Origin of the sequence: Flectobacillus sp., assembly GCF_049240685.1 — a bacterium.
GTDB lineage: Bacteria > Bacteroidota > Bacteroidia > Cytophagales > Spirosomataceae > Flectobacillus.
In genome coordinates this window covers 21,485-79,155 of record NZ_JBMLSD010000437.1, presented here as the reverse complement: position 1 = coordinate 79,155, position 57,671 = coordinate 21,485, and the positions used below count along the sequence as shown (strand labels likewise).

The 57,671-nt window shown below is 37.7% G+C and carries 40 protein-coding genes (1 of these 40 cut by a window edge); 16 read left to right on the top strand and 24 right to left on the bottom strand.

Annotation, left to right across the window (positions count from 1 at the left end; all coding sequences use genetic code 11):
* From ACOVQ4_RS20255 to ACOVQ4_RS20215, 9 genes are all read right to left on the bottom strand, one after another.
* Window positions 1-355: the 5' portion of a SusC/RagA family TonB-linked outer membrane protein gene (locus ACOVQ4_RS20255; protein ID WP_421822422.1), read on the bottom strand. It extends 2,813 nt beyond the left edge of the window; 355 of the gene's 3,168 nt are visible here — the first part of the coding sequence; the start codon lies at window positions 353-355; its stop codon lies off the left edge, out of view.
* Window positions 356-881: 526 nt separating this feature from the next.
* Window positions 882-1,007: a hypothetical protein gene (locus ACOVQ4_RS20250; protein WP_421822421.1), complete on the bottom strand. Its 126-nt coding sequence runs from the start codon at window positions 1,005-1,007 to the stop codon at window positions 882-884.
* A gap of 68 nt (window positions 1,008-1,075) precedes the next feature.
* Window positions 1,076-1,435: a hypothetical protein gene (locus ACOVQ4_RS20245; RefSeq protein WP_421822420.1), complete on the bottom strand. Its 360-nt coding sequence runs from the start codon at window positions 1,433-1,435 to the stop codon at window positions 1,076-1,078.
* A gap of 196 nt (window positions 1,436-1,631) precedes the next feature.
* Complete coding sequence (locus tag ACOVQ4_RS20240) at window positions 1,632-2,081, bottom strand: hypothetical protein (protein ID WP_421822419.1); 450 nt, start codon at window positions 2,079-2,081, stop codon at window positions 1,632-1,634.
* A gap of 259 nt (window positions 2,082-2,340) precedes the next feature.
* Entirely contained in the window at window positions 2,341-3,729 is a 1,389-nt protein-coding gene (locus ACOVQ4_RS20235; protein ID WP_421822418.1) for a sensor histidine kinase, read from the bottom strand.
* Window positions 3,726-4,424, bottom strand: a complete 699-nt coding sequence (locus tag ACOVQ4_RS20230) for a response regulator transcription factor (RefSeq protein ID WP_421822417.1) — start codon at window positions 4,422-4,424, stop codon at window positions 3,726-3,728. The genes ACOVQ4_RS20235 and ACOVQ4_RS20230 overlap by 4 nt, the downstream gene beginning before the upstream one ends.
* Window positions 4,425-4,949: 525 nt before the next feature.
* Window positions 4,950-5,975, bottom strand: coding sequence for a PAS domain S-box protein (locus tag ACOVQ4_RS20225; RefSeq protein WP_421822416.1), 1,026 nt, complete (start codon window positions 5,973-5,975; stop codon window positions 4,950-4,952).
* A complete protein-coding gene (locus ACOVQ4_RS20220; RefSeq protein WP_421822415.1) occupies window positions 5,968-6,405 on the bottom strand; it encodes a response regulator in 438 nt (145 codons plus the stop codon). Before ACOVQ4_RS20220 ends, ACOVQ4_RS20225 begins: the two co-directional genes overlap by 8 nt.
* 17 nt (window positions 6,406-6,422) lie before the next feature.
* Window positions 6,423-9,755, bottom strand: a complete 3,333-nt coding sequence (locus tag ACOVQ4_RS20215; protein WP_421822414.1) for a PAS domain S-box protein — start codon at window positions 9,753-9,755, stop codon at window positions 6,423-6,425.
* Window positions 9,756-10,397: 642 nt separating this feature from the next.
* On the opposite strand from ACOVQ4_RS20215, the gene ACOVQ4_RS20210 reads away from it, so the two are divergent.
* Window positions 10,398-13,682 (top strand): glycoside hydrolase family 2 TIM barrel-domain containing protein, encoded by a 3,285-nt coding sequence (locus ACOVQ4_RS20210; protein ID WP_421822413.1) that lies wholly within the window; start codon window positions 10,398-10,400, stop codon window positions 13,680-13,682.
* Between the two features lie 104 nt (window positions 13,683-13,786).
* On the opposite strand, the gene ACOVQ4_RS20205 is transcribed toward ACOVQ4_RS20210, so the two are convergent.
* Complete coding sequence (locus tag ACOVQ4_RS20205; RefSeq protein WP_421822412.1) at window positions 13,787-15,085, bottom strand: Fic family protein; 1,299 nt, start codon at window positions 15,083-15,085, stop codon at window positions 13,787-13,789.
* A 158-nt stretch (window positions 15,086-15,243) separates the two neighbouring features.
* Complete coding sequence (locus tag ACOVQ4_RS20200; RefSeq protein WP_421822411.1) at window positions 15,244-15,717, bottom strand: hypothetical protein; 474 nt, start codon at window positions 15,715-15,717, stop codon at window positions 15,244-15,246.
* Between the two features lie 160 nt (window positions 15,718-15,877).
* Here ACOVQ4_RS20200 and ACOVQ4_RS20195 point away from each other — a divergent pair, with 160 nt between their 5' ends.
* The 5 genes from ACOVQ4_RS20195 to ACOVQ4_RS20175 all read left to right on the top strand — a co-directional run bounded on the left by ACOVQ4_RS20195 (window position 15,878) and on the right by ACOVQ4_RS20175 (window position 22,167).
* A complete protein-coding gene (locus ACOVQ4_RS20195) occupies window positions 15,878-16,276 on the top strand; it encodes a hypothetical protein (protein WP_166577724.1) in 399 nt (132 codons plus the stop codon).
* Window positions 16,277-16,662: 386 nt separating this feature from the next.
* Window positions 16,663-19,011: a TonB-dependent receptor gene (locus tag ACOVQ4_RS20190; protein WP_421822410.1), complete on the top strand. Its 2,349-nt coding sequence runs from the start codon at window positions 16,663-16,665 to the stop codon at window positions 19,009-19,011.
* A 113-nt stretch (window positions 19,012-19,124) separates the two neighbouring features.
* Window positions 19,125-20,618: a PepSY domain-containing protein gene (locus ACOVQ4_RS20185; RefSeq protein WP_421822409.1), complete on the top strand. Its 1,494-nt coding sequence runs from the start codon at window positions 19,125-19,127 to the stop codon at window positions 20,616-20,618.
* A 57-nt stretch (window positions 20,619-20,675) separates the two neighbouring features.
* Window positions 20,676-21,758 (top strand): PepSY-associated TM helix domain-containing protein, encoded by a 1,083-nt coding sequence (locus ACOVQ4_RS20180; protein ID WP_421822408.1) that lies wholly within the window; start codon window positions 20,676-20,678, stop codon window positions 21,756-21,758.
* A 52-nt stretch (window positions 21,759-21,810) separates the two neighbouring features.
* The gene (locus ACOVQ4_RS20175) at window positions 21,811-22,167 is read left to right on the top strand and encodes a helix-turn-helix domain-containing protein (RefSeq protein ID WP_421822407.1); all 357 of its coding nucleotides are present in this window, start codon (window positions 21,811-21,813) and stop codon (window positions 22,165-22,167) included.
* 96 nt (window positions 22,168-22,263) lie between these two features.
* On the opposite strand, the gene ACOVQ4_RS20170 is transcribed toward ACOVQ4_RS20175, so the two are convergent.
* The 8 genes from ACOVQ4_RS20170 to ACOVQ4_RS20135 form a co-directional block, all read right to left on the bottom strand.
* Window positions 22,264-24,450, bottom strand: coding sequence for a TonB-dependent receptor family protein (locus ACOVQ4_RS20170; protein ID WP_421822406.1), 2,187 nt, complete (start codon window positions 24,448-24,450; stop codon window positions 22,264-22,266).
* 424 nt (window positions 24,451-24,874) lie between these two features.
* Window positions 24,875-25,330: a hypothetical protein gene (locus tag ACOVQ4_RS20165; protein ID WP_421822405.1), complete on the bottom strand. Its 456-nt coding sequence runs from the start codon at window positions 25,328-25,330 to the stop codon at window positions 24,875-24,877.
* A gap of 358 nt (window positions 25,331-25,688) precedes the next feature.
* Window positions 25,689-26,711 (bottom strand): hemin-degrading factor, encoded by a 1,023-nt coding sequence (locus ACOVQ4_RS20160; protein WP_421822404.1) that lies wholly within the window; start codon window positions 26,709-26,711, stop codon window positions 25,689-25,691.
* Window positions 26,699-27,544 (bottom strand): heme ABC transporter ATP-binding protein, encoded by an 846-nt coding sequence (locus ACOVQ4_RS20155; protein WP_421822403.1) that lies wholly within the window; start codon window positions 27,542-27,544, stop codon window positions 26,699-26,701. Before ACOVQ4_RS20155 ends, ACOVQ4_RS20160 begins: the two co-directional genes overlap by 13 nt.
* A 330-nt stretch (window positions 27,545-27,874) precedes the next feature.
* Window positions 27,875-28,960: a FecCD family ABC transporter permease gene (locus ACOVQ4_RS20150; RefSeq protein ID WP_421822402.1), complete on the bottom strand. Its 1,086-nt coding sequence runs from the start codon at window positions 28,958-28,960 to the stop codon at window positions 27,875-27,877.
* Between the two features lie 4 nt (window positions 28,961-28,964).
* Complete coding sequence (locus ACOVQ4_RS20145; protein ID WP_421822401.1) at window positions 28,965-29,801, bottom strand: heme/hemin ABC transporter substrate-binding protein; 837 nt, start codon at window positions 29,799-29,801, stop codon at window positions 28,965-28,967.
* Between the two features lie 37 nt (window positions 29,802-29,838).
* Window positions 29,839-31,233: an HmuY family protein gene (locus ACOVQ4_RS20140; protein ID WP_421822400.1), complete on the bottom strand. Its 1,395-nt coding sequence runs from the start codon at window positions 31,231-31,233 to the stop codon at window positions 29,839-29,841.
* A 35-nt stretch (window positions 31,234-31,268) separates the two neighbouring features.
* Window positions 31,269-33,554 carry a TonB-dependent receptor gene (locus tag ACOVQ4_RS20135; RefSeq protein WP_421822399.1) on the bottom strand — a complete coding sequence of 762 codons (2,286 nt, stop codon included), beginning with the start codon at window positions 33,552-33,554 and terminating at the stop codon, window positions 31,269-31,271.
* 664 nt (window positions 33,555-34,218) lie between these two features.
* Here ACOVQ4_RS20135 and ACOVQ4_RS20130 point away from each other — a divergent pair.
* Window positions 34,219-35,163, top strand: a complete 945-nt coding sequence (locus ACOVQ4_RS20130) for a ParA family protein (protein ID WP_095165020.1) — start codon at window positions 34,219-34,221, stop codon at window positions 35,161-35,163.
* Window positions 35,164-35,165: 2 nt separating this feature from the next.
* On the top strand, window positions 35,166-36,071 hold the full coding sequence (locus ACOVQ4_RS20125) for a hypothetical protein (RefSeq protein ID WP_421822398.1): 906 nt from the start codon (window positions 35,166-35,168) through the stop codon (window positions 36,069-36,071).
* A gap of 52 nt (window positions 36,072-36,123) precedes the next feature.
* Here ACOVQ4_RS20125 and ACOVQ4_RS20120 read toward each other — a convergent pair whose 3' ends face one another.
* The 5 genes from ACOVQ4_RS20120 to ACOVQ4_RS20100 form a co-directional block, all read right to left on the bottom strand.
* A complete protein-coding gene (locus ACOVQ4_RS20120) occupies window positions 36,124-37,680 on the bottom strand; it encodes a replication initiation protein (protein WP_421822397.1) in 1,557 nt (518 codons plus the stop codon).
* 1,443 nt (window positions 37,681-39,123) lie between these two features.
* The gene (locus tag ACOVQ4_RS20115) at window positions 39,124-41,529 is read right to left on the bottom strand and encodes a glutaminase domain-containing protein (protein ID WP_421822396.1); all 2,406 of its coding nucleotides are present in this window, start codon (window positions 41,527-41,529) and stop codon (window positions 39,124-39,126) included.
* 502 nt (window positions 41,530-42,031) lie between these two features.
* Complete coding sequence (locus ACOVQ4_RS20110) at window positions 42,032-42,223, bottom strand: family 43 glycosylhydrolase (protein WP_421822395.1); 192 nt, start codon at window positions 42,221-42,223, stop codon at window positions 42,032-42,034.
* 53 nt (window positions 42,224-42,276) lie between these two features.
* Entirely contained in the window at window positions 42,277-43,413 is a 1,137-nt protein-coding gene (locus tag ACOVQ4_RS20105; RefSeq protein WP_421822394.1) for a 1,4-beta-xylanase, read from the bottom strand.
* 755 nt (window positions 43,414-44,168) lie between these two features.
* Entirely contained in the window at window positions 44,169-46,496 is a 2,328-nt protein-coding gene (locus tag ACOVQ4_RS20100; RefSeq protein ID WP_421822393.1) for a DUF5703 domain-containing protein, read from the bottom strand.
* 280 nt (window positions 46,497-46,776) lie between these two features.
* Between ACOVQ4_RS20100 and ACOVQ4_RS20095 the strand changes: the two genes are divergently transcribed.
* The 8 genes from ACOVQ4_RS20095 (at window position 46,777) to ACOVQ4_RS20060 (ending at window position 57,437) form a co-directional block, all read left to right on the top strand.
* Window positions 46,777-48,807, top strand: coding sequence for an aceric acid hydrolase (locus ACOVQ4_RS20095; RefSeq protein WP_421822392.1), 2,031 nt, complete (start codon window positions 46,777-46,779; stop codon window positions 48,805-48,807).
* Between the two features lie 93 nt (window positions 48,808-48,900).
* Window positions 48,901-50,145, top strand: coding sequence for a ribulose-bisphosphate carboxylase large subunit family protein (locus tag ACOVQ4_RS20090; RefSeq protein ID WP_421822391.1), 1,245 nt, complete (start codon window positions 48,901-48,903; stop codon window positions 50,143-50,145).
* Between the two features lie 108 nt (window positions 50,146-50,253).
* Window positions 50,254-52,098 carry a six-hairpin glycosidase gene (locus tag ACOVQ4_RS20085; protein ID WP_421822390.1) on the top strand — a complete coding sequence of 615 codons (1,845 nt, stop codon included), beginning with the start codon at window positions 50,254-50,256 and terminating at the stop codon, window positions 52,096-52,098.
* A 33-nt stretch (window positions 52,099-52,131) separates the two neighbouring features.
* On the top strand, window positions 52,132-53,034 hold the full coding sequence (locus ACOVQ4_RS20080; protein WP_421822389.1) for a glycoside hydrolase family 43 protein: 903 nt from the start codon (window positions 52,132-52,134) through the stop codon (window positions 53,032-53,034).
* Window positions 53,035-53,265: 231 nt separating this feature from the next.
* Complete coding sequence (locus ACOVQ4_RS20075) at window positions 53,266-53,928, top strand: aspartate/glutamate racemase family protein (protein ID WP_421822388.1); 663 nt, start codon at window positions 53,266-53,268, stop codon at window positions 53,926-53,928.
* A gap of 96 nt (window positions 53,929-54,024) precedes the next feature.
* Window positions 54,025-55,200, top strand: coding sequence for a bile acid:sodium symporter family protein (locus ACOVQ4_RS20070; RefSeq protein ID WP_421822387.1), 1,176 nt, complete (start codon window positions 54,025-54,027; stop codon window positions 55,198-55,200).
* A 17-nt stretch (window positions 55,201-55,217) separates the two neighbouring features.
* Entirely contained in the window at window positions 55,218-56,330 is a 1,113-nt protein-coding gene (locus ACOVQ4_RS20065; protein ID WP_421822386.1) for a glycosylase, read from the top strand.
* 189 nt (window positions 56,331-56,519) lie between these two features.
* A complete protein-coding gene (locus tag ACOVQ4_RS20060) occupies window positions 56,520-57,437 on the top strand; it encodes a bestrophin family protein (RefSeq protein WP_421822385.1) in 918 nt (305 codons plus the stop codon).
* The last annotated feature ends 234 nt before the right edge of the window (window positions 57,438-57,671 follow it).

Below are 57,671 nucleotides of genomic sequence, written 5' to 3'. Positions count from 1 at the left end.
CCGTAAACTCCGCTTTGGTTTGTGTTCCATAACCAATTACTCGTACTTCAGTAAGTTCTTTGTTTTCTTCTGTTAATTCTATAGATAAAGTAGAGTTATTGATTAATTTTTTTTCAATGACCCCAAATCCGATAAATGAGAAAACCAGCGTTTGGTCTTTTTTGGCATTAATCTTAAAACGTCCGTTCGCGTCCGTTACAACCCCCTGTGTTGTACCTTTGATACTCACCGAAACCCCCGGTAAAGTCTGTCCAGTTGAGCGCTCCTTTACAACACCTGTGATAGGCTCGGTTTGTGCCCAGACCTGCCAAGTGAAACTAAAAAAGAGTAGCAATAGTAAAAATTTATTTCGCATAATGGTCTTTTGTTGATTTGTAAACAATGTAATTCAAAAAATTAGAGCGTAGTTATCCTGTCTACAGACTTTGCGCATCAGCCTGTAAAACTATTTATTATTGAGCTTTCGGATTTCAGCTAGAGGCTTTCGGCTGTGGGCATTGGAAAAAGGCATGTCTGTACTTGTCAAAAAACATTTTAGAACTCATTGCCTAATGCCTGTTGCCTACCGCCTTGGCATATAACATAAATCAAATTTTGCTCACTTACTTATAATTGATGGTTTTATTTTTTGGAGAAATACATTAATCTATAAATACTATAGATTTTATATACAAATATTATTTATCAAATAATCATTCCCAAATCTTTTCTTAAAAAAATTTAAGAATCTATTTATTTTAGAAGTATTATTCAAAAATAAATTCAAATATTACAACTACCATGTTAGTGCAGAATAGTGAGTTAGTGCTGTACGAAAGATTTCAAATAATTTCGGATATCGGATTTCTGACTTCGGAAATAAAGTAAAATACCTCTGTTTTTTACAAAACATAAAAGATTACACTTCCGAAATCCAACATCCGATATCCGAAATAGACAGTTTCTGCCATCGTTGGAGTTGTCTCCAACGAGTCTGGCGTTAGCAACAAGCCAAGTATTGAGGGCATAAATTAGCTGGTTTGTTGCTGGCGCCAGTTTGGTGGAGATAACTCCACCAAAGGCTGTAATGATTTTTTCAAATCTTATATTTCCAAATAATTTTATCTTTTTTTAAATTATTGATAAAATTTTGATTTTCTTCAGAGTCCTTAAATTTCACATAAGTGCCATCGCATTCCCTAACTTCACACAAAACACAATTGTCAGGAAAGTTTTCTACAACAAGAATATCACGTGATTTATATTTTTCCAAATACATCACACATCTACTACAATCTCCATAGTCACCTTTTTGCATTTTCTCAGTAAACTCCTTTAACCAAGGAAGATTTGAAACAGGGTTTGTAACCCCGCATACTGTATCATTGACAATATCTTGCTTTGAACAAGCAAAGAATATCAATGTGAATAGAGTGAACACTAATAATTTTTTCATTTTCATGGCTGTGTTTAGTTATGTTTTAATAGGTAAACCTTCGAACTTCCCTCAATAATTAAGCCATACTCGTTGGAAAAACTCCAAAGAGTATGGCGTTAACAATAAACCAACCATTGAGGGTATATGTTAGCTGACTTGTGGCTGTTGCACTATTGGTGGAGATAACTCAACCAAAGTCTGTAATTCTAATATTTCAGACCGCTACAGAGACATATAATGGCATTTCGATAACCGATATAGTAGACTTTAGCAGCAATTTTCTAGGATCGAAACTGTCTTTCAGGGGTTTGTACAAACCTTCAGGGGGTAAACAAATACAATTAATCGTATGTATTTCCAAAAAATTCTTCATGGCTTGAACAGTGTTTCCATGAAATACTTCTATATGAATTTTGGCTAAAGTGTTTGGATAAGTCTGACGTAATTCATGAATGGAGGCATTAAAGTCGGTTGTGAGTACTTCGTTAAGGAAGTATTTTGGTTTATACAAAATCATTTCAGTGATAGAATATTCCATTTCACGAGCCAACAGTAAGACTATTTCGACAGGATTTTCGTCAAAAACTGACATTGCCCACTCGATGGTCTCAAGTGTAGTATTGGTAAAATCTACAGGAATAAGAAGTTTGATATTCTTTTGCATAAAGTTTCAAGATTATTTATGCAAACTTCATCAAACAGTATTAGTGCTGGTTAAGAGTGGTATTAGAAAGGGATTAAAGAAAAGGGAGACGATTCTGGATTTCAGATATCTGATTGATGGGCTTTAGGCTGTAAGCCGTAGGCATTAGGCAAAAATGTTTCAATTATTTCATGAGCAATGCTATTTAATTTTTGGCCTACGGCATAAAGCCTAGAGCTTAAGGCGGGCAAAATTCCTTAAGTTTTACCTGTTAACTTTATCAAACACTTATCGTCTTATTAGCCAAGATATGCGGAAAACGAATCGTAAAAGTTGTGCCAATACCAACCTGTGAGTCGACCTTTAAATGTCCATTATGCATTTTGATAACATTTCTGGAAAGTGGCAAACCAATCCCATAACCTTCAAAAAGTTGGGAATTAGAAGCTCGGAAGAAAGGGTTAAATATTTGAGATATTTCTTCTTCGGGAATCCCAATACCTTGGTCTATAATTGCCATAATTACTTCCGAATCAGTGGCTTTAATAGATATAGTTACGGGTTTATAGTGTGAATATTTACAGGCATTACCAATAATATTTGAAAAAGCTACCAACAACAATTGTCTATTACCCATGATTTTCAATCTTTTAGGGTCTTCGGGAACCTCACTCAAATCGATAAAAATATGATTTTTGGGAGAAAGTTTATCAAAAGTTTCTTTTACATCCCAAAGCAATTGGTCGGTACGAATAATTTCACGGGTGGGCTTATCGCCTTGATAACCACTTTGTGCCAAAAAAAGCAGAGATTTAGTGATTTGGTCAAGTCGCTCGGCTTGTGTCAAAATATTTTGTATAGCTTCTTGGTAAACTTCAGAAGAACGCTCCTTTCTAAGGGCTAAATCGGCCTCACCTATGATAACTGTGAGAGGGGTTCCTAGCTCATGAGAAGCATTGCTAATAAAGTTTTTCTGTATTTCAAAAGCCGTTTCTAATCTATCGAGCAACTGATTGAAGGTACTTGCCAATTCTCCAATTTCATGGTTGTTGGTGGGCTCTTCGAGTCGCAAGTGTATATTATCGGTACTGATTTGTCGTACCTTATCTGTAATTTGTTTGACAGGGTCAAAAATATGTGTTGATATATATATGGAGACATAGAGCGTAAGTAAAGTGCCCAATGCGATTGCGATTAAGAGTACATTTCTGAGATAACTTAGATGGTGAGCGGTAAAATAATTTTCGGCAGAGACCACCACAATAAAGTTTTTGTTACCATGCTTATATTTGAGTCCTGAATATACCACATCCCCATCACGATGCGAGGCTTTTCCGAAGGTATTAATATGCACCAAAAGCTTCTCGGGCAAATGATATTTTGCGCTATAAAAATCCAATCCTCTATTGGGCTCGATTTGCAAGAGCATTTCTTTTTCTTTGTGGAGTTTTTCAAAAAACTGCTCACGAATCATTTTATAAGCTTCAGACTTATTCGTATCTTTTTCTAAGTAAAATTTACTAGCAATAATAGCTCGGGTTTGTACTCGTTTATCAAAATCTATATGCGAATATTTATCAAAAGAGTAATAGACTGCTCCACCCAACAATAAAATGATTAGCAAGCAACTTGTAAAAAAGATACTTGCCATTTTGGTACGTGTGTTCATTGCTTCAATTTTAACACATAACCCATTCCCACAACAGTATGAATGAGTTTGTTTGGTGACTGTGCATCTATTTTTTTTCTTAAATAATTAATATAAACATCTACTAGATTTGTACCTAAATCAAAGTTGATATCCCATGCACTTTCTAGCAAATCTACGCGCGACAATACTTTTCCTCGGTTACGGATTAGCGCCAACAACAATCGGTATTCGGTGGCGGTGAGGGTAATATTCTCGTTATTGCGAGTCACAACTTTTGAGTCATCATTTATAACCAAATCATCGATTTGATAGATATGTTGAGGCGCTTGCAAATCATCCGAGCCACTTTGTTCGTTGCGACGAATCAAGGCATTGATGCGTGCGTGAAGTTCGATAAACTTAAAAGGTTTTACCAAATAATCATCTGCTCCTGAATTGAGTCCGACAACAACATTTTCGGTTGTTCCCAAGGCTGTTAGGAATAGTATTGGCGTTTTTACATTATTTTGACGAATAGTTTTACAAACTTCTAAGCCATTTTTATCGGGCAACATGATGTCGAGAATAATCAAATCGTATTGAAACGATGATGCCATCTGAAATCCTACTTCTCCAGTAAGCGAAACCGAAACCTCGTATCCTTCCTCTGTAAGCCCTTTTTTAATAAATGTAACAACGCTGATTTCATCTTCAATCAGCAAAATACGTTTCATAATTCTCTTTTTTGTATGTGGCAATGGATGACACAGAATGCCAGAATTGCTCAAGAATTCTTACAAACTATTACCTCCAATATACAAAGATAAGTTTATGCCAATGCAAAGCAAATAGTATTTGGATATGCTTGGATTGGAATGCGCTAAACTCACTACAAGGTTGAAGCAAAGCCAAGAACCAGCGTTTGTATACCTTTATAAATTCTTTTTTACTATCATTGGCATTTTCTAAAACATAAGTAATCGTGCAGAATTAGATTTAAGTTTTTTAGTTTAGGGACAAGGCAACAGGCACAAGGCAAAGAGTGTTAATTGTTTTTTAGTAACGATAGATATGTTTTTGACGAATGCCCATAGCTGAAAGCTCAAAATTAAATTTAAGTACTCGGATTTAAGCTGTAAGCCATAGGCCCTAGGCAAAAGGTCTTTATCATTTCATAAAAAACGCTCTTCTTTCTTTAGCTTACGGCTTAATGCCTAAAGCCTACTGCCTGAAGGCACAATTACTCATTTATACAAAAATCACTCTTTCTCAAAACTTGTTTTTGCCAAGTAGGCCTTCTGACTTATTTCCATAATTAATTCATCGAGCTCATTCGCAGAGGTAATGATATGCTCAAAAAACATTTGTTTCTCTATCTCTGGCATCGACTTATTGTGTTCAAACATTTGGATAATACCCATGATTCGAGCTAAAGGTGCTCGTACTAAATGAGACTGTATCCAAGCGATTTCGCTAAGATTCTTGTTTTGTAACTCAATCGACTCGACGTATTTCAATTTTTCTGTAATATCATTTGCCAACACAATCCTTGCTTTTCGTCCTTTGTAGGTGATGGGGTTTGCTAGAATTTCTACCAAAATAATTTCCCCATTCTTTTTTAGGTGTTTAAATACACCCAAGCCAAAATACGGATTTACGAGACGTATTTGATTTAGGTCTTCGAGCAGGGCTGGTATTTCCTCGGCAGGTCGAATATCAAATATTTTCATGGATAAAAACTCAGAACGGTTGTAGCCATAATGTTTGATAGCTGCCAAATTGACATCCATAAATTCAAGCGTTTCCAAATCAAACACCCACATAGGTTGCGGACTAAGGTCAAAAAGCTCATTGTATCGTTGTTCTGATTCGAGCAGCTCTTGTCTTTTTTTCCTTCGCTCGATACAGTAAACTATACTTTTATAAAGTGTTGTTGGTCTCAAATCATCTTTGATTAGGTAATCATCTACCCCGAAGGATATAGATTTTACGCTAAAGCTTATATCAGAGTTTCCAGAAAGAATAATCACGGGAGTATCTTTAGAAATCGCCAAAACGGATTCGATTAAACTTTGCCCATTTTTATCAGGAAGAGATAAATCGAGCAAAATCATATCAAATTTTACTTCAGGTTCTAGCAAAAAAACTTGAGCCTGTTTAAAAGTCTGACAATGAACAACTTGAGGCTCTCGAATCGTATCAATAAGATAATCATTGATGAGAATAAAATCTCCCATATTATCCTCAATCACTAGTATTTTGTAGGGAAATGCGTCTCTATGCATAATGATTGGGAGAAAGTTGAACCAGTGACAACCAATAACTTTCAATTTGATTAACTGCTTTTTGAAATGATTTCACATCTACAGGTTTGGTGATATAACAATTGACATAATTTTCGTACGCCAAATGGATATCTTTGGGCGTAGAGGAAGTCGTAAACATCACCACCGGAATATGTTTGAGGCGCTCTGAGTTTTTGATAAATCTCAGCACTTCATGTCCATTTTTTTTGGGAATATTGATATCCAGAAGAATAAAGTCAGGTTCTGTGACGTGGGTAAATCTGCCCTGTTTTACCAAAAAATCTATGGCATCTTTCCCATTTCTCACAACACTTAATTGAGCTACATGAGTAGAGTGCTCAAATGCCTCCGTGGTGAGCAAAATATCCCCTTCATTATCTTCAACTAATAAGATGTGTCCTTTTTTCATAGTTCCTGTGTGAGTTATTATTTTTTCACTGAGAAGTAGAACGTACTTCCTTGATTTTCAACAGATGTTACCCAAACCTTTCCTCCCAACATTTCGACAATCTTCTTCACAATCGCCAAACCGATTCCTGTACCAGGGTATTCTTCGCGCGTGTGAAGGCGTTGAAAAATCACGAATATCGTTTGGAAATACTCTTCCTCTATTCCGATGCCATTATCCTGTACTGAAAAAATCCAGTGTGTCAATGTTTCACTTGAAGCAATATTTATAACAGGATTTGTATCAAGTTTTCGATATTTTAGTGCATTACTAATCAAATTTTGAAAGACCTGTTCTACCCGTATTTTACTCGAAAAAATAACTGGTAAAGGTGAGATATTAATTACGGCCTCATTTACGATGATATCATTTTGTAAAATACTGAGCACATGATTAATGACCTCTTCAACCTCAACCAATTGTTTCTTTTCCTCAATCCGACCCACACGGGAAAAGTCGAGTAAATCTAAGATAATTTGACGCATACGCTTGGCTCCATCAATGGCATACCAAATATACTGTTTGCCCCTTTCATCAAGAATAGCTTCGTATTTATGTTCTATTTGTGACAAGAAACTCGTAATCATTCGTAAGGGTTCTTGCAAATCGTGCGAAGCCACATAGGCAAATTGTTCGAGTTCGGTATTAGATACTTCTAGTTGTTTGACATAGGCTTCAAGTTCCAAATTCAATTTTTTGAGTTCTAGTTCTTGTTGTTTTTGAATAGTAACATCGCGACCAATCCCCAATAGCCCTATTACATCTCCCTTTTCATTTTTTACAGGTACTTTGCTAGACTCTAGCCATAAATCTGGCTTTCCTGGCTTTTGGTGTAGCTGCCCATAATTAAGCACAGATTCTCCTGATTGTAAAATATGGATATCATGGTCGAATCCTATTTTACCTAGTTCGCCTTCAAATAATTCTAAATCTGTTTTTCCTAAGACCTCATGCTCGCTTTGGGCTCCCAAAAATTGATAATCTACACGATTACTAATTACTTTTCGGGCTTGTTTATCTTTAAAATAAACGGTTTCTGGCAAATTATCAATCAAGGTACGGAGTAAATTACGCTCTTCACTTAGTTGCTGATGTGCTATTTTTTGTTCGGTGATATCGCGTGCATAAATACTCATGATACCCTTGGCAGGAAAGCAACGAATTTCAACCCACTTTCCGATAGGCTCATAGAATGACTCAAAGGTAACTGGGACGGAGTTTTTCTGAGCATATTCTAAGTTTATAAAAATATTCGTTTCTATGCTTTCTTTAAAAACATCCCAGATCACCTTTCCAACGATTTGCTCTTTGGTAATGCCAGTCAGTTTGGTGGCTTGAGCATTCCAGTAAGTCACCACCCACTCTTGATTTAACATCAGAAAGGTATCTCCAGTGGTTTCAAGAATTTGATTTTTTTCATCAATTGCCTCTTGCAAGGCCAATTCAATAATTTTGGTGCTATTGATATCTTGAATACTTCCATAAATTCTCTCACACTTTCCATCTATAAAATCGGTCTCACCAATAACACGAACCCAACTTTCTGTACCATTGGGTAATAAAATAATAAATTCGTCGTCCCAATGTTCACCCGTCTTAATAGCCCTATTGATATAAAAAGAGGCTTTGTTTCGATGTTCTCCTTTTTGGTAGGCTTCGACGAGGGCATCGACGGAGGTTAATTTGAAGTCATCTTGTGAATACCCAAAAATATCTTGGATAGTATCGGCAACAAAGATTGTTTGTGAACGAAAATTTATTTCCCAACTCACAATTTTGGATAACAAATTGGTACGGTGCAATAATTGCTGATATTTTCGTTCTTGGGTAATATTGCGCCCTATGGCCAACAAATGTCGGCCATCAATTCGTACTGACGAGCGCCAAGCAATATTTAATACCTCGCCAGATTTTGTCACATAGCGATTTTCGAAGGCATATACATTCGAAAAACCCTTATTTGCTTGAAAGGCGGAAAGCGTAGAAGTCTGATCATCTCTATAGATAAATTCATAGAATTTTTTACTTAATAGTTCAAGTTCGTCATAACCTAATAATTCACAAAAGGCTGGATTGACGGTTTTGAAATAGCCATCAAGCCCCAATACACAAATGATGTCGGGAGCGTATTCAAAAATTTGTTTTAATTCTTGCTCTACTTGTTTTCTTTCAATTTCATAAATCAACAAATCCCCCAATTTTTTGAACCAATCTAACTCTAGTTCAGACATTTGCTCTTTGGTAGTTCCTAAGCTTAATACACCCCAAAGGCCTTTGGCTGTTTGCATTACGATACCAACTACTTTGAAACCCGAAAGCCGAACCGTTGCCCAAATGTCTTGTTTCGAAACAAATGCCTGCATGGCAAAATCAGCACCCAACTTTGAATCGGAGAAGATATAATTTTCTTGATTCCCAAATCTTGTAATTTCATGATTATAGCTATTAAGCCATAGCTCTACTTTATCCAAACCAAAATCCTTCACAATCATATTGCTCAATTCGCAGAGGATAAAATCTAAATTTTGAGATTGCCTAAATAAGGTTCGAACTTTTTCTTTAAACGCTTTTCTCGATTCCTCCGTTTTAAAGACTGTAATATCTCGTCCCAAGGCTAGCCATTGTAGCAAATTTCCCGACTGGTCATAAATAGGACTAACCGAGATATTCACCCAAAAAGTCTCTCCTGACTTTTTATAGAGTAAAAAAGAAAGCCTAGCTTTATTATGGTTTTTTAAAGACTCCTTCAAATACACCAACTGTTCCAAATCAGTTGCCGGCCCCACTAGGAAATCGGGGGTATTGCCCAAAACCTCATCTAGCTTATAGCCTGTGAGCCGACAAAATGCCTGATTGGCAAAAAGAATCTTTGGTTCTAAACCCTCAGCGCTAGCTTTATCGAGTATCAGGATAATATCTGTGGTGTGAGCTACCATGGTTTCAAAAAGCTCTGGCAAATAGATACTCCCTTTTTCGGCTAGCGTGATTACATGTAGGATATATGCTGTTTGATTTTCTTCAAAATAACTATTTTGTATTTCAATATCGATATTATCTAGCAATACTTGGGTAGTATGCGTACCCTTGGTAAGTACCACGTTTTTTAACGAAGCTAATGCCTGACCAAAGTATTCTTTATGTTTTATGAACAGTAAATGAAGGTTATCAAAGGACTGTCGATAAATTTGGTCTTTAGATATTCCTCCCGTAAAGTTCAAATATGCCATATTCAACTCTTCGACTACAAAGTTATTTTGCTCAAGTCTGAAAAGTAGATAGGGTTTTGATATGTGCTTGATAATATCCAACATTTGCTGTCAATTTTAGTAAAATCATCAAATCCCGCATCAAATAACTTCGATGCAGTTAAATAATATCGTTGAATATACTTAGACAGTTGTTTATTAAAAGCAAAATAGAATAATATTACCTACTTTAAAAATGATTTCTGATAGATTTTTTATTATAATTTTATTAGACTGACAAGTCCCTACACTTTTACCAAGCACAATGACCAAGCAACTTACTTTTATTTTGTACTAAGTATGAATGCTGAATTATGAGTTAGAACTGTACGAAGGCTTTTATTTTGTTCAAATGCGTTCTTATCGTTAGCATTTTGCATTAGAAGCAATTTTATGATAATACAATACCTAAACCTTTAGTATAAATATTGAATGACGGAAGTGCAGGGTTCTTTTTTGTAAAAAATAAAGGTATTTTTCTTTATTTCCGAAATCCCAAATAGTGTAGAATCCTTCGTACGCTTCTAACTCTCAAATCGCCATTCAAACTCAAGTGCGATAATATCATACAATCTCTTGTAAAAATATAGGACTTTTTAAAGGCTTATTAGAACTAATTTTGATTTTCTACTGATATCAAAATGCTTCATAATAGCTCAAAAAGAATGTTTGAGGCTTTTTGGAAGAATTGACACAAATTACGTTTTCATGAAATATTATCATTATACTTGGTTATTACTTGCCCTTATTCCTTTTACAACAATGGCTCAGCTGGTCGATAAAACCCCTGCTCCTGTACCAGTTGTACCTACAGTTTATCAAACTCAGCCTTATGAAGACCCTCTCGTAAGCGGTATCAATCGAGAGCCTTCGCGAGCCACTGCCTATTCTTATACAACAATCGAAGACGCCCTCCAAAAGCCTCGTGAGCAAAGCGGGCGCTATATGTCACTCAATGGTGACTGGGATTTTGCATTTGCCCTCAAACCTGGCGATGAACCACAAGATTTTTATCAACAAAAAGTACAAGGTTGGAAAAAAATACCTGTACCTTCTTCTTGGGAAATGCAAGGCTATGACAAGCCTATTTATAAAAGTGCCGTATATCCTTTCCGCCCTGTCAACCCACCTTTTGTACCCAAAGACTATAATGGCGTAGGCTGCTATCAGCGAAGCTTTACGATTCCTGATTCTTGGAAAGGACAAACGATTAACCTACATTTTGGTGGCGTAAGCTCGGCATATAAAGTGTGGCTCAATGGCAAGTTTGTAGGCTATGCCGAAGATTCTTTTCTTTCTTCAGAGTTCAATATTACCCCATACCTGAAAGAAGGAGAAAATACCATTTCGGTTTGGGTAATCCGCTGGAGTGATGGTTCTTTCTTGGAAGACCAAGACCAATGGCGAATGAGTGGTATTCACCGCGAAGTCTTCCTACACGCCGAACCAAGCCTTCGTATTGCCGATTTCTTTTATCAAACCAAGTTAGGAAAAGATGCGCAAGAAGCTCTTTTTAGCTTACGTCCTCGAATTGATAATTTTACAGGTAAACCTATTTCGAAAAAGACGCTCATCAAAGCTCAACTTTATGATAAAAAGAATGCGCCTTTATGGACTGCCCCGCTTTCTTGTACCGTCGAAAGTATTGTCAATGAAGTATATCCACGTTTGGACAATGCCAAATTTGGGATATTGGAAAGTAAAGTCAACCAACCTCATTTATGGAGCGACGAAGACCCTTATCTTTATACTTTGGTAATGTCGCTAGAAGATAGCTCAGGAGCGGTCTTGGAAGCCAAAAGCTGTAAAGTTGGTTTTCGTTCCATTGATTTTTCTCCTAAAAATAGTAAGCTTCTTATCAACGGTCGTGAGACTTATCTGTATGGCGTAAACCGTCCAGACCACCATCCGACCAAAGGGAAAGCTTTGTCGAGAGAAGATATATTAGCTGATATTCAGACTATTAAGAAATTTAATTTCAATTGCATTCGTGCTAGCCACTATCCCAGCGACCCATATCTTTATGAACTTTGTGATGAATATGGCATTTTTGTCATTGACGAAGCAAACCTCGAAACACATGGTTTGGGTGGTAAGCTCAGCAATGACCCTGCTTGGACAAGCGCTTATTTGGAGCGTAGCAACCGCATGGCAATGCGCGACAAGAATCACCCTTCTATTATTTTTTGGAGTTTAGGAAACGAAGCGGGTCGTGGACCAAACCATGCAGCCATGGCAGCTTGGTTGCATGATTTCGATATTACTCGCCCAGTACATTATGAGCCAGCCATGGGAAGCCCCAAGTTGGAGGGATATATGGATCCAAAAGACCCTCGCTATCTCAAACCCAACGACCACTCGCATCGTACCCAAAATCCACTCGACCAATACTATGTAGACATGGTCAGTCGTATGTACCCCGGTATTTATACGCCTGAGCTTTTGGCAAATCAACCCAATGGTGATAAGCGTCCGATTTTCTTTTGTGAATATGCCCACGCCATGGGAAATAGTGCAGGTAATTTGCAGGAGTTTTGGGAAGTTTTCCGTAAGACTCCTCGTGTGATTGGGGGTTGTATTTGGGAGTTTAAAGACCAAGGATTAGTAAAAACAGATTCTTCGGGTAAGCCTTATTATGCCTACGGCGGCGATTTTGGAGAAAAATACTTTGATAATTTTACTATAAAAGGCGTAGTAAACGCCGATGGAAGTCCAAAGTCGGCCATGTTTGAGGCCAAAAGAGTGTTTCAGGGTATTGAAGTTACTTGGAGTAATTTGGAAGAAAAACAAATTCAAATTCTCAATCGTCATGCTCATCGTAATGCTTCCTACTATGATATGCAATTGCAAGTTTTTGAAGAAGGTAGTTTGATAAAAACTTTAGCATTACCAAAGTTAAATCTGGAGGCAGGAGCTTCTTCACAAATGAATATTGCCTCGTTTTTACCTGTATTAAAATCTAATTCAGAATATCATATTCAAATTTCCTTCTTATTGCCAGAAACTCAGCCTTGGGCTGAGAAAGGTTTTGTTATTGCTAGTAATCAATTGGAAATTAAGGCAAAAATTAAAGAAACTGTTTCGTTAAAATCATCTTTAAAAGTGGAAGATGAGCAAAAACAGATTATTGTTTCTGATAAAAACTTTAAACTTAGTTTTTCAAAAGAATCTGGCTCTTTGAGCTCGTATTTGTTGAATGGAAAAGAGCAGATTTTCGCCCCGCTCCTCCCCCATTTCTCTCGTCCGTTAACCGACAATGACCGTCGTGGTTGGAAACCACAACGCAAAATGAAAGAATGGTATAATGTTCAATTAAAGGTAAAAGAAATAAAAACCGAAAAATCGGATAAAGGTGTTTTGGTCAAAACCGATTATAGCCTAGTGGGCGATAGCGCAAATGTCACAATCCAATATCTCATTAATTCTCAAGGAGTTGTAAAAGTAACTTATCATTTTTTACCAAAATTCAAACTTCCCAACCTCCCTAAAGTGGGTATGCAAATGGGAATACGTCGTGAGTTTGAGCAAATTACATGGTTTGGACGTGGGCCAATGGAAAACTATACCGACAAACGCCAAGGAATGGATGTGGGTATCTATTCACAAGCTATTCAGGAGTTTATGGAAAACTATGTGGTACCTCAAGAAAATGGTAATCGTACCGATGTTCGCTGGATGTTTTTGGGCAATCAACAACAAACAGGTCTGTTGGTAGTGGCCGATAGCCTACTGAGCATGAGCGCTTGGCCTTATACTGAAGCCAATATTCAAAACGCCAAACATACCTACAAGCTACAAGATGCAGGCTATATTACGCTTAATATAGACCTTGTGCAAATGGGTGTAGGTGGCAACGATTCGTGGAGCGAGGTGGCCGCACCATTAGAACAGCATCAGATTCCTGCCAAAAATTATAGCTATTCATTTTACCTAAAACCCATGAATTTGGGTAAAGAAAGAGTTACGAATCTAAAAAGAAAAATCGTTTTTTAGGGAAATTGATCGCAGGCATTAGGCAAAAGGGCTTTATCCTTTATTTCTGTAGCTTTCGGCAATACATAGAATGTTCCAAAGCAATTTGTCTAATGCCCGACAACTTAAATCTTGTAGCGACCAAGCATTTGATTAAAACTTTCGGCACGAACAAAATGCTGTTTCTTTTTATTGACCTGTATGACCTCCAAAAAGCCCAAATCGACTAAAGTTTTTAAATCGGTACGAGCTGTAAAATCAGAAACATTGAATCTACTTTCAATTTCTTTGATGGTCATAATTCGGTCGGCATCGTCATAAACCAATTTTAGAATTTGTGCCATACGGTCGTTTACCGAAGGTATTTTCATAAACTTAGCTGCTTGGAAAACCTCTTTTTGTTTTCTGTTGATATATTCTTTCAGAGCAGCATAGGCTTTTTCCATTGTTTTGAAATGATAGGTGATAAAATAGCTCAAATCATTTTCGTCTATTTCTGTATATAAATAGGCTTTTTCGTACTGCGCTTTTGAATCTTTGATAATTCTAGAAATAGAGAGGTATTCTGTCAACCAATAGCCCTTTTTAAGCATATACCAATAAAACAAAGCACGAGCCGTTCGACCATTGCCATCGCTAAAGGGGTGTATCCAACCCACCATAAAATGAATAATACAGCCTTTAATAATTGGATGAATAAAATCTTCGCCATCGTTATTAAAAAAATCGCACAAAGCTTGTATTAGTACTTCCAATTCGGCGTGAGGCGGGGGCGTATGCACAACTTCACTAGCAAAATGATTGACTACATGAATTTCGTCATTTTCACGAAATTGCCCCTCTTCTATCCTATCTTCTAGTGTTTTATTTGCCACAAGCTGATGAATAGCAAGCATTTTAGCTGGCGTAAGTTCCTCATTTTTTGCCTGAACAATATGTTTCATCGTAATGAAATTGTTCATAATCATTTGCTCTGATTTATTCTGAGGACGCCTTTCTTGTTGAATCATCTCTTTGGCACGTTTGCGCGTTGTACTCGCACCTTCCATTTGGCTACTCGATATGGCTTCCTCCATGATTGAACTAATCACAAATTTGGTTTTGTCGGTCTCTGCAATACCGATATTACTCCCCAAATTGCCTCCCAAATGCATATCAAATTGATGTAGCGTCCTTTGCATGTAATCTGTAATCACATACTTAAAACGATACTTTCCAAATTGGACTGTCGTGCTTCTGAGGTTTCTATGCAATTTTACCGCTGCCCATAATGCTTGAGGACTATGATGCTTATCACGGTATTTTATTTTATCCCAATACAGATATTCGTCTTGAATTTTTCGTAAAGTTCCATCCTGCCAATATGCTTCCATCAAAGCAATGGTTTCAGGATTGGTTAGATATGTAGGAGGCGATTCTATCATTTTTCAAGAATAGAAAAAATACGAATGTAATGTTGCTACGCAGCTTTTCTTTTTTTCTATAAACAAAAATACTAAAAATTGCGAGATTATCGGATAATCTCGCAATTTTTAGTATTCAAATAATACTGATGCTAGTTTTGCCTTATCGATTCTATCTCCTACCACGAAAAATCTCGAAAGTTGGGTCGGCTTGTCAACGGAGAAAATGACCATGGTATGGAGCTTAATATCAATAAAAGTGCAATGCCAAACCAAAAGAGCATAGCGCTAAACTTCTGATAATCTTCTTCTTGCTTTCTGACTTTCGAAAAACCAATCGTCAAGACTACAACCGCTGAAATCATGACAGTAATATGCTCCATTCCAAAAAAGCGAATTTGTCGCTCATGAACTGCCTTTCCAAAATTATTCCAGAAATAACTTACAATCGGGCTAATAGCATACAATACTACGCCGACAGTTAGTTGAATATGTGCCGAAATCAAAGTCAATAAGCTTAGTTGTTGGTCTTTTTTAGAAAACAATCTATGTCCTTTTTTACCCCAAAAAGCTCTACTGATACTCAACACCAACGTAAGCAAAACAACCCATCTCCAAAACGAATGAAAAGCTAATAAAAACGAATAAAACATATTTATAAAGTCTTAAATCTCTTAATAAAGTACAAATTTCTAAGAAAAATATTGAACATAACTAATAAGAATCAGGGATTCTTCCCAGATATATCAGTATATCCATTTGCTAGATTAAAAATGCTGGATTATCTTTGTCCAGAAAATTTAGACCAAAATTTTGAAGAAACAATACAACATAGCGGCCTTGTTACTAGCTATCCTTCTGTTTATCAGGATGATGGCCGTGCCATTGGTATATGTTGATTATAATCTTCGTAAAGACTATATTGTCCAAAATCTTTGTGAAAATCGTTTTAGACCAGATTTACACTGTAATGGTAAATGTTATTTGGCTAAACGAGTAGCCGCAGCAGACCAAAAAGAAACTTCAGAAAAAGGAATGGCTTTTGCCAGAATTCTCCTTGAAATTCCTTGTATTGTACCTTCCATCAATCATGATTTAGTACTAGAAAATGATATTATTGAGATAAAAAAGAAATGCTCTTTTCCTATCTACAACAATAATTACTCCTCTATTTATTTCAATTTTCTCCTTAAACCACCAACTGTGGCTTAACCCCTCATTTTCTTGGATTTTCGATAGTACTGCATAGCATCCATCTATGGAGTAACAATACTGTATGAAGGATTTTCTGCTATTTCAGATTTGGGATTGCGGATTTCGGAAAGAAGGTTTAATACCTTTATTTTTTTAAGAAATGTAAAAGATTACACTTCCGAAATCCAACTTCCGATATCCGAAATAAACGGTATCTGTTTTCGGAAAAATATGCCCCTCGTGCTATTGATTTCTCCAAATAAAAATCAGGTAAGATAAAATCCTACCTGATTAAACTTTCCATTTTCATACCGAGACATTCTATTGCTTTGGCTGTAATGCCAGCAAAAAAGCCTTATCGTGCCTCAAGTACTTTTTTCCAATTTTAAAGTTAAAACATTATTATGTATTTTTTACGTATCCTGTCGGTTATGCTATTGAGCACAATCGCCTTCATCTCTAATGCCCAAATTACAGGGAAAGTATTTGACAGTGTTACTCATGAGCCTTTAATCGGCGCCAATATTGAAGCCAATGGTGCTGGTGCAGTTACAAATCAACAAGGTCAGTTTAGTCTAAAAAACACACCAGCAAGCATCACTATTTCTTTTGTTGGTTATAAAAAAACAACGATTTCCACGGCTAATCAAAAGACTATCTCAGTGTCATTAGAGCAAGAAACCCATGATTTACAACAAGTTATAGTCACCGCCAACCGTGAGGCAGGTTTACGTACTGAAGCACCGATTGCTATTAGTAAACTAACTCCCAAGCAAATAGAAGAGGCAAAACCTACGGCTATTTATGAAGTGGTAAACAAAACGCCAGGCGTTTTGATGGTAAACTTAGGCAACGAACAGCACTCCATGTCGATTCGCCAGCCTATGACTACCAACGCCTACTATTTGTACATGGAAGATGGCGTTCCTATTCGTCCAATGGGTGTGTTTAATCATAACTCTTTGTTGGAAATGAACCAGTTTACGGTAAGCTCAATCGAAGTGGTAAAAGGCCCTGTATCTTCTATTTATGGACCAGAGGCTGTTGGTGGAGCAGTAAACTTTATATCTCAAAGACCTACGGCAGTACCTACTGCACGCGCTGGTATTCAATTTGACCAATGGGGTTTCCGTCGAGTACAATACGGTGCTGGCGCAACCATCGGTAAACTCGGTGTATATGTAGGAGGATTAGTGTCAGACCAAACTAATGCTTGGATGGCTAGCTCAGACTATACTAAAAATGCCCAATACGCTCGTTTAGAATACCAAATCACTCCAAAAGCTCGCTTGATTTATACCTTATCGTATGCCAAATACAACTCACAAACAAGTGGTAGTGTCGACAGCGTAGCGTTCTATAATCGTCAATATGTTAGTACCACGGATTTTACGTATCGTAAAGCGTACTCTTTACGTACTAGATTAACTTTTGAAAAGGATTGGGCAAAAGGTTCTCAAACCTATGTAACCGTTTTTGCGAGAGATAATGAACATGGTCAAAATCCAAGCTACGGTATTCGTTGGACTTCGGGAGCAACTACCGCAAGAGGCGAAATCAACTCAAACAATTTTAGAAGTTTGGGTTTGATTACACAACATACTCAGAAATTTAATTTTCTAAATTCAAAACTAATCGCGGGAGCGAGCATCGACTACTCTCCTAATGATTACTGGTCATATCAAATCGACTTAGCGGCGAAATTAAGAGCTGATGGAAAATCAGTAGAGAAATATACCATTACAAAGGAGCGTCCAGATATTAAAATTGCAGATTATAACGCAAAAATCTATAATACAGCGGCTTACTTACAATATGATTTTGAGCCAATCCAAAAATTGCATGTATCAGCAGGTTTGCGTTATGACAATATGACTTTTGATTACGTAAACAATTTGGACATCGATAAAACCACAGGATTAGGTATTGGAGGTGGCAAAACTTACACCAACGTAACGCCAAAATTAGGATTAACTTATGACCTTGGCAATAGTAAAGGTGTTTACTTCAATTACTCACAAGGCTTTGCTCCTTCTGGGTTGACGGCTATTTTCCGCAAAAGACCAACCCCTGCCGCAAACGGAGATTTGTTTTATTATAACTTGATTCCTGCCACATTTACCAATACTGAAATTGGAGGTTGGGCTTCGTTGTTCAAAAACAAAGTGTACCTCGACGCGTCGATTTATCAAATGGACGGTCGTAACGAATTGTTAAATATTCGCCAACCAGACAACTCTACGGATTATCAGGCAGCAGGTAAAACCGAACATAAAGGAATAGAATTGGGTATCACCTATCGCCCAAGCCAAGAATTATCTGTTCGTGGTGGTGGAACTTACTCAATGCACCGCTTTATTGAGTTTATTTTGAGTCAGAGAGCCACCGATGCCATCAAAGATGTAAATGGCAAAGATATGCCTTCGGCTCCTCGCTGGATGTGGAACACCGAAGTGAGCTACTATCCTACATGGTTTAAGGGCTTAAGAACAGCTTTAGAATGGCAACACGTAGGTCAATGGTATCAAAACCAAATCAATACTGTGACTTATGGAGGATATGATTTGGTCAATTTCCGTATTGGTTATCGTTGGAAAGGCTTTGAGGTATTCACCAATATCATGAATGCCACAGACGCACTTTATGCCACAAACGCTACGAGAGGTAACGCTTCTACCGACCGCACTACCTTCACTCCTGCTGCACCACGCACTTTTGTGATGGGTATTCAATACAGTTTTATAGGAAAATAATTTATAAAGAGTTTGGTTGCAGCTTGATATGCTGTAACTAAACTCTTTTCATCTTAAAAGTATCACAATTAGCAACTATGGATATTGAGGATAAAAACACAAAAAGTCAAAAGATGGGTTTCAAAAAATGGGTTCAACGAAATATGTATCGTTGGCATCGAATTATTGGAATTATTGCGCTAGTGCCAACGATATTTTGGACAGCTTCAGGCGTAATGCACCCATTTATGTCACATTGGTTTAAAACCAAAATTGCCAATGAATTTTACAAAGCAGAAACTGTAAAGAAAACTGATGTCAAACTAAGCGCTGGACAAGTTTTAACACAAAACCAAATCACTTCATTCAAGAATATTCGTTTTGCTAAGTTTAATCAACAAAGCTATTATCAAGTCAAAGACACCAAAGGTAACTTACAGTATTTCAATACAATAGATGGAAAACCTTTACCAAATGGTGATGTATTATTTGCTGAGCATATTGCTCGTTTTATGTTGGCGGACTCAACAAGTAAAATTACCAACATAGAAAAACTTACAGAGTTTACCGAAGAATACCCTTACGTAAACCGAATTTTACCTGCTTACAAAGTATCCTTTGATAGACCTGATAAAATGGATCTTTATGTGGAAACAGAACAAAGCCGTTTCATCGTTTTCAACGACACTAAAAGAAAAGTTTTTATCAAAATCTTTGATATATTCCATAATTGGGATTTTCTGAATGCAATTAGTAACAATACCATCCGAATCATTGTGATGATTATTTTTTTAACAATCATCATTGCCTCAGCTATCGGAGGACTAGTGATTTATGGCTTTATGTGGGGAAAATTCAAACCTGCGAAAAAAGAAAATCAAGTAAGTGTTTTCAAAAAATATCACCGTTCTATCGGACTTTGGACTAGTTTTGTCACTTTTACTTTCGCCTTTTCAGGAATTTATCATGCAACTAGGAAATTTACCCCTGATGAAAGACTAAAATATATTAGCGAACCAGTTATTCAAACTCAAGCAATAGCCCAAGATTCATTGGTAAACCTAAAAGGCGTTAGCAATATCTCTTTAGTAAAAATGAATGAACAACTTTATTGGCAACTCATCAAAAAGAACTGGGAGACTAAAGAAACGAGCTTCGAATATCTTACTGTCAATGAGCACAAACCGTTAAAGGATGGTTATAAAGTCTATGCAGAATACCTTGCCAATCAATTCTCGAATCGAGAAGCAAAAGGTGGAGAAGAATGCTGTGAAATGATGGACAACAAATCGTCTATGTCAGTAAGCGAGGCTGATTTGAAGGAGGTTAAAATCATCACTAAATTTGCGGGAGAATACGGCTTTGTCAATAAAAGATTACCTGTTGTTAAATTAGCTTACAACACTCCTGAGCATACAACTTATTATATTGAGCCTGCCACCAATCGTTTAGCAGCCAAAGTGACCGATGCCGACCGTCGTGAGGGATTTTCGTTTGCATTCTTGCACAAATACAATGGTTTAGAAAGTCTAGGGAAAGATATCAGAGATGGCGTTATGACTTTCGCAGCCTTTGGGGTATTGGTGGTAAGTATTTTTGGTCTTGCCATTTTTATCAAAACTAAATAATTTTCGTTCATCGGCTGTCAGATAACTGATAGCCGATTTTAAGGAACATCAACAATCATGCGTATTTATCGAAATATTTATAGTGTTCACAAATGGTTTGGCTTAGTAACTGGGATTTTCCTATTACTCCTAGGCGTAAGTGGCTCAATATTAGTCTTCAAAGATGAACTAGAACACTTCCTCGACCATACCTCTACGAAGGTAGTTCCTACAGGAAAACCCCTTTCATTAGATAGCCTCTATCAGGTAATTGTCAAAGAATATCCTCGATTAGATGGTGCCTCATGGATAAACCCTGTGGCGGCTCCTGATGAGTCATACAAGTTTCGTTTATATCTCAACGATGCCAAATTGATGACCTATGATTTGGGTGGCTTGAATATCAACCAATACACAGGACAAATCATCCGAACAGGGCGAAGTGACACTTTTGTGACAGGGTTGATGGATTGGCTATTTCAATTCCATTTCTCTTTCCATTTAGGAATGCCTGGCGCGGCGCTAACTGCCATTATGGGGATTTGTATGCTCATTTCGATAATTACGGGATTGATTGTTTACCGAAAATTTATTTGGAAAGTACTTACTTTTAAAGTGCAAATCAAAACCAAAAACTGGCGTACCATTTCTTCTGATTTACATAGAATTGTCGGCGTTTGGGCGTTACTTTTCAATATAGTGGTTTTTTTCACAGGCTTTTGGATGAATTTATTTGCTTTTGAAACAGACAAATGGGCAGTAGAAAAAGAATTAGCTTCTCCCAATACACTTGCAAAAGCTTCAATCGACAAAATGTATCAGGAAGCCAGACTAAAAATGCCAGATTTAGTGCCGAATTATGTCTATTTCCCAACCCAAGCAGAAAAGAAATTCAATGTTCGAGGAAATATCGCGGGGCAAAACGCCTTGTTTGCAGGAGGGAATTTTGTCAAATTTGACGCTCAAACAGGAGCGTTTAGCAGTATGGGACGATTTGAAGAAATGGCATTTTGGGACAAAGTCGAAGCCCTGTTTTATCCGCTCCATGTAGGTAACTACGGAGGTATTTTACTCAAAATACTTTATGTTATTTTAGGACTCAGCCCTGCCCTATTGTCAATTACAGGCTTTTTGTTGTGGTGGAGAAAGGTGAAAAAATGATTAGCTTTATTTTCGAAAACCATCGAACATAGCTCTTAGCATTACCAATATTATGGAAATTAACAAACCAATAAAAACTGAAGAAGAGTATGAGTCTGCATTAAAAAAAATGGAGGCTATTTTTCACGCTAAGCCAAATACAAAGGAGGGCGATTTACTTGAGTTATTATCAATTTTAGTTCATGAATACGAGCTAAAGCACCATAAAATTGAAACTCTATCTCCCATAGAAGCGCTAAAATTCGAAATGGAGGAACAAGGATTAAATCAAATCAGCTTAGCAAAGCAAATAGGAATGAGTAAAAGTAGTATATCAGAAATACTTAATGGTAAGAAGCCCATGAGTGTACGATTTATGAAATACCTCCATCAACATCTTGGTATTCCAGCACATATTTTACTCTCCTAGAGTGAGTTGAGATTGTGTGGATAAGTGATTGTATTAGCATTGCGTCTCTTCGGAGAAAATACATATTAAACCACTCATCCACTCAATCATAACTCGCTAAATCTTAACCGTCAAAGACAGTTGTACATTACTCCCGTCCGAAGGCCAAATGCCTGGACCAGGATAGAATAGCGGTCTTTTAGTAAAATAATTTTCATTAGTAATGTTATTGATATTCAGTTTCAACTGAATCATATCGCTTAGTCTCATAGCTGCATTCAAGTCCAGAATACCATACGATGGTACCAAACCAATAGCTCCACTTGCATTTGGCGTGCGAGTATTTAGCGCATCTGCGAATGTTTCAGAAGTGTAGCTATACAAAAGCGTTGAGCTAATAGCCCCTATGTTGAAAGTTAGACCATTGCGTGTAATTACCGAAGGAACACTCTCAATCTTATTGCCTACCACCGAGATATTTGCATTGCCCGTTTTCACTTCTCCCGAAACATATTTTCCATCCATGAATGAGGTCGAAGTGAAGATTGAGAGAGACGATTTTTTACTCAAATTCCAATCTCCTTGAATGAAAATCTCCAAGCCTTTTGTTTCCGAATTTCCAATATTAGTTCGATAAGTAATGAATGTACCTGTCTCATCTGTAATTCCTAGCGTTCCAAAACGATTATCATATCTCAACAAAAATCCTGTCACATCCCATCTCAAAAAGCCTTTTCTACCTCTATAGCCCAACTCCACATTATACCCTTTGGCATCTTTGATATTTTGGTCTACTTTTTCATAAATAGAACTCGGCACTAAATCCTTGAAAATCATAGGTCTGTACATCTGAGAAAAACCGCCATAAATTTCTCCCGTAGAGCTCGGTTTGTAGCTAAAACTTGCGCCCAACAAAGGATATTGGTGCTTGATGGATACAGGAATTTTATTTTCAGGATAATAGCTAATCGTTCCACTCATACGGCTCTCTCCCATTTCAACCCGTGCCCCTGCATTGACTTTCAGATTGTTCATAACATAAAAGCTATTCTCTGCATAAATGGCGATATTGTTGGTAGCAAAATGTAAATCTCTGCCCCAAACAGGGTCTACTAAAGTTAAATCATAGTCATCGCCTGTTGTACCCTTACCCAATTGTGTACGATGCAAATCGTTTGTCATTACCTGAACACCACTTGCCAAATTGCTTTCCATTTGACCTATTTTGTAATGACTCAAGACACGTAATTCATTGGTAAAACTATTAAATCGGTCGATATCTACCTGACGATTAGCATATTGTAAAGTCGCACGATTTAGCGTGTCCTGAATGGTTGCCAGTTTATCAAACATCACGCTATTTCTAGTTCCAATTACTGCCGAAGAAGTAAACTCTAACGTTGTGTTGGCACTCAAATGATAAGTTGCTCTAAAAGAAGGCACATTAATCGTCGGACTAAAATAGTTACGGGTACGTGTTGCTTGAGTCGGGTCAGCAGCAAACATGGCATCTGTCAACGGCCCAGGGATGCGATATAAATAGCTCGAACGAGCCCATTCTAATCTAAAATTCCATTTTTCATTCGGTGCAAACTGCACCACAGCACCTTGAGCGTTCATATTGGTATGTTCATAATCACGGTATCCGTCTCTTGACTTTTGCAGAAAATAGGTATAATATTTCCACTTTTTGAGTGTTCCTCCCAATGAAACATAGTTGCTCAGAAGATTGTATGAACCCGCCGTCGAAATAGCTTCCAATTCAATCGCTTTATGGTCGCTAGCTTGCTTGCTTACGTAGTTGAGCATTCCGCCAAACTGTGCTCCATATTGCAAAGCACCCGTTCCTCGAACCAGTTCAATACGTTCTACGCTTTCCATCGGTACGCTATAATGACTTGCAGGATAGGCATACATATCTGAGTTGGTAATGACGCCATCTTTACGAATATTAAACTCCCAACCTCTATGTGGGTCAAGTCCTCGAGTCGAAATATTGACCTGATTGCCCGTTCCATCCATGTCGTACACAAATACACCAGGGACTTTAGCGAATATCTGACGACCCGTTTTGTCGGTAATACTGGCGTTCAATTGGGAGACCTTCAGCACCTCGCTTTTCTTACCTTCCATAATATACGTACCAGTAATACCTGACAGGCGACTTATATCTTCGCGAAGACTTTTGCCTTCTACCGTAATGGTTTGTAACTCCTTAGATTTAGTAGAATCAGCTGTTTGGGCATTGGTATCCAAAGCCCCCAAAGTTAAAAATATGGCAGTAATAATATATTTTATATTCATTTCTTTTCTTTAAAAAAATCCAATGTACTTCTAATATAAAAGATTGATAATCAGATTTATGCATAATCTAAAAATCGCATCATGAATCCAAAATTAGATTCAAGCAATTGGCTTTAGGCAAAAGGGCTTTATAATTTCATAAAAAACACTTTTTCCTGTAGCAAACGGCTTTCAGCTTTGGGCATTCGGCAAAAACATATCTATTGTTACTAAAAAACATTTTAACACTCGTTGCCTTGGAACCTCAACACATAACTTAAATCTAATTGTGTGCAAGTAATCACTTTTTTACAATAATTATTTTGTATTTATTTTATTGTAAAAAATAGTATTCCACTCACAATAAATCCGCAAAAAAAATCAATTTATTGCGTTTTGTGAAGAATTATCTTTAACAGTAAAATACAAATTAATTATAATAAATTTAGAAACAGGGTGGTTTTAGAAGTTTCAGATAGTACGAGAAATGATACAAACTTACATAGTGAAAAGTCTTAGGTGCATAGATAAACAAAGGACTATTTCCAAAAGAAATAGTGGAGTAGTCGACAGTAGGCAAATATTCGATTAACAGGTGCTTACATAATGCTAATGCTTTTTGAACTGGACTAGGAATTTGGCCACTTTCTGATTGAAGTTCTTGGGCTATTTGTTTGATTTTTTTGGTAGCTTTTTCATTCAGTTGTAATACTGTTATCAAACTATCATTACGATAGATTTTTTCTACTACACTATAAAATTTACCATCGTGTTCTACCAAGGCTCTTCCTTCTACCCTATTATGAAAATCAAAAGTATAAGGCAATATCATTGGCATACCAACCTCAATTCGTTCAGAAACAATCTCTTCCTGCTCAATTACAGGTGCTTCATGAACCATTAACAAAGCAATGCTGCTACTAAAAATAGAATTTAGTAATAGTATGAATAAAAATATGCTCGTGATTGCCCTCAATATTTTTATAGAAATTTTAACAAAAATAACATTTTAAACAATCTTCAGCAATGATTGAAATCATTAACTTTTCTATTTGAGCAATCTATTCATTGCTCCTTAAACATTTGTAAGAGCCATAAAGAAAGAAATATTAAGGAATTTTAGGAAAGAGAAAGAAGTAGACAGTAGATTAAATAGGCAATTTTCGAGATAGCTGATTATCCACATACATAGATTTCTTCAGACTCTCATACAAAAAGAAATCGGTACGCAAACGGTACCGATTCTACAAAATCAATCATTAGTTTATAAATTTCGCCAAGGCTTCTCGCCAAGCTTCTAATTCTGGTTTTCCCGGTTTCCTTTTTCCAAAAATTAAAGCGATTTGTTGGAAGTTTTCATCAAACAATTCCAAACTTGTTACTATGCCATCATTGGTTGGTTTCTTCACAAGCCATGCCTCAGCAATATGGTCTTCACGTAAATGTAGGTTGAATTGTGGGTCCAAAACATTGAACCATGGACCCATAGCTACCAATTTTTGAACCAAGCCTGTATGAATTTGAATACAGCCTTTGCTCGACACAAAAATCATAATTTCGGTATTTGTACTTGATACTTCTTCTAGTACCTGCTTTACTTGCTCAACCGAAACCTTCTGTGCGTATCCTTCAGGTGCATAAGCCAAAGCTTGCTGACGATTTACCCCAAATTTTTGTAATAAAGGAAAAAACTGATGGGTGTCTTCTAATTTTAACCAAGCTTCCTGAAAGGCCTCAACGTCCAAATCAGGATTGGCGGGTGGTGCCACAAATTCAGTTTCAGGAATCACCTCCAATATTGATGACTGCTCATTATCGCGAAAGGCTGAAACAATATTTTGGAATGCCTCAATATTGCTACTTTCTTGCAAGAATATCTTATGAACCGCATTGCCATTTTCATCAAAAAACTGAAGGCTTTTATTTTGAGCTTCAACAGCAAAACCAAATTTCCAATGACTCATAAACAAACGAAGGTCTATGTCTTCTCCTAATACCAAACCTACATGGTTGTTGAATGATACTTTTTCATATTTTCCTTTACGCTCATGCACGCAACTTTCGTTACGCGTAAGCGCCATCACATATCCGAGTGAAGGAATTTGCTTCATCAACTCTCTAAAATCACCACTCAGTCGCACCACGCCTTCGCCAATCGCGGTGGCAAGCAACTCTGCCTCAGAAACGCCCAATTGCTTGGCAGCATCTCTTATTCTAACTTTCGGATTTTCGGCTTGAAAATTTTGATAAATCTCTTTGAGAGAAAGGGTTATACTTGACATATCCTTGCTGTTTTATGATAAATATTTTCTTGAAATGGAATAATAAAGGGATAATCCAATTGACTATCCTGAAATAATTTTACTTGAATCCCAAAGGTTTCATGAATGGAATCGGGTTGTAAAACCTTTTGTGTGACACCATAATCCACAATTTTCCCTTTTTTGAGTAATAGGACCGAGTCGGCAAATTGCATGGCCAAATTCAAATCGTGAAGAATGGCAACCACACTAAAACCTTTATGCGTTAACTCTTTTACTGTTGTCAATAATTGTTGTTGATGAAATAAATCCAATCCTGTTACAGGCTCGTCTAAAAACAGATACTTGGGCTGTTTTGACCTATAATTTTTATCAAATAGTGATTCGTAATCGAGCAACTGCGCCATGACTTTAGCCAAGTACACACGTTGTTGCTCACCTCCCGATAAAGTATGTACAGTACGATTGGCAAGATGGGCAATACCTGTTTGGTTTAAACAGTATTCCACAATGGCTCGGTCTTGGGCGTTGGGCCGAGAAGTAAAATGCGGGTATCGACCCATCATTACCAAATCATCCACTTTGAATTCAAATGCTAGGGTATTTTGTTGTGCTAATACCGCTCTTATCTGTGCTAGTTCGTCAGAGCGATAAGTATTCAGGTTGCGATGTGCCAGTCTAATTTTACCTTCTTGATAAGGCAATTCTTTACTCAATATTTTCAGTAAAGTAGATTTACCAGCGCCATTAGCCCCCATAATAGCCAAGAGTTTTCCACTAGGAAAATCAAAGCTTACCTGACTTAAGAGTTGTCGTTTGTTGATGCTATAATTGATATTTTGAACTTCAATCATGTTAAAAAGGGTTTGGGCAATCAGGTATCGGCTTTCGGCAGTGGGTTTTTGGAAAAAACATGGTTGTGGTTATTAAAAGCATTTTAACACTCTTTGCCTTGTGCCTGTTGCCTAAACAATCTACTGCTGCATGAATACTTAAATATGAATGCTGAATTATGAGTTATGAATTTTTAATGTAAAATTTTAATTATCAATACTTTACACCTTAAATTAATCAAATATAATTCTGCACGATTACTTATTCCTATGACATATATTGACGATATTCTTCTGATTACTAACGTATTTCAATAACTTCTATACCATTAACTGATAACTCTATTTCACCTATCGGCGATTTTTGATGAGTATCGCTATAAAACTTGGGGTTCCAATAATGGCCGTTACGATGCCTATTGGCAACTCGGCAGGAGCCACAATCGTCCTTGAAATCAAATCGGCTAAGGTCAACAGAATAGCTCCCATCAACGCAGAGGCTGGCAAAACAATACGATGGTCGGCACCAACCAACATACGTGTAATATGTGGAATCACCAAACCTACAAAACCAATTGTACCACAAAGCGCTACAGAAATACCAACGCCTAAGGTGGTCAATAAAATCAATTGTATTTTCAAACGCTTGGCATTGATTCCCAAATGTTGCGCTTGACCTTCACCCAAGGCAAAAGCATTGAGCGATTTTCCCAATCTAGGAATAGCCACCAATGGCAAAAAACACCCTATTGCGCCTACTTGAAGTGTTTCCCAAGTAGCACCACCCAAACTTCCTAGTCCCCAAAACTGAATACTTCGTAACTGAGCGTCGTTTGCCAAATACGTCAACAAGCCTGTAATAGCGCCGCAAAGTGCATTGATGGCGATTCCTGCTAAAAGCATATTGGCTACAGATGCTTTACCTTCGACCTTGGACAATTGATAAACGCCTAAAGCCGTCAAACAAGCCCCTACAAATGACATGATAGACATACCAAACAAACCTAGCATTTGCCATTCACTCAACCAATGAAGTTCCAACACAATCATTGATACTGCAAACAGCGAGGCCCCCGATGAAATCCCAATCAGGCTTGGGTCGGCCAATGGATTCCGAAAAAGACCTTGAATAGAGGCTCCTGTCATGCCTAAAACGGCTCCTATCAGAATCCCCATTAACACTCTTGGCAATCGAATTACTGTAAGGATTACACTTGCTTGATCGTTGATTGTACCACTGACAAAACCTAATTTTTGACCTAAAATAAGACATACCTCATGGATTGAAATTGCTACTGCACCCAAGCCTGCTGCCCACAAACCTACGATGATTAGTACCAATGTCAGACCAACAAGTATAAGTCCATTTTTGGTAAATGAGCTAGTTTCTTTTGTTAGCAGCGTATCCACAAACCGCACTTCAGCCGAATTATTCATGGGTTTAAAGGTTAATTTTTTTATTCAGTTCCAACACTGCCAATCCAACTCTGGGTCCAAAGCCTGTTAGCATGGCTCCGTCCATGGTGATAAATTGCTTTTTCTTACCAGCCGTGGTTTGCGCCACCCCAGGGATTTTTAATAATCCCGCTGTACCATCTATGCTTTCCAAACCCGAATCAAATAGCAATATATAATCTGGATTTGCTGCTACTAGTGCCTCGGGGGTGAGTGGTTTGAAATTCTCAAAATCATTGACCGCGTTTTGTGCGCCTGCCAGTTCTATCAAGCTTTTTACTGAGGTGCCATTACCAGCCACCGACAGCGCTCCCATGCCACGAGCATAGATAAATAATACTTTGGGCGAAGATTTGAGTTTTTTGACTTGTTTAAGAGACACATCAATCTGCTGTTTTAAGCGTTGTGCTTCAGCTTTTTTTCCAAAATATGACGCTACTTCATCTATGAGTTTCTTTGTACCTTCCACGGTATAGATTTGAGTAAACATCTGAACTTTTACTCCCGCCGATTTGAATTGAGACTCTACCTCTGGTTTCAGAAAAGAACTTCCTTTTTCATCTTTTGTACCAATCACAATGGTAGGTTGCAATGCTAAAGTTGCCTCAGCTCCGATACCTCGGTTGTGACCTACCTTTGGAAGTTTCTCTATTGAGGCTGGGTAATTGGAGGTTACATCCGTACCAACAATCTGGTTTTGTAAACCTAATCCAACCAATATTTCTGTAACAGCACCACTGATAGAAACAATTCTTGGTGTTTTTGTTTGTGCAAAAAGAGCAATATTACAAAGTAATAAATACCCTAAAATGATTTTTTTCATAACCTTTTCTACATGAATGTTCTCTTGCCTCTTTATACTATTGGGCTTTCTTTACCAATTTATATTCAATATTCGGATAGCCTCGTTCGCCACCGTCAGCGGAAGTGAAGTTCAAGAATTTCAATTTATACACATTTCCCGAAGCATCTTTTACCACATAGAATCTATCTGTTTTTACGCCAACTGTTCCTGTGGTAGCTCTCCAATTGGCTCCAATCACCGAACGGTTATTACCAAACGTAATAGAACTAATATTACTTTCCGCGAATGCATCATAACTTACAGTGCTGGTCAAAACCTCTGCAGCTTGGACACCTGCCAAATGATTGATAAATACTTGGTCGGAGAAGTAATACGGGATATCTGCTGTTGCTGATAGTGCCGTTTTATACAAAGCCCCTGTCCATTGAATATCCCATTTTTCTTTGGCTGGCTCTACCGAAACTGGACTTGTGCTATCGAATGAGGTATAAACAAATTGCAAAGAGGCATCTTTAGCAATTGTCATAGTTTGATAGCTTGTTTCATTTAGTTTGGCATACTGTAAAGTATATCCACCAGATGTATTTCTTAATACACGTAGTTTCATCAAATCTTTCTTGGCAGTAGCCCCGCCAGTTCCTCTGTTCAAAATATAGACTTTATTGTCTGCATCGGTTGCTGAAACTGCGGCTATCACGGTTTTAGAAATATCTCCTGTCACATCATCAACCAAAGCAAAATGAGCCGTTTCAAATCCTAAAGTCAAGTTTTTGCCAACGGTATCGGCCGCACTTACTTGATTTATATCTGTTTTGGTCGTAACAATCGCTGTTGCGGCAGTTAAATTATTGATTTTTACCACAAAACTACTACCCGTATAAAAACCCAAATCCCAAGCAGCACGAGCTACAGCTGTCTGACTATTATTACTAAAATCTACCCAAACCGAATTAACTGCCGATGAGCCTCCAGTTCCTCCATTAAGTTTGAGGGTTGAGCCTTCCGACACAATAGCTGTAAATTTCACGGTCAGTTCTGCATTTGTTCCTACCAAAACCGAGTTGGTCGTTGAAGTGATTTTGACAGCGAGAGATTCAGAACCACTTAGGAAAATACCTGCTTTTTTAGTTAGTTTAAAAGATGTTTCACTACTTCCAGCCGGAACTTGAAGTGTAATCTGATTATTGCTTGCGGCAGGTTCTGTGCTAAACTCTGTTCCATAAGTAAGCCCTGTGGCTGTTAATTGTAAAGTAACCGAAGTAGTCGATTCTACCGCTCTCGAAAGCTTCACTTTTATGACTGATTCGGTTGTAGCTGCGTCAATTCCTTGCTGTGTTGCTTCAAATTGTGCCAAATTATCGGGTAGAGCAATCTCTGTATCTTTGCATGACGATACCACCAAAGCACCACCTAACAGTAATGCTCCTACTAGTTGAGAAAAATACTTCATTATTTTATGTTAATTTATGAGAATGATTGTTAAAATTATTGATGAATTTGATAGGTAATTCCTGCAAAATAGGAGCGACCATAACTCATCGGTACTGGCCCGCTTGTGCTGTGCGCCGAGCCTGAACTTGTCCCTGTATTAGTTAATCTTGTAACATTAGCTATGTTTTTTACCCCTGCATTAAGCTGAAGGCCATACTTTAGTTTTTGGGTTATGGTAAAATCTGCCCAATGAAAACTTCCGACCTCGGTCAACTTTGCTATTGCATTACCTTGCGTATCTGTACTGGCTTGATAGGCAGGTTGTGTTCCTGAAAATTTATAAAACAAACCTAATGTGGTAGCTGTACCAAGGGTATAGCTAATATTAGTATTGATTTCTGGCGACCATAAAAAACTTTCCATGGCTACATTCGCAAGGCTTTCGTCACTCAATAGTTGATTGTATCTGCCAATGTATGAAAGTCCCAAGCTGGCACGTAATTTTTGCGTAGCCAAGGTTTGTTCAATCGTAAAGCCTGTTGTTTTAAATCTATCGATATTTATCGTTTGCGACACACTAGGGTTCGTTGGATCAGTACCATAGCTGATCAAATTTCTAAAATCATTATAAAATCCTGTTAAAGTAGATTTATGTTGAAACTTCCCAATATTGCCTATCCGAGTCAGGGAGGCATTGAAGCTGTCTGAATTTTCTGCTTTCAAATTAGGATTGCCTTTGATAGAATGACTTGCGTCAAAGAAATTAAAGTATAATTCTCTCAATGCTGGTGCTCTAAATCCTTGTGCATACGCCAAGCGCCAATCCCAATGTTGGCTCAATTTTATCTTTACATTCAGCGCTGGTATCAACGGCGGCGCTGGGTATACCGAGTTTTTGATGAATCTAAAACCAGGGCGAATCAGTACAACCGAGTCGAGGTTAATTTCTGGTGCTACAAAAATCGCATAGTCGTTGATACTTGGCGTACCTTCGATTCGCGCGCCACTAGCTCGGTCTGCATTGATTTCAACACCCGCTTGTATATTTAATAGCTTAGACCAACGATAATAGGCTGTTGCACGTGTCATGGCATTATTAAATTTTGAAATATCTTGTTCTCCTGCCCCAAGCGAAAGCGTTCTTTTACCTGTATTCAAATCCAAAATTGAGGTTTGGGTTTTACGCTGATAGTCGGTATAGGCGGCCAAGAAATTTACACTTACTTTTTCATTTACTCGCCAATTACCTTGTAGTTGGTGCATCAATCGAGTTGTCAAAAAACGCTGGTCACGTGCTTGATTGGTATTGATATTGACTGCCCCAAGATTTACAATATCTTCATCTAGGCCATCAAGTCGGTAATAGAATTCGGCACTTTTTAAACGATAGCCCATTTTAGCATTTGCCAGTGTTTGTGTCTTAGGCAACCATTCTTTATTTCTTCCTGTAGAACTGCCTTGCCAACCACCAAAACTTTGATTAGTCAAACCTGCCGAAAAGGAGAGAGCTTTGCCTTGCCAGCTTCCAGCAATACTTTGAAGGTGTATGCCATTCCAAACATCTCCTACGTTTTTACTAAAACCGTATTCATTTGCGACGGTTTCTTCCTGAACTTTTGCAGACAAACTCCAGTGATGCGAATTTCCTTTTTTGGTAATAATATTAATAACTCCCGCCAAAGCATCCGTGCCATAGTTTACGGACATTGGCCCTTCTACTATCTCAATTCGTTCGATACTATTGATATCTATTTGGTTCAAGCTTTCTCTTGTATCTCCACGGTCAAGCATTGGTACACCATCTAGTAAAATTTTTACATTTCGACCCGACATTCCCATCAACTGAATATCGGTTGTACCCAAAGCCATATCATTCGAAAATCTGAAGCCTATTTCATTATTCAAGACGCCTATTACATTGGTGGCAGCTCTTTGTTCTATTCTTGCTCTGTCGATGACCCTTACTTGATAAACCGAGTTTCGAAGCGTTTGACCTTGCGGTTGACCTGTTACGACTACCTCATCTAAGTTTTTTACAGAAGGATTTAAGGTTACCTCTAATTTCGAAGACCTTCTAAGATCGATGGTTTTTACCACTGTTTCAAATCCAACAGAGCTAATTTTTATCTGTTCCGATTGATTTTGTACAACTCTCAAACTAAACCTTCCATCCGATTTACTAACCGTACCTTTACCAGATTTTAGCAATAGGATAGTGGCGCCTTCAATCGGCAATCCTTCCGTATTGATAACCTTTCCCTCTATGATGTTTTCTTGGGCAAATATTTGCCAGCTTGCTACCAAACAAAGCAGCAATAACACAACACTCTTATATTTCATGGATTTGATGCTAGTTCAAAAAAGAGATAATCTTAAATGGTTTACTATTTTTATTTAGACTTAATATAAATAACTGCACAAAGGTATGTAAAAAAGAATTAAATTGTCAAGTATTATTTAGAATCATTTTAAATAATTTTCAAATTGTTTTTCTTAGCTGGAAAATGCCCGCTTTATCAAATGGTCAAAATGACCAATAGATAGAAATATTTGACTTCAGATTTTAACAATTATTCTAAAAATGGACACGCATCAAATGGTCATTTTGACCAATAGATAGAAATATTTAATATCAGATTTTAACAATTATTCTAAAAATAGGACACGTATCAAATGGTCATTTTGACCATTTGATAGAAATCTTTGACATCAGATTTTAACAATTATTCCAAAAAAGGACACACATCAAATGGTCATTTTGACCATTTGATAGAAATATTTGACATCAGATTCTAACAATTATTCTAGAAATAGGACACGCATCAAATGGTCATTTTGACCAATAGATAGAAATATTTAATATCAGATTTTAACAATTATTCTAAAAAAGAGACGCTCATCTATTGGTCAAAATGACCATTTGATAGCTAAAATTTTTCTCAAGTATTTTGCATAAAAAATCATGCAAAATAATTATATTTGTATATAATTACATGCAAAAGAAATGATACAAGACCAACTGCTTAGATTTATCAGAAGGCGCAACGCCTTATCGATTGCTACGTTAGAGCGTGAAGCAAATTTACCTAAAGATACTATCGCCAAAGCGCTTAAAGGTGAAAGAAAGTTAAGCGATAAGCACGTAGAATCTTTATTGCCAGTTCTGACAGCTTATGGCTACTCTCCAGACCTCTTTGAGAAAGCCCGCGTGGTATCGGTTATCAACCACAAAGGAGGTGTAGGCAAAACTACTACCACTGGTTATTTGGGTGAAGCAATTGCTAAGAAGGGTTTCAAAGTATTGCTCATCGACCTTGATCCACAAGGTAATTTGAGTCAAATTTTTGATGTTGATATTCAGGATGAAAAACAAGTTTACACCAGCTTGGTAAAACTTCAAGACTTGCCAAGTTACCAGGTGGCCGACAACCTTTATATTTGCCCATCAGATATTGAGTTGTCCAAAGCCGAAACTGAGTTAATCAACAAAGTAGGAGGAGAGCAACGTCTCAAAATTCTTATTTCAAGATTAAGTGAAAACTATGATTTTATTTTGATTGATTGCCCGCCATCGTTGAATATTCTTACCATGAGTGCGATGCAGGCATCCAATAGTTGCTTGATTACTTTGCTTCCAGAAATGTCAGCCTTGAAAGGTCTCAACACTTTATTGGAACGTGTTTCGGAAGCTCGACAAATCTTTAATCCTTCTTTGCAAGTGGATGGAATTGTATTCACGATGGTTCGTAACAATACCGTTCATAATGGTATCAAGGATTTGGTGCGTGAAGAATTCAATCATGTCCGTATTTTCAGTAATGAAATCCGCCACTTGATAGCCTTTCAGAAAGCTCAAATTGAACAAATCCCTATCAGGATGTATGACAAAGATTCGGAAGCAGCAAAATGTTATGATACCTTCTGTGCCGAGTATTTAACCCTATTCTAATTATGGCAAAAGATTTTAAAAGCACCTTGAAATCTAAAGCAAGGGAAGCTATCACCAACTCTTTTAGTTATGTCGAGAAAATCAAATCTAATATTACGATTCTCGACGAACTACGAGATTTCATTCCACCTCTATTACCTCAGGAATACGAACAGTTACGTTCGAACCTGCTTAAGGATGGCTGTAAAGACCCTCTCTTAGTTTGGGAAACAACCAAAGAAATTATTGGCACAGGCTCGGCAGAAGAGGCTGCGTATGTGTTGGTAGATGGTCACAACCGTTATAATATTTGTAGCGAATTGGGGATTAATTTTAATGTTCAGTTGGTACCCTTTGATTCAATCAAAGAAGCCAAAGAATACATGATTGACCTACAATTGGGTCGTCGTAATTTGAACCCTCAACAAGCTTCTTATCTTCGAGGACTTCGTTATCAGACCGAAAAAGCTAATGTTGGGTTGAACTTTAAAAAAGAGTCATCTAATGGTCAAAATGACCAATTGATGGCCGACATTTCTCAGGAGAACTCAACAGCCAAAAAGCTTGCTGAAGAATACAATGTGTCCGAAAAAACCATTCGTCGTGATGCGGAATTTGCGGCAGGTCTTGAAAAATTTAGTACACAATTAAGAAATGAAGTTCTTTCGGGAAAAGCAAAAATTGAAAAAGCTAAAGTTCAAAAATTATCCAAACAACAAATCGAAGAGCCTATAGAGAATCTTTCTCAATTTGAAGCATTGGTATCTCAAACGCAAGCAGCCAATTTGGTAAAAGCGCAAGAGGAGCCTGCCATTGAGATTCTATATGAAGATGTTTTAGAAAAAATAAGAATTGCCTTCGAATCAAGAAACAAAGTAGATTTGGACGAAGCACAAAAATCCTTCAATAATTTTAAAAAATTCTTCTAAAAAAGTTGTCGTATCAAATGGTCATAATGACCATTTGATACGACAAAAAATTCTAAAAGAAAACATTACCACTAAGTCCAATCTTCAAGGCTTTTGACTGAAATTCTTCTCTTATTTTAGCAAATCTCGTAGGGTATAGCTTCTCCACTTTTTCGAACATATATCCTTGAAAAATCCCACCTTTGTCAAAGTTTACCAAAAATTCTTGCACCTGATCTAATTCGGGATATAACTGATAATTTGATTGTGCAAGCTCAGCCAAAATATTAGGATTCTCGCTCGAATTATCGTTTTTGAGTTGCATCATCAACTGCGCTATCAAAGCTTGCTCGTCTTGTACTAAGGTTTGAACAAGGCCCAACCTTTCTTGAAAATACTCTTTTTGTAAGTCAACTTTCAATTTCTCCAGCTCGTTTTGTAGCTGATGTGCTTTCTGAATCTCAATAGGAGAGGGGCCTTTGGGTTTTAAGTTTACCTCCTTTGCCACTTCGTCATGTCCCCAATCAGCATCCTTGATACGGTTATAGATATAGCCTCCTACACTTTTGATTTTTTCGCCCTTATCTATTTTAGCAATCACATAATCAATCGAACGCTTTACCTGTTCTTCAGAATAATTATCTAACCACTTTTTAAGGGTATTTTTGGCAATTCTAAAACGCCTAACGTTCTCATATAACTGATCCAATGTACTAATTCCCTCTTCGGATTGAATGAGCGTGGACTCAATTACCTCGCTAGGTGTAATCTCCTCCATAAAATCTTGTGTTCTCGAAGCCACTACAATGCTACCATTCGTAGACTTGATGACTTGTCTGGTAAGTTTTTTCGCAATCTGTTCAAGTTGCTTCGGTGCCTTTTTTTCTTCCAGATGAAAAATAACAGCATCTACTGCACGGCCTACCTTTTCCTCTTCCAATTGCGTTACAACCAAATCTGTGTATTTCTCAAAGTCGTTGATTGTTTTTTGTAAAATCTTCTGTTTGAAATTCCCATACATCGGATATTCATTATCTTGAATCGCCAAAATCTCACGTAGGCGTGCCACCGAATATCGCGCACGATGGTTTCCCAAATTAAACTGATGCTTCAAAATTAAGTACATCTTTACCGATGTAGGGCTTTGTACATCTGCAATATTTCGAATATCAATCGTCAAATATTCTCTTTGGAGCTCTAATAAATAGGGTTTAAGTTTGGGGTTAAACTTTAAACGAATACGGTTCTTTTCACTTTTTTTGACAGGCTCACTTGTCTCGTCTATTAAGTGAATAGTCGTTTTATAAATCTCCCCATCTTCCTTTTTTTCATAGATTACAAAACGTTTATTAAAAAGACGCTCTGCGGCATCACGAATAGCATCGTAGTATCGACCATCATCGCTCAATGAATAGAGCTTTATAATGTCTTGCGTACGAATTTCGTATTCCGCAAAATCATCATCGTCAGGTAATACCATCGTTAGCATAGCCATAAACACACGAAACTCATGAATGTCCATTCTGGAGGTAGCTTCCACGAGTCCTGCTTTACCTCCTTGCATTCGGATGATGTATCGGTCTTGATAATCTTGCTTTTTACGTAAAGCTATCGTTCGTTTCTTTGTCATTAATTAGTTCAGAGTTTTAATTCACATGACATTGATATAATTGGTGCTCTGCTAAAGAGTTACCAAAAGTACTATCATATAAATAGTTGTAATGTGCCTTTCTCTAACAAATATACAAAGAATTAACTATAACTATAACTCCGTCGAGTTATAGTTATAGTTAATCGTGATTTTGGTTATAGTTCTCCGTGAAAATGGTTATAGTTAACCGTGATTTTGGTTATAGTTCTCCGTGAAAATGGTTATAGTTGTCGTGATTTTGGTTATAGTTACCTTTGTAATAAATTGAAAATCAAATAGTTACAGAGCCCTTAAACATAAAAAAGAATAAAAAAAGTTAAAACAACAAAAGAGAATGTTGTTGTTTTTTTAAAAATTTTTTGTTTATTTTTTTTAATCGACTCTAAAAAAAATAGTTCTTCTTTGATTTCTTAAATGATTAAAAAATGATGTGAATATGAAAGGTAGCTGGGTCAAATTTGTTAAAGTAAAAAACCCGCTCCGTGAAAATGGTTATAGTTAATCGTGATTTTGGTTATAGAAAAAAAATGCTTAAATCTCTCAGAAACGAAGATTTTACATAAAATTCCGTGAAATTGGTTATGGTAAAATGGCTAAAAACAGCCTCATTTTTCGGATTATTCCAGAAAAATGAAGCTGTTTTTAGTGACTAATTGTAGATTTGGGATTGCTGATTGCGGAAATATTGAGAACTGAGGTAATACTTCTGCAATCTGCAATCCCAAATCCAGTATGGTAATGGATAAGCTTAAAATCCTCTGTACACCACTAACTACTTGTAATGAATTTTTGGGATAGGAGAGAAGAACATATCCTCGACACCAGCCGCCGTAGAGCCCACACGTGCGCACACACTTATGCTAGTCTGGATTGTGTGTGGGAAGGTTAGCCGATATTTTTAGCCCAGTTAGATTCATTATGTTGGCAATAGATAGGTTTGTGGCTGCGATATTTGCGCTAAGAGCCACGAACTGTGTCTTTTCGGTATGAGTACTCACACGATCAATATTTTTGGCGTTAGCGTCCGTTATAGCCCTATTTAGGTTGTGTGCTATAGGCAACAGGCAAAAGACAGAGATTATTAATATATTTCTGATAACCACAGACGCGCTTTTGTCTAAAGCCCATCGCTGAAAGCCGTAAGTACAAGTATTTTTCAATATCATGAATGAATGCTTACGGCCTTCAGCTTTGAGCATTCGGCAATGAAATTAAAAAGCATTTTATCACTCTTTGCCTTGTGCCTGTCGCCTAGTGCCTAAAACACAAAAGTTAAATCTAACTCTGCACTAATACTTAACAGAGACTATTTTGAGAAGATTTAAATAAAAAATGAACAATTTAAAATCCCAAATTTACTGTTCTTTTGTTCGAAAACTGTGGCTATTTGTCAGCAGACCTAATAGCCACAGCGTTTTCATTTTATTTATTAAGTTTTCCTTTTAGCATTTTGATAAAATATCCTCCCACTACCGAGCGAGCTTGGAAGCCCACTTGTTTAGCGTTGGTTGTTTCGTGCCAGTCAGACAATGGAACTCTTGAAGTTGTTTCGTTCGCGAATTTCCAAATCGGATGAATCAACGCCTCGAAGTCTTGTTGCGAATCAGCCATTGTTGCTGTCCACATAATCCAGTCAGACTTAGTGTATGTTTTTCTTGAATCCAAAGGCAATCCATATTTCTCTTGTTTGTTCAAGTAATACTTAATTTCTTTTTGCATTACTGATTTTGGAAATACATTTAAGCCCAAAAGCTCATCCCAAACCAAATTGTATTTTTGAGACCAAGTACCTTTTTTGTCAAAAGTCAAAGCATAGTGATCGCCATCTTCGGCCATCGTTTGCCATTTGCTTGCCATCTCTTTTGCCATTGCTTGATATTTGTTTGCAGTAGCTTTGTCACCCACGAGTTCCGCCATTTTTGCATACGATGCAATACCCATGATGGCTTTGGCAGACAAGTTGATATTACGAGCCAAGTGACCAGCAAAATCGTCAGTACACAATTGGTTGGCAGGGTCAAAACCATATTCTTCTAAGTATTTTACCCAAGTTGAAAGCGTTGACCAGTGTTTTTTAGCATAATCGCCATTGCCATCTTTCAAACAAGTAGCTGCTGCCAAAATAATCATGTTTCCACATTCTTCTACTGGCATATCTTCGCCATAAGTCTGACCATTTGCCAATGGATATGTACCTACATCGTGTGCTGCGAATGGTTTTGTCCATTTTCCTGATTCAGAATATTCGAAAATAAACTCTAACAAACCTTTCATCAACGTATTGTTGTACAACAAGAACATCGGTGCTGAAGGATAAGTTACGTCAACGGTACCGATAGAGCCATTTGAAAAGTTTTCTTTCGAGAAAAACAACAAAGTACCATCACCACGGTCAACAGTTTTATGTGCCGCAATAGCTTGACGATAAGCTAATTCGCACAAGTCAGCATATTCTTTGCCACCTGCTTTTTGTGCATCTTGATACAATTGTTGGTCAAAAGCCGCAGTTTTTGCCATTAGTCTTGTATAATCTTTTTCAGCTTCATCCAACATTTTTTCAGCAGTCATCGAAGCATCTCTACGCCACCAAGCACGCAAGTTTTTCCCAAAATACTGTACAGCATAAATGTCATCATAAGCCAAAATCAAGTGATTTGATTTTGATGTTTGACCAACCGTACCAAAATCAAAGGTACTTTTCAACACTCTTTCTTGAGGAGTTCCTGTGGTAAAAGTAGCATTTTTAGCTGCTATGTACGCATAGCCCCAGTCGATACGAAGATCATCACCACGTTTTCCTAAGATTTTTTGCTCAACCGATCCAGCCGACATCAATTTTAATCCACCAGTGGTATTTGGTAATACTTTTGTTGCTACTTCCTGAGAAGGCATATTTACAGCTAAGTCTGCCGAAATATCCATTTTCACTTTTACTTTGTGAGAACGACCATCTTTAGAACTTGTTTCGAAAGTGATATAGGAAGCAGGACGAGCCAAAACTTCTAATTCGTCCATCAATAGGGGAGAAGTAAAAGTCCCTTTTATCTGTACACCATTTGCCTCAAATGTATAAATCGTGTTAGTAGCTTTTACTTGAACACTTGTTTGAGTTGCCGCTGTTACTGGTGTTGCTGGAGGTAATTCTTCCTGAATACCTACATCAACAAAACCACCACCGATTGGATTAATACAGTGTACTGCAATAATATTTTTGCCTGGCTTAATGGCTTTTTGTGCTGCTGGAGAAAGTTTATATTGCTCATATCCAGCAATATAGCAAGGTCCACACTCGTAGGCTAAAACGCCGTTGATATAAATTTGAACATCGTCGTCATTACTTACTTGTAGTCTCAATTTCTCCGCATTGAATTTTGCAGGAAGTTCTACCGCACGACGATACCAGATTTTTTTGGTTTTCCAATCGGTATTTGGACGCATGGGATTGCTACCCGCACCATCACCAAAAGGAGCAGTGCCTATTTTCCATGAGTTGTCGTCAAATGATTCTTTTTCCCAACCAGCAGCAGGTGCATCCAAGGTGTATTTAGCTTGATATACTTTTTCTGCGGCTGTACTTGCATAGGTTTTGTAATTGATTTTTGGCATTCCAAGAAATTGAAAAGCTTTGCCATCAACTTCTACAATACCTTGAAGAGAGTGATTTTTGCCAGTCCAGTGTCTTGTTACCGACTCATTAGCTTTGTCAGAAACTGACCAAATGCTAAAATAAGGGTCATTGGCAATCAGTGGAATAGCAGGTGGACGCAACTGTTGAGCTTGCGTTGAAATGCTGAAAAGGCTCAGAAGTGCAACAATTGATTTTTTCATGTGATAAAATTGATTTATGATATAGAGAATTGGGTGAGAAAGAAATCTCGTAGTTGAGATAAAACACTTGATTTCTTTCGAACTCTCTACTGTTATTTGATTAAGGGAAATGCTACAACTCTTAATTTATTACAACATTATGGAATTAGTGTGATGGTTTATACTCTTTGTTATCGACCGCACCTTGATAAAAGCCGTCACGTGTGGTAACGGGAATGCGCGCAACACCGTCGTTATTGATAATCCAAGCTGAAATTTGTTTGGTCGAAAGTTTGATTTCTATGGGAGCATTCTGGGCATTCTAAACATAACCTTACGGCATTCCTTTGCGTGATACTTGTAAAAATTTACTAGGTTTTTCAGCTTTACTAGTTAGGATTTTGAATTAAGTTAGTACGCAAAATTTACTCAAAGCTTTCAGGTAACGGCTTTCGGCGGTGGGCTTCGTAAAAAGTATGGCTGTAGTTACTAAAGCCTAATGCCTAAATACATATCTTAAATCTTATTTTGCCGATAAGGCTATTTGTTCTTGTGTACTTACTGGTTTTCTAAAGTTGAGAGTTCCATCGGCATTCCAAGTGAACTCCTGAGCTCTTGGAGAGCGATGGTTTCCACAACCTTGATTGGGTTCAGGGCTTGCGTGATAGAGTATCCAGTCTCCTTTGCCATTCGCAGACTTGAAAAATGAGTCCAAGACTTAGTCTTGGACTAGTAAATTCGATTTTGTCTAGTAATTATAAAAAAATCTTATTTTTTCAATGTCATAGATTTAATAAAGTCAACTTCCTCTTGCTTGTATGGAGTACCATCTTCTCTGAAAATATCATGAAACCATACAGGAGGCTCTGAATTGTATTGCTTAGTCCAGCTATCCCAAGGATAAATCGTTTGAGATTTTCCGGAAACAAAGCCCCAGTTGAACATGGCAACTTTGTATTTTTTTGCTATCGGCAATGAACCTTGGAAGGTGCTACCATTTGGGCGAGCCATGTATTCGGTACATAATATGGGTTTTCCGTAACGGCTCAATTCTTTTATTCTATTTTCAAAAATCTTGGGATTGTCATAATTATGAAACGAAATCACATCCGATTCTTCTAATTGCACCTTTTCGATTGGCTTCAATTTAGCATCTTGTGACCAGTTGCCTGCCCAAACACCAGAAGTAAGTGGTTGTGTAGGTTTAGCTGCACGAGCCCAAGCGAAAACTTTTGGAAGTAGTTTAGTGATAATATCTATCTTATTTTTGATTTCTAATCTTTCATAAGATGGTCCGGTCATATTATCTGGTTCATTCCAAACATCCCAACCCAAAATTCTTTTATCCTTTGCATAATGACTTACGATAGCTTTAACGTATTTCTCTAAACGTATATATTGATTTTCGTCTTGCAAGGCTTTTTGTCCCGGACTTTGTACCCAACCCGAGTTGTGTACATGTGGTTTTGGCTCATGTTGTTTGCCTACTTGTGGAAATGGATCCCAGCATGAATCAAAAATTACAATCAATGGACGAATTTTATGTTTTTGAGCAATAGTCAAAAATGTATCAATGCGCTTGTAAAAACCTAGTGAATCTGTTTCATAAGCCAAATCATGCAAAAACACACGCATGGTATTCATTCCAAGTGATTGGGCATATCCTAATTCTTTATCAATATTTTCTGTATCAAAAGTATCTGCTTGCCACATTTCAAGTTGGTTGATGGCAGATTTAGGAAGGTAGTTTGCACCGACGAGCCAAGCTTGTTTTTTATACCATTCATTTGCCTGCTCTTTTGTCCATACCTTACGCGCCTGAGCCGTTGAGTTGTTAGATATAGCACACATCATTAAAGCTGCCAATGAAATGCCTTTGTACCAACCTCTTTTGAACTTTATCATGTTTTCTTTTAATGCGTTTAAGTTAATTAATTCGGAAATAATATTCCAAACAGTCTTTAAAAGTAATTTTATTGAACTAATTTGATATATTATTGAAACAAAGTAAGTAGATTCTCTTTGATATTTCTATTCAAATATTAATCAAAACGTATCAAATTTGCGCTTTTTATTCAAATCATCCATTGTAGCAACAATTTGGAAGGGCTATTTTGAGTCATTTTTAGGCAAAACTGTTCTATAGTGTTATAAAATTGTTCATTTTGATGAGACAAATGAGTATTTTGTATTAGTTGATTTCGAATTACTCAATTGGTATGAACTTAGGGATTTCTTAAAACTATATTTAGTAATAGTGCAGAATAAGATTTAAGTTATGTGTTTAGGGACAAGGCAACAGGCACAAGGCACAGAGTGGTAAAATGTTTTTATTAACCACAGCCATGCTTTTTTACAAAGCCCACCGCCGAAAGCTGATACCTGAATGCCTTGGGCACAAAAATTAAATTCTATTTTGCCCACCAACTTTATAATAAAATGGGCGTTATTTTAAATTTAGTGATTTGTGATTGAGTGGATAAGTGAATATGTTTCACTAGTAAAGACGCAATGCCTTGCGTCTTAAGCCATGTCTCGAACTAGTATTTGCTACAGTTTGTAAACTGTATAAAAAATAAGTCCAAGACAAAGTCTTGAACTAGTAAATAGATAAAGATAAAATTCATTCACTCAATCGCAATTCACTAAATATCAAGCTACTATTTTAACTCCCAAGCTTCTATAATATCTGCTCGTCGAGATTCGGGTATGACGATGAGTTTTTCGAGCTTACCATTTTTCCATTCTACTTCTACGCTTGTTTGGTAAGGTGCTTGAAGTTTGAAATGCACATCCCATTCTTTGGGCCATGCAGGGAGCAGATATATTTTTTGATCTGTGGTTTGTAATAGCATTTCTTGTAAACCAATCATACCCGACCCACCCCAGTTATGATCGGGTGTCCAGTCGTAGCCCGGCCCCCAAAAAGTAGGGAATCGGCGAGGGGCATTTTGTAGTTTAAGCGATAGCAACTTTTGGGCTTCTTCTCTTAGTCCAAGGCGTGCCGCAAAAATTACATCTTGTTTCCAACCAATATGGCTTCTAAATTTCAGCACATCGGTATCATATAAATAGGTATTGCGTGCAGTGTCCAAACCTGACCTTCCAATCCCGTAGCGATTCCAAGGAAAAATAGGGTAAAGTTGAGGACTTTCCACATTATTGATACGCTCCCAAGTTTTGGCAGGCGCGATGGTTACATGATTTTCAAATTGTCTGAAACTCATAGGAGGAATTCTCGAAAGCATTTCTTCCCAAGTTTTTTTATTTTCAGACGCTAGAGAAGGGGAGGAGAGAAGTTGCTCCAACACCGTTTTTAATCCTGCAATAGTCGAACTTGGATTGTATGCCATTTTGTAAGTTTCAGCACCCGACCCAGGGTAAATCACTAATTGTTTGTTACCGTCCAAAGCTTTACTACCTCGTTTTTTGGCTAAATATTGGTAATGTTCATCAAAGAAACGAAGACAACTTTCTATCAAAGGAATATATTCAGTGATATTTTTTCCTGTAAATCTTTCTGTTTCCAATATCATGGAACAAAATTCCAATGCCGTATCCCATTCGTATTCGAGCCAAGCATTGTATTCCATTCCTTTGTCATAGCCAGCGGGGCGTTTCCAGCCATATTCTGCTGGATTAGGTAAACCAAAATTTTCTATTTGTTCTGTAAAACTTGCTCCCTGATGTCCCCAGTAGTATTTGGTGCGTAGTTCGGCGTTATTCAGTATTCTTTTATAAAAATCAAATTGAGGTTTCATCGCTTCAAAATCACCTGTTTTTAACAAACCCCAATAGACCAAACGTTGATTTTGAGCAGTATGTGTTCCACCACCCCAGTTTCTAAAATCAGGTGTAAATTTCATGGTTGTATCCGTAAAGTAAGGGTCAACCGTAAACAAACCACCATTAAACTTTGTAGGATATTGTCCAAAGTTATTACAAGCCAACTGGTATCTAAAAACTTGATAGTTGCGTGCTATTTCCCAGCTTTTGCTATTTTTTTGATTGGGAGTAATATGAATAAAGCTTTTTTGCCAAAACTCTTTCCACCAATTATGTGTAGCCTTTTGAGCTAAAAGCGTATTCTTTTGTCCCTCAGCTTGAGTGTTTAATAAGCTCTTTTCCCAATCGGAGATACTTGTGGTGGTTGCGGTTTGCAAACTAATCATCAATTGTTGTTGGCGAGATGATTTTATGGTTTTGATTTTCCAAGCTTTAAAATCTGTATCACGGTATCTTCCTTGTGCTGTTCCATCTTGTTGCCAGTTATTGCCTGAAATGAAGCCACCGAACACTAAATTTTTGATAGGATTGTAAAACTGTTTTTTCAGACTATCTAAACCCTGTTGTTTGACTACCACATCAAAAGCTGAGATTTCTTCACCATTATTATGATAAAATAGGATTCCTTTTGGGGCAAAGCGAATGCTATCCTTACGCGTAACGACCTGATGAGGCGGCGCCCATTTGTAGGAATTGGCATTATTTTCTTTGCCTTTACTCATCAAACGGTCTTGATATCGCCAGCTTTCATATTGTGCTTTTGCTGAAATCGACTGATTGCTATTGACTTCTACATAAATATTAGGACGAAAAACATCAACCCAGATTTTAACCTGTGTTTTGATTTTGCCGTTGCTTCCTTCTATTACAACATCTCCCGAAGATAATCTGAGTACTTGCGTAAAAGCGCTAGGGTTTTCAAATACATTTGGAGTTACCGTTAAACGCATTCTGCCGAGTTTCAGGACTGCATTGTTATGATCAAAAGTTCCGCTTCGAGCTATGTAAAAATAAATATCGCCTTTTTCGACCCATACATTCAAGCCAATATCTCCACCACCACAAGGCATAGATTCCCCTGCATTTTGACTTGGACTATTCCAAATCACATTGTATTGGTCGATTGATGCCGGGGTATTTTGTGCCAATATATCGGTGAAACATAAATGCCACAAGCTTATAATGAACAGCAATTTTTTCATTTTCCTTAATTTTATCAGATTGTTATAGAGGAAAAACCTTTTCGAAAATCAGTACGATATTATCATAGCATTCTAAAAATTAGCCTATTTTGAAGGGATTTTTTCGGAAGCTTACGCCAAGATACAATATTGGCTCCTTTCAAGAAAATGTTGACTAAATGAAAGGTAATATGGTATAAAACTTGGAGAAAATGGTACAAAAAAACACTTTGAGAGCCTAGTACCTTTGTTGACCAATGATAAGATTTTATATATTCCGAAAATATACATCTTCTAAACTATGTTGAATATCCTACAAAAAGGCTTGCTAGTTGGGTGTTTGAGTTTGTTTACTCAATCGCTTTTTTCACAGACTAAAGGGCTGACAAATACCCAAAGCAGTAAATATGCTAAACTCCAAAGTGTTGACATTGGGGCAGTGTCTTGGACCAAGGGTTTTTGGGCAGATAGATTTGAGGTTTGTAAAAAGACCATGGTTCCCACTCTCTGGAATCGCTATAATGATACCATAACTTGTCATGCTTTTCATAATTTTGAAGTAGCCGCTGGATTGGCCAAAGGACGTTTTAGAGGTCCTTCATTTCATGATGGAGATTTTTATAAAACGTTGGAAGCTGTGTCGGCTATGTATGCTTCTACTAAAGACCCACAGTTGGAGGGCTGGCTCGACCATGCGATTGAGGTAATCGGTAAGGCGCAAAAGCCTGATGGCTATATTTATACCAAATCTATTATTGAACAAAAAGCGAGTGGGAAAACACAAATGTTTGATGATAAGCTAAGTTTTGAGGCTTATAATTTTGGACACTTGATGACGGCGGCTTGTATTCATTATCGTGTCACTGGAAAAACAAGCTTATTGAATATTGCCAAAAAGGCGACCGATTTTTTGATTGGTTTTTATAATACTGCTTCCCCTGAACAAGCTCGCAATGCAATTTGCCCATCTCACTACATGGGTATTATTGAGATGTACCGAACTACCAAGGAGCCTCGTTACTTGGCTTTGGCAGAAAAACTGATTACGATTCGCGGTGAATCAGAAGGTACTGACGATAATTCTGACCGTGTTCCTTTTCGTAAAATGACGAAAGTAATTGGGCATGCGGTGCGTGCCAATTATTTGTTTGCAGGGGTAGCAGACGTGTATGCAGAAACAGGCGATGCTACTTTGTTAGCGCCGCTCAATGCCCTTTGGGATGATGTAATTAACCATAAAATGTATGTGACTGGTGCTTGTGGTGCTTTGTATGATGGTGTTTCTCCTGATGGTACAGCCTATAAACCTGATACTGTACAAAAAATTCATCAGGCGTATGGACGTTCCTATCAGTTACCGAATCATTCGGCTCATAATGAGACTTGTGCCAATATTGGAAATTTGTTGTGGAATTGGCGTATGCTTCAATTGACTGCTGAGGCCAAATATGCCGATATTATGGAATTGGCTTTGTATAATAGTATTTTGTCTGGTGTCAATTTGGAAGGTAATAAGTTCTTCTATACCAATCCGTTGAGTGCCTCGAAAGACTATCCTTATTTGATGCGCTGGCATGGCGGTCGTTCTCCTTATATTAGTAAATCAAATTGTTGCCCGCCCAATGTTGTTCGCACGGTCGCTGAGGTCAACAATTATGTCTATAGTTTGGCAAAAGATGGTCTTTACATCAACCTATACGGTGGTAGTTCGCTTCAAACAACATTGGAAAATGGACAAAAGTTGTGGGTTGAACAACAAACCAATTATCCTTGGGAAGGCAATATTACTTTGGATTTGAAAGAAATCCCAAGTCAGAATTATACGATTTATTTGCGTATTCCAAGCTGGACAACAGGAGCTGAGATTTTTATAAATGGTAAAAAATTGAACCAGACTGTTGCGATTGGTGAATATGTAGGAATCAAACAAAATTGGAAAAAAGGCGACAAGCTAACATTGCGTTTGGCTATGCCTACTCAGTTGTTAGAGTCCAATCCCTTGGTTGAAGAGACCAGAAATCAGGTGGCTGTGAAGCGTGGTCCAATTGTATATTGTTTAGAATCAGCAGATTTGTCTTCAAGCCAAAAACTGTCTTCTATCCTAATTCCGACCACAACTCAGTGGATTCCTAAAAAACAAAAAATTGTAAATACCGAAGTTACGGCACTAGAAGGCTCCGTGAAATTGGTTATAGATAATCAATGGAAAAATTCGCTGTATCGTCCTGTTTCAACCAATACTCAAACAACTAAAGTTTCTTTGATTCCTTATTTTGCATGGGCTAACCGTGGCGACACCGAAATGAGTGTTTGGTTGCCAGTGAGTAGATAGATGAGGGTTAAGGGAACAGGCAAAAAGGCACAAAGTGTTCTATAAAATTGTGTAAAAACACTTCGTGTTTCAATTACTATTTAAAAGATATCCATGGAAAGAATTTTTGCAACATATTATATCGAAACGCCATTTGCTCCTGAAAAAGCGGCAATGGTATTAGCGGGGGAACAATCTTCTGGAACATTTGTGGCTGTTCCAGGCGAAACGGAGGAGTTGAAAGCCCGTTTTGCAGCGAGAGTAGAAAAGCTTACTTTTCTCGAAACCGTAACAACGCCAGCTATTCCGGGTGCCCAAAGTCCAACAGGACAATACCACCGTGCTATGGTTGAGGTATCGTGGTCAATCGAAAATTTTGGCTATAATTTGCCTGTTATGATTTCGACTTTGCAAGGCAACTTGTACGAAATTCGACAGTTTACAGGTTTGAAATTGATTTCTCTTGAAGTGCCAGACTCTTTTGCAGATCATTTCGAAGGGCCAGCTTTTGGCATAGAGGGATGTCGCAAATTAACCCAAGTCTATGACCGTCCTTTGATTGGTACGATTATCAAACCAAGTGTAGGATTAAGTCCAGAGGATACTGCCGCAACCGTAAAAGTACTAGCAGAAGCAGGGATTGATTTTGTAAAGGATGATGAATTGATGAGCTCAACCGCTAATTCTCCATTTGAGAAAAGAGTCGATGCGATTATGGATGTGATTAATCGTCATGCTGATAAAACGGGTAAGAAAGTCATGTATGCTTTTAATCTCAGCGGAGAAATAGATGATATGCTTCGGAGATATGAAAAAATTGTAAATGCGGGAGGTACTTGTGCTATGGTGAGTATCAATAGTGTGGGTATTTCTGGTACTAAAAAAATCTGTGACCAACGTGCTTTGGCTATTCATGCCCACCGCAATGGTTGGGGAATGATGACACGTCATCCTTTGCTAGGCATCGAATTTACAGCCTATCAAAAACTATGGCGTTTGGCGGGGGTCGACCAACTGCATGTAAATGGTATTCAAAATAAATTTTGGGAATCAGATGATTCGGTGGTCACTTCCATCGAACAGTGTTTAAAACCGATGTTAGGCGGTTATAAAGTTTTGCCCGTAGTGTCATCAGGCCAATGGGGCGGACAAGCGCCCGAAACGTATCGTCGTACTCAAACTGTAGATTTGCTGTATATGGCAGGTGGCGGTATTATGGCGCATCCAATGGGCGCAAGTGCTGGCGTAACTGCGCTACAACAAGCATGGAAAGCAGCCGTAGATGGTTTAACTGTAGAAGATGCCGCTAAAATATATCCAGAGTTTGCAAAATCTGTTGAGAAATTTGGTAAATCGTAGAGACGTTGCATGCAACGTCTAGCCTATGTGTGAGATTACCTATTTTGAGATCTGGAAACATTTGTATTAGTCGTTGCACGCAACGTCTCTACCAAAAATATTTTGTTTATGCACAAAAAGAATTTCGTACATTTTTGGGGAATAGCTTTATTGAGCCTATTTTCTCAAAAAACTATTTGCCAAGATACCGTGAGATATGTTGGCAAAACTTTAGCGAATGTTGATTACCATCACGGACAATTACCTTTGGCAGTTGGTGTTCATAATTACCAAACGTTTAGAGCCAACCGTCAACACCCTGAATGGGCTGGTGGGAGCTCGTGGACATACAACCATGCGCCCATGTTGGCGTATTGGAATAACACCTTTTTCTTAGAGTTTTTGAGTGACCCTGTGGGTGAACATATTCCTCCTGGGCAAACTTTTTTACAAACTTCTTCAAATGGGAAGGATTGGACAAATCCTGTGGTTTTATTTCCCCCCCATAAAATTCCAGATGGGTGGACAAAGCAGGGCTACAAAGGGATAGCCAAAGATTTGTATGCGGTGATGCACCAGCGTATGGGATTTTATGTATCCAAGAAAAACCGTTTGTTGGCTTTGGCCTATTATGGAATAGCCCTTGATGCCAAAGACGACCCCAACGACGGCAAAGGAATAGGTCGTGTGGTGCGTGAGATTTATAAGGATGGAAGTTTTGGTCCGATTCATTTTATTCGTCCGAATCGCACCTGGGATTTGAAACAATCGCCTTACACGATGTTTACCCAAAGTAAGGATAAAGGCTTTATCGAGGCTTGCAACGAATTATTGGCAACTCCATTGATGATGCAACAATGGGTAGAAGAAGCAGATAGAGATGACGAATTGATTCCTTTGAAAAAAGAGGTAAAAGCTTTTAGTTTTTATCATTTACCAAACAAAAACGTCGTAGGTTTATGGAAACATGCTTTAACTTCTATCAGTAAAGACGAAGGTAAAACTTGGGAATATAGTCCTTTGCGTGCACCAGGCTTTGTGAATAGTAATGCGAAAATTTGGGGTCAAAAATTGCCAAATGGTCAATATGCGACTGTATATAATCCATCAGAATTTCGTTGGCCTTTGGGTATCTCTGTTTCAGATAATGGATTGGATTACAAGAACTTATTATTAGTAACTGGAGAAATTTCGACAATGCGCTATGGTGGAAATTATAAATCTTACGGTCCACAATATGTTCGTGGCATTATAGAAGGTAACGGAACCCCGCCCGATGGAAATATGTGGTTGACCTACAGCATGAACAAAGAGGATATTTGGGTGAGTAAAGTGCCTGTTCCTGTGGCGAGCGAAGTGTATGGGACTATCAATGAGACATTTGACAAAATGCCAGAAGGCAAAGAGCTAGAGTTATGGAATATTTATAGTCCTCTTTGGGCAAGCGTAGGTATAGAAAAAGCTCCTGATGGTTCAAAATCTTTGGCTTTACACGATAAAGATCCTTTTGATTTTGCCAAGGCGGAACGTGTTATTCCAGAAGCGACTAAGACTACGATTACTTTCACGGTTATTCCTGCGCAAAACAATAAAGGCTTGTTGCATATTGAATTTCAGGATGAAAAAGGAACGCCTGCCGCTCGTTTGATTTTTGATTCGGATAGTACGCTAAAAGCAAAAGTGGGCTATCGAAACTCAGGAGTTCAGACGTATGAGGCTGGAAAGTCGTATGAGATTCGTATCGAACTAGATAGATATAAACGAATGTATGACATTTATATCAACGGTCAGAAAAAGGGAACTCGCTTGCAGTTTGCTCCAGTGGCTTCTTTCCGCCGTGTGGTTTTCCGTACGGGAGAGGTTCGCCGTTTTCCAAACGCTGATACGCCAACCGACCAAGATTTTGATGTGCCAAATGCAGGTGAACAAGCACCAGAGGCAGTTTATTATATCAAAAATTTTATCGTCAAATAACAAAGTTATCGCTATTTGCTAGCCTTTAAACCTATGAAACGAACAGGAATATTTTTATTATTAATTACTTTATTATCAAGTTCTTGTAAAAAAGAGGTTTACCTTTTTACTTCTTTCCATGAACCTGCTAATGAGGGTTTACGGATGCTTTATAGTGAAGATGCTTATCATTGGAAAGATCTAAATAAGGTTTTATTAGCCCCAATGGTTGGTAAACAAAAGGTCATGCGAGACCCATCTATCGCACAAGGTCCCGACGGTACTTTTCATTTGGTTTGGACAAGTAGCTGGAAAGGCGATTTGGGCTTTGGTTATGCTTCCTCCAAAGATTTGATTCATTGGTCTGAGCAGCAGTTTATTCCTGTGATGGCAAATGAGCCAAGTACAGTCAACGTTTGGGCGCCTGAGATTTTGTATGATAAAGCAACAAAACAATTTGTCATTATTTGGGCTTCCTGCATTCCTAAACGTTTTGAAAAAGGAATAGAAGATGAAGATAACAACCATCGAATGTATGTGACTACCACCAAGGATTTCAAGACGTTCTCGCCAAGTAGATTATTCTTGGATCCTAAGTTTAGCGTTATTGATGCGGTAATTGTTCCTCGCAAAAAAGATGATTATGTGTTGGTATTAAAAGACAATACCCGTCCAAATCGAAACATTAAAGTAGCTTTTGGAAAAAGTGCTACGGGTGAATTTAGCCATGTTTCTGAGCCATTTACCAAGAAATTTACCGAAGGTCCATCGGTGGTTAGGGTAGGAGGGGAGTACCTCATTTATTTTGATTCGTACCAAAGTAAAACCTACGAAGCCGTGCGTACTAAAGACTTTAAAACTTTTGAAGATGTATCCAAAATCGTGTCAGTGCCCGAAGGTCATAAGCATGGAACCATTTTCAAAGTATCTTATAAGGTCTTGAAAAAATTGCTTTAGGCCATAAGCCGTAGGCATTAGGCGAAATGTATTCATGATTTCGAGAGAGACACTTTTATGCTCTTTACTCATCAACTTAAGTAGTGGGAAAGATTAAATTAATAGTATAACTGAGGCAAAATTTGACTATAACCTTTTGATTATGAGTATCTTCAAATAACCAACATACTGTTAACTAATAACCTTTTCCAACTTACCAATTTTTAACTCACAAAATAACCTTATTACTCAATGAAAAAATTAGCTTTAGTTCATACATCTGCGACCTTAATTCCTGTATTTCAGGAGCTTTGTCAAGCTTTTTTACCTGGCGTACAAGTGTTCAATATTGTAGATGACTTTTTAGTGAAAAATATTATTGCTTCGGGTTCGCTTACGCCAACTATCGCCAAACAAGTGGTTGGCTACGTGGAGTCTGCACAAATGGGCGGGGCCGATCAAGTATTGGTAACTTGTTCGTCGATTGGTCCAGCGGTAGAACTTTCAGAGCATTTGGTAGATATTCCAGTGCTGAGAGTTGACCAGCCAATGGCCGACAAGGCAGTCGCTATGGGCACTCGTATTGGTGTGATTGCGACTTTATCGTCTACGCTCGAACCAACAGCTGATTTAATTTCTCGTCGTGCCGAAGTAGCTAGTAAAAAGATTCAATTAGAGGCTGTTTTGTGTGAAGGTGCTTTCGATGCCTTGATGCATGGCGATGCTGCGACCCATGACCAGAAAGTAACAGAGGTATTGAAACAATTAGCGTCAAAAGTAGATGTAATCGTTCTGGCTCAGGCGTCTATGGCACGAGTGGTCGCTAATTTGAATCCAAGCGAAAAGAAAGTTCCTATTCTTTCAAGTCCTCAAATTGCGATTGAATATTTGGCTTCTCAACAAGCTTTATCCTAACCTGTAGCTATGAAAGTTGTCTTTAAAACCTGTTTAATTCTTTCCTTCCTATTGCTAATCGCGTGTGTACTTCTTTGGTTTTCAGGAACTAATGAAATGTTACCCCCATTGGCTATTGCTAGTATTGTGTGTTTTGCTTTAGGAATCAAAGAAGTAGAATCTCTTAAAAACTATCAATATACGGCTTGGATTATGACGGCTGTTTTGTCAGGAATGCTCTATCCTGAGGCTTTTAAGTCTTGGGGAGGTGTTAATCTAAGAGATAAAACTTTGATATTGATTATCATTCAGTTTGTGATGTTTGGTATGGGAACGCATATCAAAGTGAAAGATTTTGCAGGTATTGGTTCAACAGGAAAAGGCGTACTCGTAGGTTTATTTTGTCATTTTTCAGTAATGCCTTTGATGGGTTTTTTGTTGACAAGAATTTTTCATTTTGAACCAGAAATCGCTGCAGGAATAATCCTGATTGGCTCATGCTCTTCTGGTTTGGCATCGAATGTAATGGTTTATTTGGCAAAAGGAAACCTAGTTTTATCGGTTGTAGTAACGGCCATGGCAACGTTGGCAGCCCCATTTTTGACGCCATTACTTATGAAACTATTGGCAGGAACGTTGATTGAGGTAGCTTTTGTAAGCATGATGATGGAAATAATCAAAATTGTGCTGATTCCAATTGGCGCAGCATTGTTATATGATTTTTTGAAAAACTCGGACAAATCGGTTCTAAAAAGAGCTCGAATAGTAGCGTTGATTTCACTGATAGTGATTTTGTGCATTGCTTTTTTCCTAAAACAAAGTGCCATAGAAGGTGCTCCGAGAGAATTTTTAGGGATACTTGGCTTTATCCTGGCGGCGATAGTGATGGGTGTTGTGTACCACTTCCTTACTACGCTTGAGCCACGTCTGGATACGTGGATGCCATACATTTCGATGATGGGCATTATTTATTTTACCACCGTTACTACTGCGGCGGGTCGTGATAACTTATTGAAAGTTGGCGGTTTACTTTTTGTTGTTTCGGTGATTCATAATGCCAGTGGGTATTTCTTTGGATATTGGTTGGCTCGCCTTTTTGGTATGAGCAAAACCGACGCTCGCACGATTGCTTTTGAAGTTGGGCTGCAAAATGGAGGTATGGCTTCTGGACTTGCGGGAACAATGGGTAAGCTCGGAACCGTTGGCTTGCCAGCGGCAGTATTTAGTCCTTGGATGAATATTTCTGGCTCTATTCTCGCAAATTTCTGGAGAAAACGAGCAGTTGATAAATAAATTTAATAAATAAGAGTATGAAAACGAGTTTATTAGCCTTACTATTTGTGGTAGTTTGTTATGCTTCATTTGGGCAAAAAACGATTTCTTCTCAAGAAATGAAAGCCATTTATGAAGAAGTAAAAACGCCTTATAAATATGGTTTGGTGCTTGTTCCTGAGGATACAGAACATAAAATGGACTGTCCGACCGTATTTCGAAAAGGCAAAAAATGGTATATGTCTTACCTGATTTATAACGGACGAGGCTATGAGACTTGGTTGGCAGAAAGTAAAGATTTGTTGAATTGGACTTCAAAAGGAAGGTTGATGTCTTTTTCGGATACGACCAAAGTAAAAGTTTGGGATGCCAACCAAAAAGCTGGCTATATGGCGCTCCAAGATATGACTTGGGGTGGTAGTTATGAAATAAAACCCTATAAAGGAAAATATTGGATGTCGTATTTTGGCGGAAATGCCGCTGGATATGAAGCTGGCGATTTGTCAATCAGTATGGCATATACCAGTAATGACCCCAGTAAAGCGCATGAGTGGCAAAGATTAGAAAAACCCGTTTTAACGGCAACAGATAAGGATACTCGTTGGTGGGAAAATCGAAAACTATTCAAAAGCACTGTGATTCAAGATCCACAAAAACACTTGGGACATGAGTTTGTGATGTATTACAACGCTAATGGTGACTCGGCGGTGAATAACAAGAAAACTCGTTGGTACGAACGCATCGGAATGGCGGTTTCGGATGATATGATTTCATGGAAAAGAATACAGGAAGAACCTTTAGTCTTTCATTCTCAAGGAATTACAGGCGATCCACAAATTCAAAAGATAGGAGATAAGTATGTGATGTTTTATTTTGGGGCATTTTGGAAAGACAGAAAAGGTGCCTTCAATCGCTTTGCCGTGTCCAAAGATTTATTGCATTGGACGGATTGGGAAGGTGAAAATCTTGTTCAGTCATCAGAATCGTATGATGAATTGTATGCCCATAAATCCTTTGTGTTAAAGTATAAAGGCGTTATTTATCACTTTTACTGCGGGGTAAATAAGGGTGACCAAAGAGGTATTGCTGTTGCGACTTCTAAAGATTTCGGAAAAAGTAAAGTAAAATTCGTGGAGCTTAAAAAGCCATAAATTAGTTTCTTAAGGTTGAATAGGTAAGGCATACAAGAATTCTTGTATGCCTTTTTGTTCTAACAATTCTCTACTTAACATAAGGTAATTTATACAACTTGTTTGCATGCTGTCTTTTTCATTGCTTCTCTTTTTGAATTATCATAACTTTAGCGCGATTTACACACAAAATGTTAACTTTTAAAGTTTATGATACAGCGAAAGAAAAAGAACTGGTTTTATATGTTATTTATATGGCATGGTTCGGTTTTGCCACAATTATTGCCACGATTGAGTTTATTACTAGTTTTCTCAATGATTGTGGTACACTTTAATGGAACATTTTATAACTACAAAATTCCTCTAAATCCTGCGCCATTTACTCTGTTTGGTTTGGCGATTGCTCTTTTTCTAGGGTTTCGAAATAATGCCAGTTATGATCGTTATTGGGAAGGTCGTAAACTTTGGGGTGCTTTGGTTATTGATGCTCGATCTTTATTGCGACAGGCTCTGAGTTTGACTTCCTATAAAAGTGATGATGCTGAAATTAAGGAGTTTGCATCTTTATTAGTTGCCTTTGCTTATGCCTTAAAACACCAGTTAAGGCATACAGATACAGAGAAAGATTTAGAGAAAAGATTATCTTCCGAGATTTTTGAAAGAAGTAAAAATATTGGTTTTAAACCTACCTTTCTGCAATATGAATTAGCCAATTGGGTCAAAAAAGCCAAACTAGAAGATAAAATAGATTCGATAGGACAATTGGCGATGGATGCCAACTTGAACCAATTGTCTGCCATAGTTGGTGGTTGCGAAAGAATTCATTCTACTCCTATACCTTATACTTATGGCGTTTTATTACATAGAACCGTCTATTTGTATTGTTTCTTTTTGCCCTTTGGTTTGGTGGATAGTTTGGGTTGGCTTACCCCTATTATCACTGTTTTTATTGCTTATACTTTCGTAGCTTTTGAAACCATTGCAGATGAGTTAGAAGAACCTTTTGGGACAGAGCCAAACGATTTGCCATTGAATGCTTTGTGTTTGACGATTGAAACAACCTTATTTGAAATGATTGGAGAGCCTGTGCCATCACAGCCACAGTTGGATGGCTATATTTTGGATTAGGAAGAAAGAGAATTTTATAAGAATTGTACATAGATTGAGTTTTATCAATAAATTAGCACTGATATGAGTGGCAACCCTTGCAGTTGCCATGCTGAGTTGGGTAACCGCATTGACGCTACGTTAAATTTCAAGAACTTTGAAAAAACACTTTTTACAAAATAGAATCATTTACTCTAACGAAAAAAAGCTGTCCTCAAATGAGAACAGCTTTTACTAATTTCAGACGATTATGCT

Coding starts and splice junctions, on each gene's coding strand:
- ACOVQ4_RS20250 (WP_421822421.1), bottom strand. CDS start 1,007: ATGCCCTCAATACTTGGCTTGTTGCTAACGCCAGACTCGTTGGAGACA.
- ACOVQ4_RS20245 (WP_421822420.1), bottom strand. CDS start 1,435: ATGAAAAAATTATTAGTGTTCACTCTATTCACATTGATATTCTTTGCT.
- ACOVQ4_RS20240 (WP_421822419.1), bottom strand. CDS start 2,081: ATGCAAAAGAATATCAAACTTCTTATTCCTGTAGATTTTACCAATACT.
- ACOVQ4_RS20235 (WP_421822418.1), bottom strand. CDS start 3,729: ATGAACACACGTACCAAAATGGCAAGTATCTTTTTTACAAGTTGCTTG.
- ACOVQ4_RS20230 (WP_421822417.1), bottom strand. CDS start 4,424: ATGAAACGTATTTTGCTGATTGAAGATGAAATCAGCGTTGTTACATTT.
- ACOVQ4_RS20225 (WP_421822416.1), bottom strand. CDS start 5,975: ATGCATAGAGACGCATTTCCCTACAAAATACTAGTGATTGAGGATAAT.
- ACOVQ4_RS20220 (WP_421822415.1), bottom strand. CDS start 6,405: ATGAAAAAAGGACACATCTTATTAGTTGAAGATAATGAAGGGGATATT.
- ACOVQ4_RS20215 (WP_421822414.1), bottom strand. CDS start 9,755: ATGTTGGATATTATCAAGCACATATCAAAACCCTATCTACTTTTCAGA.
- ACOVQ4_RS20210 (WP_421822413.1), top strand. CDS start 10,398: ATGAAATATTATCATTATACTTGGTTATTACTTGCCCTTATTCCTTTT.
- ACOVQ4_RS20205 (WP_421822412.1), bottom strand. CDS start 15,085: ATGATAGAATCGCCTCCTACATATCTAACCAATCCTGAAACCATTGCT.
- ACOVQ4_RS20200 (WP_421822411.1), bottom strand. CDS start 15,717: ATGTTTTATTCGTTTTTATTAGCTTTTCATTCGTTTTGGAGATGGGTT.
- ACOVQ4_RS20190 (WP_421822410.1), top strand. CDS start 16,663: ATGTATTTTTTACGTATCCTGTCGGTTATGCTATTGAGCACAATCGCC.
- ACOVQ4_RS20185 (WP_421822409.1), top strand. CDS start 19,125: ATGGGTTTCAAAAAATGGGTTCAACGAAATATGTATCGTTGGCATCGA.
- ACOVQ4_RS20180 (WP_421822408.1), top strand. CDS start 20,676: ATGCGTATTTATCGAAATATTTATAGTGTTCACAAATGGTTTGGCTTA.
- ACOVQ4_RS20175 (WP_421822407.1), top strand. CDS start 21,811: ATGGAAATTAACAAACCAATAAAAACTGAAGAAGAGTATGAGTCTGCA.
- ACOVQ4_RS20170 (WP_421822406.1), bottom strand. CDS start 24,450: ATGAATATAAAATATATTATTACTGCCATATTTTTAACTTTGGGGGCT.
- ACOVQ4_RS20165 (WP_421822405.1), bottom strand. CDS start 25,330: ATGGTTCATGAAGCACCTGTAATTGAGCAGGAAGAGATTGTTTCTGAA.
- ACOVQ4_RS20160 (WP_421822404.1), bottom strand. CDS start 26,711: ATGTCAAGTATAACCCTTTCTCTCAAAGAGATTTATCAAAATTTTCAA.
- ACOVQ4_RS20155 (WP_421822403.1), bottom strand. CDS start 27,544: ATGATTGAAGTTCAAAATATCAATTATAGCATCAACAAACGACAACTC.
- ACOVQ4_RS20150 (WP_421822402.1), bottom strand. CDS start 28,960: ATGAATAATTCGGCTGAAGTGCGGTTTGTGGATACGCTGCTAACAAAA.
- ACOVQ4_RS20145 (WP_421822401.1), bottom strand. CDS start 29,801: ATGAAAAAAATCATTTTAGGGTATTTATTACTTTGTAATATTGCTCTT.
- ACOVQ4_RS20140 (WP_421822400.1), bottom strand. CDS start 31,233: ATGAAGTATTTTTCTCAACTAGTAGGAGCATTACTGTTAGGTGGTGCT.
- ACOVQ4_RS20135 (WP_421822399.1), bottom strand. CDS start 33,554: ATGAAATATAAGAGTGTTGTGTTATTGCTGCTTTGTTTGGTAGCAAGC.
- ACOVQ4_RS20130 (WP_095165020.1), top strand. CDS start 34,219: ATGATACAAGACCAACTGCTTAGATTTATCAGAAGGCGCAACGCCTTA.
- ACOVQ4_RS20125 (WP_421822398.1), top strand. CDS start 35,166: ATGGCAAAAGATTTTAAAAGCACCTTGAAATCTAAAGCAAGGGAAGCT.
- ACOVQ4_RS20120 (WP_421822397.1), bottom strand. CDS start 37,680: ATGACAAAGAAACGAACGATAGCTTTACGTAAAAAGCAAGATTATCAA.
- ACOVQ4_RS20115 (WP_421822396.1), bottom strand. CDS start 41,529: ATGAAAAAATCAATTGTTGCACTTCTGAGCCTTTTCAGCATTTCAACG.
- ACOVQ4_RS20105 (WP_421822394.1), bottom strand. CDS start 43,413: ATGATAAAGTTCAAAAGAGGTTGGTACAAAGGCATTTCATTGGCAGCT.
- ACOVQ4_RS20100 (WP_421822393.1), bottom strand. CDS start 46,496: ATGAAAAAATTGCTGTTCATTATAAGCTTGTGGCATTTATGTTTCACC.
- ACOVQ4_RS20095 (WP_421822392.1), top strand. CDS start 46,777: ATGTTGAATATCCTACAAAAAGGCTTGCTAGTTGGGTGTTTGAGTTTG.
- ACOVQ4_RS20090 (WP_421822391.1), top strand. CDS start 48,901: ATGGAAAGAATTTTTGCAACATATTATATCGAAACGCCATTTGCTCCT.
- ACOVQ4_RS20085 (WP_421822390.1), top strand. CDS start 50,254: ATGCACAAAAAGAATTTCGTACATTTTTGGGGAATAGCTTTATTGAGC.
- ACOVQ4_RS20080 (WP_421822389.1), top strand. CDS start 52,132: ATGAAACGAACAGGAATATTTTTATTATTAATTACTTTATTATCAAGT.
- ACOVQ4_RS20075 (WP_421822388.1), top strand. CDS start 53,266: ATGAAAAAATTAGCTTTAGTTCATACATCTGCGACCTTAATTCCTGTA.
- ACOVQ4_RS20070 (WP_421822387.1), top strand. CDS start 54,025: ATGTTACCCCCATTGGCTATTGCTAGTATTGTGTGTTTTGCTTTAGGA.
- ACOVQ4_RS20065 (WP_421822386.1), top strand. CDS start 55,218: ATGAAAACGAGTTTATTAGCCTTACTATTTGTGGTAGTTTGTTATGCT.
- ACOVQ4_RS20060 (WP_421822385.1), top strand. CDS start 56,520: ATGATACAGCGAAAGAAAAAGAACTGGTTTTATATGTTATTTATATGG.